This is a genomic window from Planococcus chinensis, assembly GCF_020071995.1.
Lineage (GTDB): Bacteria > Bacillota > Bacilli > Bacillales_A > Planococcaceae > Planococcus > Planococcus chinensis_A.
Genome location: NZ_JABWTK010000009.1, coordinates 1 through 57,272, shown reverse-complemented (window position 1 = coordinate 57,272; position 57,272 = coordinate 1). Strand labels below are relative to the sequence as shown.

50 protein-coding genes, 17 tRNA genes, 2 rRNA genes and 1 pseudogene (1 of these 70 running past the window's edge) are annotated in these 57,272 nt (G+C 47.3%); 16 read left to right on the top strand and 54 right to left on the bottom strand.

The window, feature by feature from the left end; translation table 11 throughout:
* From HU147_RS14730 to HU147_RS14715, 4 genes are all read right to left on the bottom strand, one after another.
* Positions 1-2,555 carry the 5' portion of an ATP-binding protein gene (locus HU147_RS14730; protein WP_224076940.1) on the bottom strand. Its footprint begins 283 nt before the window's first position, so 2,555 of the gene's 2,838 nt are visible here — the first part of the coding sequence; its start codon is at positions 2,553-2,555; its stop codon lies beyond the left edge, outside the window.
* Positions 2,556-2,559: 4 nt separating this feature from the next.
* A complete protein-coding gene (locus tag HU147_RS14725) occupies positions 2,560-3,777 on the bottom strand; it encodes a metallophosphoesterase family protein (RefSeq protein ID WP_224076939.1) in 1,218 nt (405 codons plus the stop codon).
* Positions 3,778-3,879: 102 nt separating this feature from the next.
* Positions 3,880-5,130 carry an ABC transporter permease gene (locus HU147_RS14720; protein ID WP_224076938.1) on the bottom strand — a complete coding sequence of 417 codons (1,251 nt, stop codon included), beginning with the start codon at positions 5,128-5,130 and terminating at the stop codon, positions 3,880-3,882.
* Positions 5,123-6,022: an ABC transporter ATP-binding protein gene (locus tag HU147_RS14715; protein ID WP_224076937.1), complete on the bottom strand. Its 900-nt coding sequence runs from the start codon at positions 6,020-6,022 to the stop codon at positions 5,123-5,125. Before HU147_RS14715 ends, HU147_RS14720 begins: the two co-directional genes overlap by 8 nt.
* A 125-nt stretch (positions 6,023-6,147) precedes the next feature.
* Between HU147_RS14715 and HU147_RS14710 the strand changes: the two genes are divergently transcribed.
* Positions 6,148-6,333, top strand: coding sequence for a YhzD family protein (locus tag HU147_RS14710; RefSeq protein WP_036807963.1), 186 nt, complete (start codon positions 6,148-6,150; stop codon positions 6,331-6,333).
* A 449-nt stretch (positions 6,334-6,782) separates the two neighbouring features.
* Here the strand turns inward: HU147_RS14710 and HU147_RS14705 are convergent, their stop codons facing one another.
* From HU147_RS14705 to HU147_RS14695, 3 genes are all read right to left on the bottom strand, one after another.
* Complete coding sequence (locus HU147_RS14705) at positions 6,783-7,562, bottom strand: enoyl-CoA hydratase (protein ID WP_224076936.1); 780 nt, start codon at positions 7,560-7,562, stop codon at positions 6,783-6,785.
* A gap of 86 nt (positions 7,563-7,648) precedes the next feature.
* Positions 7,649-7,996 carry a YlbF family regulator gene (locus HU147_RS14700; protein WP_036807954.1) on the bottom strand — a complete coding sequence of 116 codons (348 nt, stop codon included), beginning with the start codon at positions 7,994-7,996 and terminating at the stop codon, positions 7,649-7,651.
* A gap of 12 nt (positions 7,997-8,008) precedes the next feature.
* Positions 8,009-9,166 carry a DUF445 domain-containing protein gene (locus HU147_RS14695; protein WP_317985521.1) on the bottom strand — a complete coding sequence of 386 codons (1,158 nt, stop codon included), beginning with the start codon at positions 9,164-9,166 and terminating at the stop codon, positions 8,009-8,011.
* Between the two features lie 72 nt (positions 9,167-9,238).
* Between HU147_RS14695 and HU147_RS14690 the strand changes: the two genes are divergently transcribed.
* Complete coding sequence (locus HU147_RS14690; protein WP_224076935.1) at positions 9,239-9,442, top strand: YheE family protein; 204 nt, start codon at positions 9,239-9,241, stop codon at positions 9,440-9,442.
* 96 nt (positions 9,443-9,538) lie between these two features.
* On the opposite strand, the gene HU147_RS14685 is transcribed toward HU147_RS14690, so the two are convergent.
* On the bottom strand, positions 9,539-11,293 hold the full coding sequence (locus HU147_RS14685) for an ABC transporter ATP-binding protein (protein WP_224076934.1): 1,755 nt from the start codon (positions 11,291-11,293) through the stop codon (positions 9,539-9,541).
* Between the two features lie 2 nt (positions 11,294-11,295).
* On the bottom strand, positions 11,296-13,032 hold the full coding sequence (locus tag HU147_RS14680; protein WP_224077013.1) for an ABC transporter ATP-binding protein: 1,737 nt from the start codon (positions 13,030-13,032) through the stop codon (positions 11,296-11,298).
* Between the two features lie 600 nt (positions 13,033-13,632).
* Between HU147_RS14680 and HU147_RS14675 the strand changes: the two genes are divergently transcribed.
* Together HU147_RS14675 and HU147_RS14670 are read left to right on the top strand one after the other, a co-directional pair.
* Positions 13,633-14,154 (top strand): universal stress protein, encoded by a 522-nt coding sequence (locus HU147_RS14675; protein ID WP_224076933.1) that lies wholly within the window; start codon positions 13,633-13,635, stop codon positions 14,152-14,154.
* Between the two features lie 170 nt (positions 14,155-14,324).
* Positions 14,325-14,759, top strand: coding sequence for a phosphatase (locus HU147_RS14670; RefSeq protein WP_224076932.1), 435 nt, complete (start codon positions 14,325-14,327; stop codon positions 14,757-14,759).
* 557 nt (positions 14,760-15,316) lie between these two features.
* On the opposite strand, the gene HU147_RS14665 is transcribed toward HU147_RS14670, so the two are convergent.
* From HU147_RS14665 to chrA, 3 genes are read right to left on the bottom strand one after another with little or no spacing between them, the layout of a single operon-like run.
* The gene (locus tag HU147_RS14665; protein WP_224076931.1) at positions 15,317-15,940 is read right to left on the bottom strand and encodes a cyclase family protein; all 624 of its coding nucleotides are present in this window, start codon (positions 15,938-15,940) and stop codon (positions 15,317-15,319) included.
* Positions 15,941-17,194, bottom strand: coding sequence for a kynureninase (gene kynU / locus HU147_RS14660; protein ID WP_224076930.1), 1,254 nt, complete (start codon positions 17,192-17,194; stop codon positions 15,941-15,943). It lies immediately after the preceding gene.
* A 12-nt stretch (positions 17,195-17,206) separates the two neighbouring features.
* Positions 17,207-18,379: a chromate efflux transporter gene (gene chrA, locus HU147_RS14655; RefSeq protein WP_224076929.1), complete on the bottom strand. Its 1,173-nt coding sequence runs from the start codon at positions 18,377-18,379 to the stop codon at positions 17,207-17,209.
* A 231-nt stretch (positions 18,380-18,610) separates the two neighbouring features.
* Between chrA and HU147_RS14650 the strand changes: the two genes are divergently transcribed.
* The 3 genes from HU147_RS14650 to HU147_RS14640 all read left to right on the top strand — a co-directional run bounded on the left by HU147_RS14650 (position 18,611) and on the right by HU147_RS14640 (position 21,468).
* Positions 18,611-19,909, top strand: a complete 1,299-nt coding sequence (locus HU147_RS14650; RefSeq protein WP_224076928.1) for a hemolysin family protein — start codon at positions 18,611-18,613, stop codon at positions 19,907-19,909.
* A gap of 83 nt (positions 19,910-19,992) precedes the next feature.
* The gene (locus HU147_RS14645; RefSeq protein WP_224076927.1) at positions 19,993-20,880 is read left to right on the top strand and encodes a cation diffusion facilitator family transporter; all 888 of its coding nucleotides are present in this window, start codon (positions 19,993-19,995) and stop codon (positions 20,878-20,880) included.
* Between the two features lie 21 nt (positions 20,881-20,901).
* Positions 20,902-21,468, top strand: a complete 567-nt coding sequence (locus tag HU147_RS14640; RefSeq protein WP_224076926.1) for a hypothetical protein — start codon at positions 20,902-20,904, stop codon at positions 21,466-21,468.
* 42 nt (positions 21,469-21,510) lie between these two features.
* On the opposite strand, the gene HU147_RS14635 is transcribed toward HU147_RS14640, so the two are convergent.
* From HU147_RS14635 to HU147_RS14590, 10 genes are all read right to left on the bottom strand, one after another.
* Positions 21,511-21,915, bottom strand: a complete 405-nt coding sequence (locus HU147_RS14635) for a YndM family protein (RefSeq protein ID WP_224076925.1) — start codon at positions 21,913-21,915, stop codon at positions 21,511-21,513.
* 102 nt (positions 21,916-22,017) lie between these two features.
* A complete protein-coding gene (locus HU147_RS14630) occupies positions 22,018-23,313 on the bottom strand; it encodes a DUF2254 domain-containing protein (protein ID WP_224076924.1) in 1,296 nt (431 codons plus the stop codon).
* Between the two features lie 98 nt (positions 23,314-23,411).
* A complete protein-coding gene (locus tag HU147_RS14625) occupies positions 23,412-24,608 on the bottom strand; it encodes a cytochrome P450 family protein (RefSeq protein WP_224076923.1) in 1,197 nt (398 codons plus the stop codon).
* Positions 24,609-24,780: 172 nt separating this feature from the next.
* Positions 24,781-25,776, bottom strand: a complete 996-nt coding sequence (locus HU147_RS14620) for a phosphotriesterase family protein (RefSeq protein WP_224076922.1) — start codon at positions 25,774-25,776, stop codon at positions 24,781-24,783.
* Positions 25,777-27,450 carry a long-chain fatty acid--CoA ligase gene (locus HU147_RS14615; RefSeq protein WP_224076921.1) on the bottom strand — a complete coding sequence of 558 codons (1,674 nt, stop codon included), beginning with the start codon at positions 27,448-27,450 and terminating at the stop codon, positions 25,777-25,779.
* Positions 27,451-27,484: 34 nt separating this feature from the next.
* Complete coding sequence (locus HU147_RS14610) at positions 27,485-28,276, bottom strand: enoyl-CoA hydratase/isomerase family protein (RefSeq protein WP_224076920.1); 792 nt, start codon at positions 28,274-28,276, stop codon at positions 27,485-27,487.
* A 16-nt stretch (positions 28,277-28,292) separates the two neighbouring features.
* Positions 28,293-29,018, bottom strand: coding sequence for a 2-phosphosulfolactate phosphatase (locus HU147_RS14605; protein ID WP_224076919.1), 726 nt, complete (start codon positions 29,016-29,018; stop codon positions 28,293-28,295).
* Between the two features lie 73 nt (positions 29,019-29,091).
* Positions 29,092-30,702 carry a long-chain-fatty-acid--CoA ligase gene (locus HU147_RS14600; protein WP_224077012.1) on the bottom strand — a complete coding sequence of 537 codons (1,611 nt, stop codon included), beginning with the start codon at positions 30,700-30,702 and terminating at the stop codon, positions 29,092-29,094.
* Positions 30,703-30,745: 43 nt separating this feature from the next.
* Positions 30,746-31,999 carry an acyl-CoA dehydrogenase gene (locus HU147_RS14595; RefSeq protein WP_224076918.1) on the bottom strand — a complete coding sequence of 418 codons (1,254 nt, stop codon included), beginning with the start codon at positions 31,997-31,999 and terminating at the stop codon, positions 30,746-30,748.
* A 167-nt stretch (positions 32,000-32,166) separates the two neighbouring features.
* Positions 32,167-32,382, bottom strand: coding sequence for a hypothetical protein (locus HU147_RS14590; protein ID WP_224076917.1), 216 nt, complete (start codon positions 32,380-32,382; stop codon positions 32,167-32,169).
* A gap of 342 nt (positions 32,383-32,724) precedes the next feature.
* Here HU147_RS14590 and rsgA point away from each other — a divergent pair, with 342 nt between their 5' ends.
* On the top strand, positions 32,725-33,780 hold the full coding sequence (gene rsgA, locus HU147_RS14585; RefSeq protein ID WP_224076916.1) for a ribosome small subunit-dependent GTPase A: 1,056 nt from the start codon (positions 32,725-32,727) through the stop codon (positions 33,778-33,780).
* 56 nt (positions 33,781-33,836) lie between these two features.
* Here rsgA and HU147_RS14580 read toward each other — a convergent pair whose 3' ends face one another.
* The 4 genes from HU147_RS14580 to HU147_RS14565 all read right to left on the bottom strand — a co-directional run bounded on the left by HU147_RS14580 (position 33,837) and on the right by HU147_RS14565 (position 39,024).
* On the bottom strand, positions 33,837-34,469 hold the full coding sequence (locus HU147_RS14580) for a response regulator (RefSeq protein ID WP_224076915.1): 633 nt from the start codon (positions 34,467-34,469) through the stop codon (positions 33,837-33,839).
* Between the two features lie 16 nt (positions 34,470-34,485).
* Complete coding sequence (locus HU147_RS14575) at positions 34,486-35,601, bottom strand: GAF domain-containing sensor histidine kinase (RefSeq protein ID WP_224076914.1); 1,116 nt, start codon at positions 35,599-35,601, stop codon at positions 34,486-34,488.
* Positions 35,602-35,701: 100 nt separating this feature from the next.
* Complete coding sequence (locus HU147_RS14570; RefSeq protein ID WP_224076913.1) at positions 35,702-37,402, bottom strand: phospho-sugar mutase; 1,701 nt, start codon at positions 37,400-37,402, stop codon at positions 35,702-35,704.
* 77 nt (positions 37,403-37,479) lie between these two features.
* The gene (locus HU147_RS14565; protein WP_224076912.1) at positions 37,480-39,024 is read right to left on the bottom strand and encodes a GNAT family N-acetyltransferase; all 1,545 of its coding nucleotides are present in this window, start codon (positions 39,022-39,024) and stop codon (positions 37,480-37,482) included.
* Between the two features lie 131 nt (positions 39,025-39,155).
* On the opposite strand from HU147_RS14565, the gene HU147_RS14560 reads away from it, so the two are divergent.
* Genes HU147_RS14560 through HU147_RS14550 form a run of 3 tightly spaced genes read left to right on the top strand, consistent with a single transcriptional unit; the run spans position 39,156 to position 40,953 of the window.
* A complete protein-coding gene (locus HU147_RS14560; RefSeq protein WP_224076911.1) occupies positions 39,156-39,581 on the top strand; it encodes a disulfide formation protein C in 426 nt (141 codons plus the stop codon).
* A 1-nt stretch (position 39,582) separates the two neighbouring features.
* Positions 39,583-40,053 (top strand): thioredoxin family protein, encoded by a 471-nt coding sequence (locus HU147_RS14555; protein ID WP_224076910.1) that lies wholly within the window; start codon positions 39,583-39,585, stop codon positions 40,051-40,053.
* Between the two features lie 54 nt (positions 40,054-40,107).
* Positions 40,108-40,953 carry an RluA family pseudouridine synthase gene (locus HU147_RS14550; protein WP_224076909.1) on the top strand — a complete coding sequence of 282 codons (846 nt, stop codon included), beginning with the start codon at positions 40,108-40,110 and terminating at the stop codon, positions 40,951-40,953.
* Positions 40,954-41,006: 53 nt separating this feature from the next.
* On the opposite strand, the gene HU147_RS14545 is transcribed toward HU147_RS14550, so the two are convergent.
* On the bottom strand, positions 41,007-41,837 hold the full coding sequence (locus tag HU147_RS14545) for an aldo/keto reductase (protein ID WP_224077011.1): 831 nt from the start codon (positions 41,835-41,837) through the stop codon (positions 41,007-41,009).
* A gap of 154 nt (positions 41,838-41,991) precedes the next feature.
* On the opposite strand from HU147_RS14545, the gene HU147_RS14540 reads away from it, so the two are divergent.
* On the top strand, positions 41,992-43,293 hold the full coding sequence (locus tag HU147_RS14540) for an NCS2 family permease (RefSeq protein ID WP_224076908.1): 1,302 nt from the start codon (positions 41,992-41,994) through the stop codon (positions 43,291-43,293).
* A 31-nt stretch (positions 43,294-43,324) separates the two neighbouring features.
* Here the strand turns inward: HU147_RS14540 and HU147_RS14535 are convergent, their stop codons facing one another.
* The 3 genes from HU147_RS14535 to queG all read right to left on the bottom strand — a co-directional run bounded on the left by HU147_RS14535 (position 43,325) and on the right by queG (position 45,616).
* Entirely contained in the window at positions 43,325-43,633 is a 309-nt protein-coding gene (locus HU147_RS14535; protein WP_224077010.1) for a hypothetical protein, read from the bottom strand.
* Positions 43,634-43,987: 354 nt separating this feature from the next.
* Entirely contained in the window at positions 43,988-44,461 is a 474-nt protein-coding gene (gene trmL, locus HU147_RS14530; protein WP_036807855.1) for a tRNA (uridine(34)/cytosine(34)/5-carboxymethylaminomethyluridine(34)-2'-O)-methyltransferase TrmL, read from the bottom strand.
* 9 nt (positions 44,462-44,470) lie between these two features.
* Entirely contained in the window at positions 44,471-45,616 is a 1,146-nt protein-coding gene (gene queG, locus HU147_RS14525; protein ID WP_224076907.1) for a tRNA epoxyqueuosine(34) reductase QueG, read from the bottom strand.
* Positions 45,617-45,683: 67 nt separating this feature from the next.
* On the opposite strand from queG, the gene HU147_RS14520 reads away from it, so the two are divergent.
* A complete protein-coding gene (locus tag HU147_RS14520; protein ID WP_224076906.1) occupies positions 45,684-46,346 on the top strand; it encodes a B3/B4 domain-containing protein in 663 nt (220 codons plus the stop codon).
* A gap of 78 nt (positions 46,347-46,424) precedes the next feature.
* Positions 46,425-47,468, top strand: coding sequence for a C45 family autoproteolytic acyltransferase/hydolase (locus HU147_RS14515; protein ID WP_224076905.1), 1,044 nt, complete (start codon positions 46,425-46,427; stop codon positions 47,466-47,468).
* Positions 47,469-47,628: 160 nt separating this feature from the next.
* Here HU147_RS14515 and HU147_RS14510 read toward each other — a convergent pair.
* Positions 47,629-48,687, bottom strand: a pseudogene (locus tag HU147_RS14510) (C45 family autoproteolytic acyltransferase/hydolase).
* A 107-nt stretch (positions 48,688-48,794) separates the two neighbouring features.
* Between HU147_RS14510 and HU147_RS14505 the strand changes: the two are divergent.
* Positions 48,795-49,766, top strand: coding sequence for an ATP-binding protein (locus HU147_RS14505; protein WP_224076904.1), 972 nt, complete (start codon positions 48,795-48,797; stop codon positions 49,764-49,766).
* A gap of 13 nt (positions 49,767-49,779) precedes the next feature.
* Here HU147_RS14505 and solA read toward each other — a convergent pair whose 3' ends face one another.
* Together solA and HU147_RS14495 are read right to left on the bottom strand one after the other, a co-directional pair.
* Entirely contained in the window at positions 49,780-50,913 is a 1,134-nt protein-coding gene (gene solA, locus HU147_RS14500) for an N-methyl-L-tryptophan oxidase (RefSeq protein ID WP_224076903.1), read from the bottom strand.
* A gap of 40 nt (positions 50,914-50,953) precedes the next feature.
* Complete coding sequence (locus HU147_RS14495) at positions 50,954-51,331, bottom strand: VOC family protein (protein ID WP_224076902.1); 378 nt, start codon at positions 51,329-51,331, stop codon at positions 50,954-50,956.
* A gap of 303 nt (positions 51,332-51,634) precedes the next feature.
* Here HU147_RS14495 and HU147_RS14490 point away from each other — a divergent pair, with 303 nt between their 5' ends.
* Positions 51,635-52,168 carry a hypothetical protein gene (locus HU147_RS14490; protein WP_224076901.1) on the top strand — a complete coding sequence of 178 codons (534 nt, stop codon included), beginning with the start codon at positions 51,635-51,637 and terminating at the stop codon, positions 52,166-52,168.
* 139 nt (positions 52,169-52,307) lie between these two features.
* Here HU147_RS14490 and HU147_RS14485 read toward each other — a convergent pair.
* The 21 genes from HU147_RS14485 to HU147_RS14385 form a co-directional block, all read right to left on the bottom strand.
* Positions 52,308-52,391 (bottom strand) — tRNA-Leu (locus HU147_RS14485).
* Between the two features lie 114 nt (positions 52,392-52,505).
* A complete protein-coding gene (locus tag HU147_RS14480) occupies positions 52,506-53,504 on the bottom strand; it encodes an inorganic phosphate transporter (RefSeq protein WP_224076900.1) in 999 nt (332 codons plus the stop codon).
* 15 nt (positions 53,505-53,519) lie between these two features.
* On the bottom strand, positions 53,520-54,137 hold the full coding sequence (locus HU147_RS14475; RefSeq protein ID WP_224076899.1) for a DUF47 domain-containing protein: 618 nt from the start codon (positions 54,135-54,137) through the stop codon (positions 53,520-53,522).
* A gap of 1,101 nt (positions 54,138-55,238) precedes the next feature.
* Positions 55,239-55,322 (bottom strand) — tRNA-Leu (locus HU147_RS14470).
* 9 nt (positions 55,323-55,331) lie between these two features.
* Positions 55,332-55,405: transfer RNA gene (locus HU147_RS14465), tRNA-Cys, on the bottom strand.
* 8 nt (positions 55,406-55,413) lie between these two features.
* Positions 55,414-55,488, bottom strand: a tRNA-Gly gene (locus tag HU147_RS14460).
* 5 nt (positions 55,489-55,493) lie between these two features.
* Positions 55,494-55,565 (bottom strand) — tRNA-Gln (locus HU147_RS14455).
* A 9-nt stretch (positions 55,566-55,574) separates the two neighbouring features.
* Positions 55,575-55,650: transfer RNA gene (locus HU147_RS14450), tRNA-His, on the bottom strand.
* A 44-nt stretch (positions 55,651-55,694) separates the two neighbouring features.
* Positions 55,695-55,770: transfer RNA gene (locus HU147_RS14445), tRNA-His, on the bottom strand.
* Positions 55,771-55,790: 20 nt separating this feature from the next.
* Positions 55,791-55,864: transfer RNA gene (locus HU147_RS14440), tRNA-Trp, on the bottom strand.
* A gap of 8 nt (positions 55,865-55,872) precedes the next feature.
* Positions 55,873-55,956 (bottom strand) — tRNA-Tyr (locus HU147_RS14435).
* A 3-nt stretch (positions 55,957-55,959) separates the two neighbouring features.
* Positions 55,960-56,035: transfer RNA gene (locus tag HU147_RS14430), tRNA-Thr, on the bottom strand.
* 16 nt (positions 56,036-56,051) lie between these two features.
* Positions 56,052-56,127: transfer RNA gene (locus tag HU147_RS14425), tRNA-Phe, on the bottom strand.
* A gap of 17 nt (positions 56,128-56,144) precedes the next feature.
* Positions 56,145-56,220: transfer RNA gene (locus HU147_RS14420), tRNA-Asp, on the bottom strand.
* A gap of 4 nt (positions 56,221-56,224) precedes the next feature.
* Positions 56,225-56,301, bottom strand: a tRNA-Met gene (locus tag HU147_RS14415).
* A gap of 243 nt (positions 56,302-56,544) precedes the next feature.
* Positions 56,545-56,620 (bottom strand) — tRNA-Val (locus tag HU147_RS14410).
* A gap of 15 nt (positions 56,621-56,635) precedes the next feature.
* Positions 56,636-56,710 (bottom strand) — tRNA-Glu (locus tag HU147_RS14405).
* Between the two features lie 26 nt (positions 56,711-56,736).
* Positions 56,737-56,826 (bottom strand) — tRNA-Ser (locus HU147_RS14400).
* Positions 56,827-56,832: 6 nt separating this feature from the next.
* Positions 56,833-56,907: transfer RNA gene (locus tag HU147_RS14395), tRNA-Asn, on the bottom strand.
* Positions 56,908-56,920: 13 nt separating this feature from the next.
* Positions 56,921-57,036 (bottom strand): 5S ribosomal RNA (gene rrf / locus HU147_RS14390).
* A 123-nt stretch (positions 57,037-57,159) separates the two neighbouring features.
* Positions 57,160-57,272 (bottom strand): 23S ribosomal RNA (locus HU147_RS14385); the annotation flags it as partial.

Here is a 57,272-nt window from a genome sequence, read left to right as displayed (position 1 = left end):
AACCGCATGCCGTCCTTTCTGACGGCTTCAAAAAATCCTTGGGGATTCATTTCCAAGCCTGTGTAAGCGCCTGACGTGAGCGATTCAAAGAACTTTTGAGCCGCGGCAATAACCGCCGGCAATTTCTTTTCCTTCAGTTCTTCCATCGTTTGGCGGATCGCTTCGGTAATTGCTTTATCGATCGACCAGCGCTTCGCCAGTTCCGCAAGCTCTACTTTCTTTTCTTCAAATTGCTGCAGTTTGTCTTCATAAGTTTCATCTTCCAGCAGCACTTTTGTCATTTGGCGTTTTTCCGCCTGCTCTGCCAGCAGCAGATTTCGTTCTTCTTTTAATTGACTCAACACCGATTCGCTTTGTGCTAGCCAATCGCGTGCTTGAGTGCTGTCCATATCGGCAGAGAAAGAACTACTGCCTATCGCTTTTAATTGCTCTTCAATCGGGGCAAGCTCCCGAATTAACATTTCTTTTCGTTCCCACTCATCACAAGCGCGGTAAAATGCTTCAATTGAAGCTGTGCCCGCTTCATCCAGCAAAGCTTGCTGCTCTTTTTGGATTTGCCCGTAAAGCGCGGTCAGCTGTTCATGCTCTTTTTGCAGCTCGGCCGCTTTTTCCTGGCGCTTCGCTTGTTCGGCGAGATGCTGTTTGCGGACGTTCCATTCAGAACGCAAATTTGCATACATCTCTTCTATACTTAATGGGCTGCCGTAGGCTGCCGATGCCTGTTCGGTCCAACTTTCCAGCTGTTTCAAAAGCACATTCGACTCTTCCGTTACTCGCCGTTCCCGGCCAGTCAACGCATGGACTTCCCGCAGATTTTCGAACAACTTCAAAACGGTGCTGCGGCTCGTTTCCGCACGGAAGCCTAATTGCTCCAGAAAATCTTCATAGGCTTCTTTCGCCGGTTGGCTGATCGGCATACCGGATAGGTTGGCTATGCGACTTTTCGCAGCGTCCACCGCTTCAAACAAAGCATCCAATTTTCTGTCATAGCTATCCAATTTTTGCACCAAAGCTTCATATTCAGCTTCTTTGCCGCTGTAACGCTCTAAAACTTTCGCGTAATCATTGGACAGTCCCTGCGGCTTCTGCCGGGTCCGCCATAGCCAGGCGCCTCCTGCTGCAGCCAGTAAGCCAATCCCGGCCACCAAATAGTTTGGCTGGATGACTCCGATCGCCAGTCCAAGAAGCCCAAGGCCAATCAGCAGATAGTACAACGTGGGAGAATTGCCAGCTGTCTGCATATGCTTCGCCGCTTTCGCTTCAGCCAATTTGGGTGCAGCTGTCTGCCACTCTTCCACCGCTTTCCTGTCTGCTTCCGCAGGTTCTGTCGCCAGGAAGTACCGCAATTCTTTTTCCGCTTCCACCAGCTTCTCTTTTTCTTCTGCCAATTTTCTATTCTGGTACTGCTTTTCCTCTTCTTCCAGATTCACTTGTCGGATATGCTCCAAAAGCAATTCTTCCTGCCCCAATGAAACGTCTGCTTGGAGCGCTTCGGATTCACTTATCCCTACAAGCGCCAGAATCCGGTTTTTCTCATCTCCAAGTTTGATCTGTTCTTCTTTTTTCTGGCGCAAAAGCGACCGCAATTGAAGCCATTCGGATTCTTTTGCCAGCAGTTGCTCAAGCGGTTCAATCCGGACTTCTTCATAGCCAAGGCTCGTGAGTGTGTCCAGTTCTTTTTTAAGGTAGTCCTTTTTGGCTTCCGCTTCGGAAAGCCGGTCTGACAACCGGTCCATGCGCCGTTTTCCATCTGAAGGAAACGAAGAAACCTCCCAGCCCTCCAGCTCTTGTTCCAGCTGTGCTTTCTTTTCCGCCAAGGGAGCAGCCTGCAGCCATTTTTCCACTGCTTTTAATCGGACGCTGTGGTGTTTCTCTTCCACTTCAATAGCTTCCAGCCGGCGCGCTATTTCCTGAAGCCGTGAAATTGTAGGTTCATAGAGCTCTGTGCGGGTTCTGAGTTCTTTCAATTCACTTTCCTGCTGCCGCAGCTCTTCAAGGAGTTGATTGACTTTCGGATTGCGCCCGGCCTTTTTGAACACTTCAGCCATTTCCTTCTCTAAACGGCTTTCCAGTTTCGTGACAGCGTCTACACCTGTGGTTCCGGAAGCAAGCAGTGTCCGGCTCAGCTCTTCTTCTGTCATTTGTTCAAGACCCTGCAATTCATGAATGGAAAAAGAAAAAATGGATTCAAAAGAAGCGCGGTCATAATCCCGTAAAATCATTTTCAATTCCGCATTCGATCCGCGTGTGCCATCTTCGAAATACACCGTGACATCTCCTGCCGATTTTCCTTTTACCCGCTCGATGATGACGCGCCCGTATTCGTCATCGCTTATGTGCAGCTGCCCTCCGTATTTGCCGCCAGCTTTCGGTTCGTAGCGCAGCAGGTTCTGGTTGCGCGAAGGGTAGCCGAACAGCGTCTGAATGATAAACTGCTGAATGGTCGTTTTTCCCGCTTCATTCGCTCCGTAAAAAATGGACAGTTCGGGATTTACATTGATGGTGCGGTCCTGGTGTTTGCCAAACCCGTAAATGACTAGTTTTTCAATTCTCATCGGTTCATTCCCCCAAATGCATGCCGCGGCGGATTTTCTGTGCTGCAGCCTCCTGGATTTCCGCTATTTTTGATGGATCCAGCGCCTCTAAAAAGCGGCTGCCTTTTGGATGCCGATACAGATCTTTCAATACTTCTTTCCAGTCCGAAAGCTGCCATCCGGCCATTCTGTCCATGATTTCCTCACCAAGCGGCGTAAGTTCCGCTTGCGCCTGCATGCCGTCCACGACAATTGACTGGGCCCAGACCAAATCGTCCAAGGTGCCGAACGCTTCGCGGATGGTTTCCGTCAATTCTTCTTCTGTCGTGTCTTTTATCATATCGAAGGCTTCTTCATTCAAGTTGGCCAATTTCACTTCGACAACTCCCGCACCATAACGCCCGGCAAATTCCTGGGCTTCCGATAAGCAGGCATCCAGTAATTCATTCATGTGCACAATGCCGCTGCAATCCACCTGTACTTCGTCAAACTGAAGCACCGAAGCTGGAACAAACTTTAGATTTGATGCGCCGCCTGAAATGCGGACATCGTAAAATCCTTTTGGCCCGCTTTCATTTTTATGCCGCCCCTGCAAATTTCCAGGGTAAATTACCGGCGGGTCCATATGCAATTCCTGCCGTAAATGGATATGCCCAAGCGCCCAGTAATCATAGTTTTTGCTGAGCAGCTGCTGCTTCGTAAACGGCGCGTAGACAGCATGAGCCGTATCCCCTTCCATGCTGCCGTGAAGCATTCCGATGTAAACGGCGTCTTTTTCTTCAGCCACCGGATATTGGTGAATGACCGGTTCTTTTACATGGCGCTGGGCATAACTGAATCCAGTAACGACTACATCTCCATTCGCCGTTGAAAGCCGAATTTGGGATACAGACTCATTGAAGGCATGAACATTCTCCGGCAATTCGAAACGCGTCCATTTGCCGCTCAAATGGTCATGGTTGCCATAGCTTAAGACAACCGGGATCCCTGCTTCCGAAAGCCTTTGCATGCCTTGCTGAAAGCGGTGCTGTGCCCGGATGCTGCGATCTTCTCCGTCGTAGATATCACCGGCAATCAGCATAAAGTCCGGCTGTTCTTTCACCGCGTAGTCAATCAGCCGGCCAAATGCATCCAGCGTGCTGTCTTTCAGCTTTTTCCACTGCTCAGGAGGCAAGCCCCGCATGCCCGTAAATGGACTGCCCAGATGCAAATCTGCCGTGTGAATAAATCGAATTTCCCCCATAGCCAAACTCCTTCGAAAACCGAATATTTGTTCTTATTTTAACATGTTCAGGAATGAAAAAAAACTGTTTGCAGAAATCTTCCTGCAAACAGCCATCTCTCTCTATTTATTCTCTCCTAAACGAATCGCTTTGCGGATATCCTTCAGCGATTGGGACGAACCATACATGAGAACGCCGCCCCGGTAAACCCGTGCACCGAACCATCCCAGAACGCCGATTGTCGCCAGCATGATGGCAATCGACAGCAAAGGTTCCCAAAGCGGGATATCCAGCATGCCGACGCGCAAAAACATGACAAGCGGTGCAAAAAACGGAATGAACGAAGAAACCGTAACAAATCCCGCTTCTGGCACGCCGATGCCGGAAAAGGCGATAAACGACGCGATGATGATTAAAAACATCATCGGCAGCATCAATTGCTGCACGTCTTCCGTCCGGCTGACAAGCGATCCGAGAAGCGCGGCCAGAACCGCGTAAAGGAAATATCCTAACAGGAAGAACAGCACTGCGAATAAGAAAGTGCTGATCTTCACATCGGAAAAGCCGAAAACGCTGAACGCGCCTTCCGACAAATCCGTTCCGGCCGTTTTGATTGCGACATAGCCCGAGAGACCGAACACCAGCATCTGAAGAATGCCTAGCGTCCCGATTCCGGCAATCTTCGCAAACATATGCTTGACCGGTGAAACGCTGGAAATCAGAATTTCCATGACCCGTGATGATTTTTCGTTGGCGACTTCCATGGCAATCATGTTCGGATAGTAAATGACCGCAATGTAAATCAGCATGATCAGAATATAAACAAGTCCTCTTGCCTGGCTCAATTCTTCCTGTGATTTAGACGATTCAGAAACGGCTTCCCGCTCAAACGCAGCCGGCAGGAACAATTGGCTGACTTCGTTCGCATCCAGTCCCATCGTTTCAGCCGACAATGCTGTTTGCAAGGATTGTACTGCTTGTTCCACATCTGCCCCGCTGCCCATTTCATTGGCGGATTCTGAAACATAGCGGGCTGTCAATTGCCCATTTTGTTCCAGTACCAGATAAGCTTCAATCGTGCCTTCTGTTATGCCTTCTTTCAATTCGTCTTCAGTCAAGTCCGTCGGCATCGCCTGCACGTCACTGCCGGCTGCTTCCAATTGCTGCTGCAGTGCTGTGGCAAGTTCGCCGCTTTCGTCCTTAATGTGAAGAACATTCTCTTCTTCTTCAGAGCCTTGAAAAGCTTCGATGATATTCGGCAAATTGGCCATGAGGAAAAAGGCGGCAGCAACAATGACTGTGGTGATGATAAACGATTTGGTCTTCGCTTTTGTCATAAAAGCCTGTTTAAATATGATCCAGAAACTATGCATAGGCTTTTCCCACCTTCGCTATGAATATTTCCTCTAAAGAAGGTTCTTCAATTGCAAAATGGCGTAGAGCGCCAAGCTTCATTGACTCCTCCAATAAGCGTTGAGCCACAGCTTCGTCTGTAATCTGGAACAAAGCTCCATCATGCGTTTTGGTAAAGGTTTCTACGCCTCTTATATTATGTAAAATCGACAGGTCCTGATCCATTTTAATCCGGACATTCTGTTTGCCAAATGAACGTTTCACTTGGCGAATCGATCCGCCGACGACAATCTTGCCACGGTCCAGAATGCTCATATTGTCACACAGTTCTTCTACATGGTCCAGACGGTGGCTCGAGAACACAATCGTTGCCCCCTCTTTCAGGAAGTCCAATATTGCACTTTTCAGCATCTCCACATTCACCGGGTCCAATCCTGAAAAAGGCTCGTCCAGTATCAACAGAGATGGCTTATGCAATAAAGAAGCGATCAGCTGAATTTTTTGCTGGTTCCCTTTCGACAATTCCTCCACTTTTTTGGAAGCATAATGCGGCACTTCAAAGCGCTCCAGCCATTTCTGGACTTCTTTTTTCGCATCCATTTTTGGCATGCTGCGCAATTGCGCCAAGTAAACCAATTGCTCCTCCACCTTCATCTTCGGATAAAGCCCACGCTCTTCGGGCAAATAGCCGATTTCCGGACTTGCAGCATATGTAATCGGTTTTCCGTTCCAGCGGATGGTTCCTGCAGTCGGGTTTAATAACCCCAGAATCATCCGAAAAGTCGTCGTTTTGCCTGCGCCATTGGCCCCTAAAAATCCGTGCATCTGCCCTTGCTGCACCGTAAGAGACACATCATCCACTGCAGTAAAATCGCCGAATTTCTTTGTGGCATGTTCTACTATCAAACTCATTGTCCTTCCTCCTTTCGATACTTTACTATACGAGGCAGCTGTCGAAATGTTTCAAAATCGGAGGACTTTTTCAATGAAAACAGCTATACTTAAACTGAATAACCATTCAGAAGGAGTTGTTCCTCATGAGAACGTATAAACTGACTGCTTACGAACAAACCGGCAAACTGATTACTGAAGAAACTTTCACAGCAGAAAACGATGAACAGGCAAAAGAAAAAGGCCGTGCCCTCCTGGAAGAAAAAGAACTCGTCAACCAGACACACAGACTCGCTTCCCCGGCCGGCAAACTGTTATTGTTCCATTCTTAACACACAAAAAGCATGGCAAACGCCATGCTTTCAAACTGTAGACAAAGTATAAATGAAATGAATAGAAAGGCATAAAACCAACCGGTTCGGCCACTTCGCTTTCCGTGGGCTCAGCTTCAGCCTCCTCGCCGCTTCGAAAACCCGCTGCTCCTGTTTCTGCATCGCTTCGCTAGCTTCGAAACATGAAAGAGCGTTGCATCGCTGCGCTAGCTTCGTCGCAAAGACATGGCCTCACTGCCTTCGGACAATGTCGCTACGCTGCTCCTGCGGGATAGCGAAGTGCCGAAATCCACTCGGGACGCCAGTTCCGAGTTAGTTCGGCGCGAGCCCGCGGAACGCGTCCGGCTGAAACGGAGGATCCGAGAGGTTCTATTGTTTTTTATTCATCTAACATTTATAAATATTCTTTTACCTACAAGCAAAAAGCATGGCAAACGCCATGCTTTTTCTTATTTTCCGTGGAATTCCGGTTTGCGTTTTTCAACAAAAGCCTGGATGCCTTCCAGGTGGTCTGCACTTTTGCGCATCGCCGATTGGGCAGCCGCTTCCATTTCGAGCACTTGCTCCAATTCGCCGACTTTTAATTGATGCAAAATGTGCTTAGACGCGAGACGCGCTTTTACCGGAGACTGGAGTGCTTGTTCTGCATACGTTTCAGCATGTTCCAGCGCCAGCCCTTCAGCCGTCACTTCATCGATCAAGCCTTTCGCAAGCGAATCATGCGCTTTCAGGATCTGGCCGGACCAGATTAATTGTTTCGCTTTCGGCACCCCGACACGCTCTTTCATGAAGAAATGGCCGCCTCCGTCCGGCACGAGGCCAATGCCGATAAAATTCATCGCCAGTTTGCTGTTTTCTTCTGCAATGATGTGATCGCATGCCAGCGCCAAACTGAAACCGAGTCCCGCTGATGCGCCGTGTATAGCAGCCACTGTAATCTGCGGCAATGTGTAAAGCGATTTCGCGAGCCGCGACACATCTTTCATGACCAAATCAATGTCCATCGGGTTTTCCGGATCCATCATTTCCTTGATGTCTCCTCCTGCTGAGAACGCTCTGCCTTCTCCGTGGATGATCAATACATGCAGCGTACTGTCTGCGAGCAATGACTCAAAACAATCAGCCAGTTCTTTCATCATTTTTCCGCTCATGGCGTTCATTGCTTGCGGACGATTCAGTTTTAAATAGCCGATTCGCCCTTGTTTCGTCAATTCGATTGTTTCATACATACAAAAAGACACCCCTTCGTAAAATGAATATTCATTCACTCTACGTATTCGGTGCCTTCTTGTAAAAATCCTTTATTTTGGGTGATTTACATTGATTCGTAAAGCGATTGAACCGGTTTGATCAATACGCGGTTTACTTCATCAATGATTTGGCTCAAGCCCATTTCAGCTTCAAGCATAGCCAAAATTTTAGGATCAGCTTGTGCAGCTTGAGCTGTCTCTTGTGCACTGACCATTTCTTCTTCAGTGATTTCTTCGCCTTGCGCTTGTTTTTGCTGAAGCGTAATTTGAAGATCGCGGAAGTTTTTGAACAATTGGCTGGAATCGCTGTCTGCTGTGACAGCTTCCACCGCTTGTTTCAATTTGCCGAATTCCTCGGTGCTGCGGAACGTGCTTTCTAATTTGTTGATGTCATCGTAAATATTAACTGCCATGATCATTCTCCTCTACGCATTATTTAGCACGATGCTGATAATCCCTTGGAAAACCCCAATAAATCCACCAAGGAAAAAGCCCAGTGCTGTGATCATCTTCAATTCTCGTTGTGAAATTCCCAGAACCAATTCTTCCAGGCGGCTCAGCGGCAATGAATCCACTTGCTCTTTCACCATGCCTTGGATATCAATCTTATGCAGTGTATCTTCCAATTTCACTTCCCCTTGTTCGAAAACAAAGTCCGTAACAAGCGGGATAATGTTGGCACTTGTCCATTCTAACCCTGTCGGCCAAGTCTCTGCAAGTGTCCGGTCCAGGCGGCCGTCGATATTGGCTATTTCGCGCACGTATTGTTTAACGGCGCCTACTGCCGGCTCAAAATCAAATTCCTTCAGCAAATCATCCGCTCTGCGGTCCTGAAGTTTTTCCCATTCCCCGTATGCCAGCGTAATGGCCAATTCAAACGTTCTTGGGGAATTTAAGAATTTGATGATTTCCGGCTGGATGCGGTCAACAATCGGTTTGGACTCGCCAAGCAAGGAATGCAGCATATGGCCAAAACGGCCGCGCGACTCCAGGAATTCATCGAAGAAGTTTTTGACGGTTTGGCGCCCCTCTAGCGAAGCGAAATAGTCCGACCCTTGATCAATGGCGTATTTTACGCCATGAATCATCTTTTGTTCAGTTTCTTCTTTCCAGTTTTCCGGAAGCAGTTCACCGATCGTTTTGCCTTCGATATAAGCGCGAAGCGCCAACGCTTGCCGGTCCACCAGTTCATCCAGCTTTGATTCAATCCGTACATCCAAGTTCTGCTGTCCGGCAATTTCCAGCCAGCCATTGAGTGAGCGGTGCGATTCAAAAACGTAGGTCTTCAATTCCCGATACAGCCAGCCCTCTAATTTATTGCGCATTTCTTCATTGAAGAAACGCTTCTTGAACGTTTCCGGCGTCAGTAAATACTGGACAATTGTACGTCCGAGTTGCGTCGATAATTCATCCCGGCGCTTCGGGATAAGCCCGGGCGTAAATGGAAGGCGCCATTTGCCGATATAGACGGCTTTATATGGCCGAAACAGCATTTTGATGGCGATAAAATTGGTAATTCCGCCGATTAAAGCACCCAGTACTGCCATAAGAACAATGGTCAATAAAATATTCACGATTTTCACTCATTTCTTTTTCTTCTTTGTCATTCACATAAAATCCCTTTATACTGAAGGAAGAACCAAAGGAGGATTTGTATGCTGCAGCATTTTAAATTTAAACCGATGTTTGAAAACTCCCAGCTGCCTGGCTGGAATATATCCTTTTTCTATAAAAACGAACGGATTGCCGGCGAGTATCACCCCGACGGCCGCATTGTATGGCTTACCAAAGCGCCGGAAGATGAAGAAAAGATCAAAACAATGATTCATGAGCTGATGCTCTACCATGTATACGATTAAAGCGCCGGAAAGTTTCCGGTGCTTTTTATTATATGTAAGGTTCAATGATTTTAACAGCAATAGCATTTTCAGGGACAAAAAAAGGGAATGCCCCTTCTACCCGACGTGCTGGGTAGAGGACATTCCGGATTGAATTTGATACATCTGATAGTACTGGCCGCCTAGTTTCATCAGCTCGTCATGAGAACCTGATTCTACTATTGAACCGCGGTCAAGAACAAGAATGCGGTCTGCGTTCTTAATCGTCGACAAACGGTGGGCAATGATAAAGGTAGTGCGTCCTTTTTTCAGCACGTCCATTGCATGCTGAATGATTTCTTCCGTCTCGGTATCGATGTTTGAAGTCGCTTCATCCAGAATCAGGATTGCCGGATCAAAAGCGAGTGCCCGGGCAAATGAAACCAATTGCCGCTGGCCGGAAGAAAGCGTGCTTCCTTTTTCCACTACCGGTTCGTCAATGCCGCCCGGCAAATGTTTCAGCACCCGCTCTCCGCCAACAGCAGCAAGCGCATCTTCCACCATTTTGCGGGTGATCCGCTTGTCTCCAAGCGACACGTTCGATTCAATCGTTCCTGTAAACAAGTACGGATCTTGCAAGACAATTCCCATATGTTCACGGACAGCCTGGCGGGACATTTTCGTAATGTCCTGTCCATCGATGCTAATGGTCCCTTTGGTCGCATCATAAAAACGGAACAGCAAATTCATGATGGAACTTTTGCCGGATCCTGTATGGCCGACCAACGCAACCGTTTCTCCTTGCTTCGCTTCAAATGAAATATCCTTCAAAACATACTCTTCATCTTTGTAAGCAAACCAGACATTTTCCACACGGACATTGCCGCGGTACCGGGCAATGTTTTCGTCGCTGACCGCTTCGCCTTCCCGGTCAAGCAAACGGAAAACGCGTTCCGCTGCTACAAGCGCCTGTTCAAGCTTCGCAAACTGGTTGACGATGCCGCTGATCGGATTGAACAAACGGATAATATAATCCACGAAAGCGTAAAGGACACCTACTGTGACCGCTGAATTTGCTGTAATGGCATTGGTGCCGAAATACCAGATAAACAACACAAAAACCAAGGAGCGCAGTACGCCGACCATATTGTAAGAAGCAGTCGCTTCCAAAATGAGCAGTTTCTGCTGGAATTTGTAATGCTTGTTGTTCATTTCTTCAAATTCTTCTTTCATCTGCTTCTCACGGCGGAATGCCTGGATGATCGTCATTCCTTGGATCGATTCGTTGATCATGGCGTTCATGTCGCTTAATTTTTCGCGGACGACATGGTTGTATTTGGCCGCAAACTTCCGGTACAACAGCATCCATCCGTAAAGCAGCGGAACCAGCACGAGCATCATCGCTGCCAGTTTCCAATCCAGATAAAACATGGCAACATAAATACCGCCCATATACATAAAGCTGGTAGCAAATTGCGACAGCACCGTTACAAACAATTCACGGATCGCTTCCGTGTCGTTTGTAATGCGGGAGACCACCTTTCCGGCAGGCAAGCTGTCAAAATAACGGATTGGCAATGTCTGTACATGCTTGTAGACATCATTGCGCATTTTTTGGATGATGCGGTTGGCCCCTTTTTGCAAGTATAAATACTCAAAAAAGCGGAACACCGCTGCGACTACCCCAAGCCCCAGATAAACAGCCAATAAGTAGGCAATCGGCTCAAAATTGAGCGTGCCGCCGACCGGCGCGATATGGTTGTCGATAATTTCCTTGGCCACAAGCGGTGCCGCCAAGTCAGCCGCTACCGTAATGGCTAAAAGCAGCAATCCACCGATCAAGATTCCTTTAAAATGCATGGCGTATTGGAGCAAACGTTTTCCTGTTCCCATGCTTACACCTCCTCAATCTGCTGGCGGAGGAATTGTTCACTGTACCAACCTTTTGTTTTCAGCAAGTCTTCATGTGTTCCTTCTTCGATGACTTTTCCATCATCCAGCACAACAATCCAATCGGCATGCTGAACTGCCGATAAGCGGTGAGTTGTGATAATTGTCGTTTTTCCGGAACGCTCCGCTTGGATGTTCTCGATGATCTTCGCTTCTGTTTTTGCATCTACCGCCGAAAGCGAATCATCCAGAATCAGAATTTCCGGATTTTTGATCAATGCCCGTGCAATGGATATCCGCTGTTTCTGGCCGCCGGATAAAGCGACGCCTTTTTCCCCTACTAAGGTTTCCAGGCCGTTCGGCAGCATTTCCAAATCTTTTTCGAAATGGGAAAGCCGAATCGCTTCATGGACATCTTCTTCAGTAGCATCCGATTTTCCAAATAGAATATTGGCCCGGATGGTACGGGAAAACAGTACGTGGTCCTGGGGCACATAGCCGATCCAACTGCGCAGCTGATCTTTTGTTAAATCGCTCAATTCAACGCCATTCATCATGACGGAGCCTTCGCCGAGCGGATACTCTCTCAATAATTGCTTCACGAAGGTCGTCTTCCCGCTTCCGGTCTTTCCGACAATGCCCAGTGTTTGTCCGCTGTTCATCGAGAGATTGATGCCTTGCAGGTTGATCGAACTTGATTGCGGATAGGTAAAACTGAAATCTCGGAAGCCGATATGGCTTGGTTTATCAATGAATTCCGGAGTTGCCGGATCTTTCACGTCTTCCTGGTAATCGAGTGTTTCTTTTACCCGGTCTACCGACGCATTGCCTCGCTGCAGAATATTGATCATTTCACCGATGGCAAACATCGGCCAGACGATCATTCCCAAGTAGACATTAAAGGCGACCAAATCGCCGAGCGACATGGTGCCTTCTGCAACCAGGACAGCCCCGTAGCCCAAACCGATCATATAGCTGATGGTGGTCAGCACTTTCGTGACCGGCATAAACAAGGCATCAATCCGCTCAACAGCCATATTTTTTTCATACACATCATTGGTCATATCCGAAAATTCTTTTTCTGATGCCCGCTCTTGTACGTAGGCCCGGATGACACGGACACCACCCACAGATTCCAGTACGCTGTCGTTCATTCCCCCAAAAGCATCCTGTGCTGCCGTATAGCGGACATGGATTTTTTTGCCGAGCACTTGAACGACAATCGCAAGAATCGGCAATGGGATAAGTGCAAAAAAAGTTAACTCCCATGACACCAAAAAGCCCATTGCGACAATGATTGTCGCCATATACAAAGTAGAGTCAACCATTGTCAGAATGCCGAATCCGGCCGTCTCGGAAATGGCCCGCAAATCATTTGTCGCCCGTGCCATTAAGTCACCGGTCCGGTTTTTTTCATAAAATGTCGGAGTCATTTTCAAAAATTGCCCCATTAAGCTGGAGCGGAGCTGGCGCTCAATGACGTATGCCCCGCCAAACAGCTGATATTGCCAGACAAAATTGATTAAGTAGGCCAGCACCAATGACACCACTAGCACAAGAATGTACTGCCATAATAACTGGCTTGTCAATTCCTGCTGGGCAATTGAATCGATCGCAATGCCGATGAGCCATGGCGGCACGATTTCGATGACATTCGCAACCATCAATAAGCCTACAGCCACGGTATAGCGCAGCCAGTTTTCTTTAAAAAACCATCTTAATTTCCATAAAACACTAAACATCATTTACGCCTTCTTTCCTTTTCTTTCTTCTCTCACGTCTGCTAATCGCCTTCCAGCGATTCCTTGATTAGAATTTTTCGTTGTTGAAGTTTTTTCATTTTCACTCTCTCCTTTAGTTTTTTATCTATTTGAACAGCATAGAGCTGGACAAAACACCGAAAGCCCCAAAAGGGACGGCAGTTGAACACAAAAAAGCGCGTACCTGTTTTCTAGGCACGCGCGCACGAAAAAAGGACTGGAGATCAGACCAGCCCCGATATTTTTAGTCCCGAAATAAATTCAAAGGGAAAAATTCGGATGGTCCGACAACAATATGAAATTGGCTGAACGTGCAATCCATAACTTTTTCATTGTCAAAACCTCCTTTTCCTTTGATTTGGTAATTCAAGAGTACCACCCCCTTTTTTGAATTGTCAAGATTTTTCGGAATAAATCGAAATCTTAACAAAACAGCATAATATTCCTATGCTCTTAATAAGCAATTTATGAAAGAGTTATGGCTGTTTCTTATTTCCTATGCTTGTCTTAAGCAAACAAGGTTTCGTTTTCCATGCCTAGGGTAATTTAGTAATAAGAATATTAGAATCGGAGTTGAATGGTATGTATCAAAACATTATGGTGGCTTATGATGGATCAGATGGCAGCCGCCTGGCATTCGACCAAGCTATTGAACTGAAAAAAGCCTTGCCTGATGTTAAATTGACCATTATTTACGTGAATGAACAATACCACGAATCCACCGGGTTAGTAGAAGCTGGAGGCGGTGCGACGCCACGCGTTGTTTCCGCAAACGTAGACAGTACGTATGCGCAGTTCATGCCGCCTGATATTGACGGTATGGGATCTCAAACAAACACCGACTATATGGACACTTCCATCGAATTTTCCAAGCACATGCACAATTCGATTCACCAGCAGCTGGAGGAAAAAGGTATCCAAGCAAACGTCTTAGCTTTGGAAGGGAATGCCAGCAAAACGATTCCTGCTTTTATTGAAGAACAGCATGTAGATTTATTGATTATTGGCAACAGCGGCAAATCCGGTTTGCAGAAGTTCTTCGTCGGATCAGTAAGCCGCAAATTGATAAAAGAAGCTCCATGTTCGGTTCTCGTTGTAAAATAATAAAAGTTTACTCGGCGGGCATGTTTCAATGTAACCGAGTAAACTTATTTTTTTGATATTTTATTGATTTAATTCAATAAAACGGCACAAAATTATCAGTTTAGCACCTTTTCTAATGGGTATAGATTACTAAGTGGAAAAGCGATTTTAAAGGAAGAAGGGATTCAGCCATGTCTAAACATACCGTATATTTTCTTTCTTCTAGCCAGCAACGCGGTCTCATGGCTGAAATCTGGGCAAATCGCCTTGATCTTAGTGACTGGGATATCCGAAGTGCTGCATGGGGCGATCCAACTATTACCGACACTCCTGTTGAAATAATGAAAGAAATTGTATTGAACGTGCCGGAAGTACAACCGCGCGTTTATAATTCAAAAGAAGTCAGCCAAGCGGACCTGATTATTGCCCTGCATGACAGTGAATACGAGGCCGCTGATATACCACCTGATTTGCCAGCTCAGAAACTGCTGAGGTGGGATATCCAGAATCCGGAGCTTCGTTCATCCGACTTCTCGGAACAATGGGCATTGTATCAGGAAGTATGCGATGAAATAGCCATCAACATTAAAAACTTGGAGCCGTACTTCCGTTCTGCTCATATGTAAAACCCCTTCACTTGTGTGAAGGGGTTTTAGCTTGTAGTCAAAAGAATTTTTATACTTGAGAGATAAATGAACATACAACTGGACATCCTAGATCCTCCGTTTCAGCCGGACGCGTGCCGCGGGCTTGCGCCGAAGCCTGTGAGGGCAATCCTTTGCGACGAAGCTAGCGAAGCGATGCAGAAACAGGAGCAGTGGTTTTCCGCCGGCTTCCACTCCGGATCCTGAACATGAAGGCTATCCAGAAGTGTCGCTTTTCCTCTTGAACTGTCTGTTTAAGCTTCAACTCGATTCACATTCACCATTGAATCAAAGAGAGACGCTTCAACCGGTCCGGCCACGGAGACTCCTGTGGGACAGCGAAAGCTGAAGACCCCGGAGGTGCGAAGCAGCGAGGAGGCTGAAGCTGAAGACCCCGGAGGTGCGAAGCAGCGAGGAGGCTGAAGCTGAGCCCACGGAAAGCGCAGTGGCCGGTCCGGTTGGTTTTGTGCATCTCTATACATTTCATCTAAACTTTGTCTACAGTCTGAACCCCCCTTCACTTGTGTGAAGGGGGTTTTTTACGTATAAAGGACTGCGCGCACGGGGCTTCCGTCAGCGCCTTTGATTTTTAATGGCAGTGCCGCCAATTGGTAAATGCCAGCCGGCACCTCATCAAGGACAATGCCTTCCAAAATGAACCGGCCATGGCGGTTCATCGCCATATGCATCGGCAAGTCCTTGCTGTGTTCTGTGTCCACCGACGGCACATCCACCCCTAGGAGTTTAATGCCGTTCTCTGCCATCCATACGGCAATCGATGGGTCAAAGAGCGGCCAAGTGTCCGGGAATTTGGTACGGTCTTCCCAGCTGTCTGTTTTCAACAAAATAGCGGTCACTCCATTTTCTACTGCCGGCAAATCCGATCGGGAGATTTCTGCCTTCCCTCTCACATCGGCTACTTGTGCTGTCGTCAAATAGCAGTCCAGCGGCAACTCGCTGATTTTGATGCCGTCATTGTCGTAATGGAAAGGTGCATCCACATGTGTGCCGATATGCGTGCTCGTCACCACTTTCCCCACATTGACAGATCCACTTTGTTCGATGGTCGCTGCAAGTTCATATTGGAATGGAATATCTCCCGGCCATTCCGGTGTCTGTCCGCCCAGTTCCATCGAAATATCGTATATTTTTCCGATTTTCATCTACGCCACCACATTTCGTTCATTGGTAAAGTTCTTATACAATTCTTCGTCCATCACTTTTTTTAAGCGGTTAACCATCTCTTCCACGTCTTCCACTGATGTATACAAGGCAACGGGTGCGAGACGGATGATGTTCGGCGCCCGGAAATCGGGAACCACTCCAGCTTCTTTTAATGCCTTGCAGATTCGTGCGGCTTCTTTGTGGGCCAGCGCAATATGCCCTCCCCGCTCTTCATCCCGCTCCGGCGTCACATCGTCGAAGGCGGGAATCTGCTCGGCAATCAAGTTCCGCAGAAGCTGGGTCAACTGAAGCGATGTCTGCCGAATATTGTCAATGCCGGCTTCTTCGAATATTTCCACACTGCCCAGAAGCGGTGCCATGCTGAATATATGCGGTGTGCCCACTTGATAAGCTCCTGCACCTTCAGCTTTCTCGAAAGAATGATCCATATCAAATTGCTTCGTTTTATCTGAACCGAACCAGCCTGCCAAGCCTGGAAGCAGATGGTGATGGCGCTCGTGGAGATACAGGCCGCCTGTGCCGCCTGGCCCTGAATTCATGTACTTGTAATGGCACCAAACAGCAAAGTCCACTTCTGCCTCGTGCAAGGCATGCGGAAGCGCACCGATGGAATGTGCCAAGTCAAAGCCGACAAGAATCCCTTTTTGATGGGCGGCTTGAGTAATTTCCCGAATCGGCAGCAGTTGCCCGCTTCGGTATAAAACGGACGGCAGCAGCAAAACAGCTACATCTTCCGTCAACTGCTCCAAAATATCCTGAAGCTCCAGCGTATAGCCATCCCGGCTCCTGATTTTTCTCAAAGCCGTCTCCGGATTTAAGCCGCGCAGCTTCAAATGGCTTTCCACTGCGTAAATATCCGAAGGGAAATTCAGTTCATCCACTACGATAGCGCTTCGCTTTTCGGTAGGCTGAAATACAGTCGCGAGCATCTGATGGATGTTTGAGGTGATGGATCCGGTCACCATCACTTCATGCGGCAATGCCCCGACAAGCGGTGCAATCCGCGAACTTAAATTTTCCGCCATTGTAAACCAGGGATCTGTACCTTCTGTCCACCCATCAATGGCGTGATCCCTCCAGCTTTCCGCTATTTCAAGCAGTTTGGTTTCCGCCCTTTTTGACATCAGCCCAAGCGAATTGCCATCCATGTAAATTTGGTTTTCCTTTTGATAAAACTCGGCTTTAAAACGAGCCAGTGAATCGAGCTGTTGCCCATTGTCTGCTATTGCCACTCGACATCCCCCTTATGATAGAAATGCGTATGCCCCTGCTCCAAGAATTGCGGTAATCAATACGACAATCCATGGTGCTAGTTTAAAATAGACTAACATTGCAAAGGCGATAATCGCAATCGCGAAGTCGAGCGGCCCGCGGATTCCCGAAGTGAAAACCGGATCGTACAACGCTGCCAGCAAGATGCCGACAACCCCCGCGTTGACCCCTTTTAAGGCAGCCTGGACGCCTGATTTCGTACGAATGATGCTCCAAAATGGCAACGTGCCGATCACCAGAAGAAACGACGGCAAGAACATGGCTACTACTGCCAGCACAACCCCCAGTCCACTGCCCATCAATTGCCCAAGATAACCAGACAAAGTAAACAAGGGACCTGGAACCGCCTGTGCTGCTCCGTAGCCGGAGATAAACAGGTCTGCAGACATCCAGCCCGGAACCACTTCCCGTTCAAGCATCGGCAACACGACATGCCCTCCGCCGAAGACAATCGATCCAACCCGGTAGAAAATATCAAATATGGCATAATAACTCGATTCGATGACCGGACGGAGCAATGGCAGCCCGATCAATAATCCTGCAAAAATCGCCCAAGCAGCAAACCCTGTTTTCTTTCCGAACGTCAAAGCCAGTTTGACCGCTTCCGGCGCCTCGGCATTTCGATAAAGAAAATAGCCGATAATTCCAGTCAATACAATGACGCCAATTTGAGCCCAGGCAGTCGGCATCAGCAAAATGGCAGCCGCAGCACCAACAGCGATGGCGATTCTCGGTTTATCGGGTGCGAGCGACTTGCCCATTCCCATTAAGGCATGCGCGACTACAGCTACCGCAACTATTTTTAACCCCTGGATCCATCCGCTGTCGAAAGAACCGTTGGTAACAAGCAAGGCAAACAATACCAGCAAGATGACCGAAGGCATCGTAAAGCCGAACCAGGATAGAAAGCCGCCGAATATTCCGCCTCTCAGCATGCCGACAGAAATTCCGACTTGTGAACTTGCAGGCCCCGGAAGGAATTGGCACAATGCGACCAAATCGGCATAGGCTTTATCATCAAGCCATTTTCGCTTCACCACATACTCTTCCCGGAAATACCCAAGATGCGCTGTAGGGCCGCCAAAAGAAGTCAACCCTAGTTTCGTAGATGCTTTTAAAATTTCGAGGTAATTCTTTTTTGCCATAATTCTCTCCTTTGCGCTTTTGATTTTCCGACTGAGTTTTGAGCTATTACTCAGCCCTTCCCCTAAGCATAACTGATTGCTTATATGAGTGAGTATTACAATTTTGTAAATTTGTTTTCAGAATTATTTGTCTTTTATTGTTTAATCTTTTATTATTAAAGTAAATCAAACTTTCTTTTCAGGAGGTGTAAACTTTGTTTCGCTTTTTAGAAGCTGAAGCAAAGGAGCCATTTGGACATACCCATACGACTGACAGCGATTGCTGTCTTCCTCGCGGCCACTGCCTTTTTCTCAGCCAGTGAATTTGCGATAGTAAAAGTACGGATTTCCCAAATTGATTCGTTGCTTGCCAATGGACACAAACGGGCAATCGCGGCCAAAAAGGTCATCGCCGGCATGGACAATTATTTATGCCTTTGCCAAATCGGCATCACCGCATCCATTTTAGGAGTCGGCTGGTTGGGCCATGGCTTGGCAGAACAGTATACTTTGCCGAAGGCGATGCATTTTGGATTGTCAGCTGGCAGCGCTGAAGCAGCCGCACTGGTTATCACTTTTATGGCAATCGCTTTTCTTCTCGTAATCTGCGGCGAAATGATTCCGAAATCGATTGCTGGACAGCAGGCTGAAAAAATCCTGCTGGCTAATTCACTATGGCTTGTCCGGTGCAGCCGGTTATTGTTTGTTTTCACCCCGCTTTTCCATGGCTCCGCCCGCTTGATAACCCGCTTGTCCGGTTTGGAGCCCTTTTCTGCTGATGACGCGGCCTATTCAGATGAAGATTTAAAACTTCTCTTGTCGGATAGCTTAAAAAGCGGCGATGCCAATGCCGCCAAATATGCGTACGCTCAGAAACTCTTCGATTTTGAAAGTTTGAATGCAAAAGAAATTATGGTTCCCCGTACAGCTATGAGCACCATTGAAAAAGATATGAGTTTGAAAGAAGCCATACATTTCGTCCAAAACGAACAATTTACCCGCTACCCCGTTACTCACGGCAATAAAGACCATATTATCGGTGTGGTAAATATGAAGCACCTGTTGACTGCTTATATTCAAGATCCGGCCAATGGGCAACTGCCTGTCGAAATTTTTGCTTTGCCGATCATCCAAGTCATTGATACGAGTAAAGTCAGCAACTTGCTTTTGAAAATGCAGCATGAACGGATTCATATGGCTATTTTGCGGGATGAGTACGGGGGGACGGCCGGCTTAGTGACGATTGAAGATATTCTCGAGGAAATTGTCGGCGATATCCGTGACGAATTTGATACGGACGAAATTCCGGAAGTTCGGCAACTCGGGGAAGGCCATTATATCTTCGATGCCAAACTGTTGATTGACCATATTAATGTTCTGCTGGGAATTAACATAGCCGATAAAGACATTGATACAATCGGAGGATGGTTTATGTCCAAAAGTTTTGATACAATTAAAGGGCAAAAAATTTCTGAGCAAAATTATGATTTTTTGGCAAAAGAGACTGATGGACATCAACTCCTTTACTTAGAAGTTCAAAAGCATAAATAAAGACAAATAAAGAATTTATACGAAACGGCTCTCATATGAGGGTCGTTTCAATTTGTTTACAAGACTTGGAGGCGGGAAACTTTATGGAGCTCTATACAAATTTGCGCAAAGGGGAAAAAGGAGCTTGGATCAGCATCGGCGCCTATGTTTTCCTCAGTGCATTAAAGCTCTCTTTCGGGTATGCCGGCTCTTCAGAAGCATTGAAAGCGGACGGACTGAACAACTTAACGGATATTATTGCCTCGGTGGCTGTATTGATCGGATTGCGGATTTCACAAAAACCGCCTGATGAAAACCATCATTATGGCCATTTACGGGCAGAAACCATCGCTTCCCTGCTTGCCTCGTTCATCATGGCCATTATCGGGCTGCAAGTGCTTATGGGAGCTGTACGCAATTTCTTTTCCCCTGCAGAAGCTGCACCTTCTCTGTACACAGCCGCGGTCGCCTTTTTCAGCGCCTTGGTGATGTACTTTGTGTACCGCTTCAATATGAAGCTTAGCCGTCAGATTAAAAGTTCTGCCGTTCGGGCAGCCGCCTATGACAATCGTTCGGATGCCTTGGTCAGCATTGGCGCCGGCATTGGCATTATCGGAGCGGTTCTTGGCGCTCCGATTATTGACGTGGTTACGGCATTTATCGTCGGATTGATCATCATCAAAACAGCGCTGGACATTTTTAAAGAAGCTGTTTTGACCTTGACCGATGGATTTAATGAAGACGAAGTGGAAACGATGTCGGTGCTTGTGCGTAAAGTACCGGGCGTCAGCATCTTGCGGGACTTTAAAGGCCGCAATCACGGCAACGTCATGTTCATTGATTTGACTATAGGGGTCAACCCTTCCTTGAATGTAATTGAAAGCCATTGGATAACCGAAGAAATTGAAAGAAAAATCCAAAAAGTGAAACCGAACTGTGTTGTACTCGTACATATAGAACCGGACTATGAAAATCCAGATTGGTCCGATTAATGGTTTAAGGGGACATGGAATATGTATGATTTTGTCGACCAGAAGAGAATCATTTACATCACTTTCGCAATCATCTTACTGATTTCTTCATTATTTGCACCAGTGGCCATTTTCTATCCGTTAAAGGTCATTTTCATCACACCGGAAGCACTTTCTGTCGGAACTTCTTATATCTCGCTCATCACGGGCGGCCTTGGCATTGCGCTGATTGCTGCCGGATTGTTCGCTTTGGCGCTCATTGAAATGCGGATGAAAAAATACCTGGCGGCCGCCCTTTTGTTTGTGGCCGGGGTCGCTGGCATGTTGTTGTCGCTTAGTGACTATTACTACATGACATCAGACGAATTCATTTACAACGGCCCTTTCTCCATTTCTTCACAAAGCTATGAATGGGAAGATTTCGAGAAAATCGAAGAACGGATTGGAAAAGAAGACAATACACAAAGTGTACAATCCGTAGCTATGTATTTAAAAAATGGCGAAGTAATCGAAATGTCGTCCGGCAAAATTTTCGAAATGCGCGGAGACCTTGCCAACCGCATTGAACAGGCTGGCGGACTATACGAACGGATTGACCTCGAGCAATAAGGGCAATAAAAAAAGACTCCTGTAAAGGAGTCTTTTTTCTGTTTATCGAGCCGCTGTTCCTGTTGTATCATGCTTTTCAGGGAAGACGCTGCGGTCAAGGTATTTGTGGAAGAACCATTCCCCGCCGCCAATAACAATGGCAGAAATGATTGCCGGAGTGATGATGTCGACATTATTGCCGACCAGTGCATCCCCCATCAGCCAAATTACCAAGAACGCTACGACAATATCTGACACAGTAGCGATGGCATTGCGCTTATTCTGATCTGAACGATCTCCAGCTTTCCGGAAAATCATCAAATCACCCATTACGTATGCAACTAGGGTTAATACTAAACTAATCCATAAGGTGTCAGCGAAAGGAACATCAAACATTAACGTGAGAATAATAAGTAAGACTGCTGCAATCATAACGAACTTCATGACCAATGCTTTTACGTGGTTCATCTTTCATGCCTCCTTTATTCATTGTTATTGATTTTTTACCCGCTCTTATTTTTTTTAATCCCTTTTTTAAATTTTTCTTGACTTTTTAGAATAATTAGTTTTTCAATCTGTCTTCTCCAACATTATGGACTCATGGCCCGTGATATCAGCGAGCTCATCCACTTTCTTTTGCAGAAAATCCCGGTCGAGGGTTTTCAATTCACCGTCATTGATGGCTTCCAATAAATAAAGCTGTATTTTCCAGATTGTGTCATACCGCAATTCGGGAGCCAAGGCGGCTGTAACGATCAATGCATCCGTCATGGAAGAATGGACCGAAACGTCTTTTTTGCTGTGGTAGGATATCTGATAAAATGTCTTATACAAAATGTCGCTGTACGATTCAAAACGGTAAAGCAGCCGGTTATTGCCTCTTTCATCCGTTAACACCAAGCCATCCGTCTTCAAATGGCTCATCTCGCCAAGCAAGTGCCCCAGCCGGATCAAAATGTCCTTTGCTGTATTTGGATCCTGCCTGCCAGGCGAAGTGGCCCGTACGGCTACTTCCGTAATTTTTTGGACGGCATAGCCGAGATCCTGGTCTGCCGTCCGCTCATCCCCGATGGTTATATAGTCGGTGAACGGCAAATCCATTTTCTTTTCAGAATAAAGATGAAAAACCGGTTTTCCTTCAAAAACGTAATCACCAATTTTAACGATTACTTCAATAGCCCCGTCATTTTTTTCTGCCAACTCCATCAAACGCGATAAGTCTATAAACTGGATGTATCCAGCCCGCGTCGCTTTCACTGTTTCTTTCGGATTCCGGGGCCTCCAATTCTCCTCTGAGACGTGCTTTTGTTCATAAAGATCCAAGTATTGGGCAATCACTTTTTCCGCATCCGCTGTCAGTTTATTGGTCAACGTGCTGACTTGAACATTCGATGCCACAAAATGTATGTAATACGCAAAGGTCGCGATACAGAAAAAGACGATCAGTATACCGGCAGTTGTAGAAAGGACTTCATGGTCAAATACATCTTCCTGCATATAAAGAAGCGACAGCATATTGAAAATAAATCCCCCGACAAAAATACCGAGTACGTGCCGGGTGGTGGCGCTCTGAATAAAGTTTTCAGGAGCACGAGGGGAGAATTGGGAAGTGTACATCGTCAGGACAACCAGCACAGTCGAAAACGTAAAAGTGGTCATCGTCAGCATAGCGGCTGTTAAGATTCCAAGGATAGTTTGCCCTTCATCTACTTTTGTCAAAAAAATAGAAGGAATGCGGTCGATAAACCGCTCCACCAAATACAAGTCGGCATAAAAAGTGGCCAGTGACAGAAGAATCGCCGCTACGCTGTACACGGCTGGTATAATCCAAATTTTTTCTTTTAAAACATATGAAACGGGTTTCAACCGGACCCCTTCTTTCTTTTTCAGATAGCCTACTTTTCCCCCTCTCCCGGAACTGCAAACGCAGATAAAAAAAGACCGGATAGTTATCCGGCCTTTGGCTATTCAATGATTAGCGGTATTTCTTTGACGCCCCGTACAATCATTCCCGGCCGCCAAGCGAGTTCGCTTTCATCCACTGCCAGTTTCATTTTCGGAAAACGCTCCAGCAAACTGGAAATGGCGATTTCTCCTTCGAGCCTTGCAAGCGGCGCCCCTAAGCAAAAATGGATGCCCATGCCAAAAGCCAAGTGCGGACTTTTTTCCCGGGTTATATCAAAAACTTCCGGATCGTTGAACTTTTCAGGGTCGTGGTTAGCGGCATTTAGTGACACCACTACCAGGTCGCCTCTTTGGAATTGCTTGCCTTGAAATTCCATGTCTTCACTTGCCCAGCGGGACGTGCTGAATTCAACCGGTCCGTTATAGCGAAGCGATTCTTCAATCGCTTGGGCAATCAGTTCCGGCTGCTCCCGCAGCTTTTGCTGCTGCTCCGGATGTGCCAGCAATGCCAATACGGTATTGCCGATCAAATTGACGGTTGTTTCATGCCCTGCAATGATAAGAAGTGAGACGACGCCATACAATTCCTTTTGCGTCAGCCGGTCCCCTTCTTCTTCGGCAATGATTAAATTGCTGATTAAATCATCTCCCGGCTGCTCGTGCACTTTCGCAAACCATTCGCCTAAGTATTGGATAAACTGCGTCATATGCTCATACACACTGACCCCAATTTCTCCGCTTGTCCCTTCGATCAAGGAATTCGACCAAAGACGGAACTTGTCCCGATCTTCTACCGGTACACCCAAAATTTCGCAAATGACGCTAATCGGCAGCGGGAATGCAAAGTCATCGATTAAATTAACGGTTTTTTTGTTTTCCATTTCTTTCAGCAAGTCATCGGCGATTTCCTGAATCCGGTTCCGCATTCCTGAAATCATTTTGGGCGTGAACGCTTTTTGTGCCAAGCCGCGCAATCTTTTATGGTCCGGCGGATCGGAAAACAGCATATTTTGTGTGAAAACGGACATTTGGTCCATCGTACCCCCAAACAGCTTTGAATAGTCTTTGATAAAACGCTGATCTTTTAATACCGCAGCCGCGTCTTCGTAATCCGTGATCAGCCAGCCTTTCTGGCCGTCCGGAAACCTCACTTGGTGAACGGGATCCGTTTCGCGCAGCTTTGCATAAGTGGGATAAGGGTTTTGAATGAATTTCTCTGTGAACAACTCTGCTTCTCCGGAATTGAATGTATTCATCGCTACTCCTCCTTTTTCTTACATATACCCGCACCTGCTTGTTTTCGTCTCGTTCAATATGCTTAAATTTCCATATATGTTGAACTTATCATTACTTTCAAACGAAGGGCTGAAATTGCATCAATGTTACTGGCCCAAAATAAAAAAGGGCTGAATCCCAGCCCTCTCCGCTCTACACTGCTACAGTTTCTGCAGCAAACAGTTTTTTCGGATTTTCCATAAACATTTTATCAAGCTGCTCATCGGTCACTCCTGCTTTTTTGAGCTCCGGAATCACTGTTTCAAACAAATGTGTCGGATGCCAATTGGCGATGGCTCCTTGCGCCGCTTCCGGGATAACCGGCGGCCGGCCCAGCCACATGCTGATCGAATCATGCGAAAGCATAATCTGGTCTTCGTATCCTGATGCCAGAAGCTCAAGCAAAGTGGTGATGCGCTGATGATCGAACGGAGCTCCGACCATGCCTTGCAGGCCAAAGCGGTCAAAAGCAATGTTCACGCCGGTTTCGAGCGTGCGCTTATGGTAAGCCGGATTCGTATTGCCGCACATATGGCCGATGACGATGCCTGCCGGGTTCGCACCGAGCTCCAACAGAAGCTGCGCCTGTTCAGGCCCCATGGTGCCTTCCTGGGTATGCGTCAATAACGTGATGCCGGTTTCTCTTTGGGCTTGCGCTCCGGCTTTAAAAAACATTTTTTCATAATCCGTGATGGCGTCTTTGCTGGTAGCCAGTTTAATGATTCCCGGCTTGATATTCGTTCCGGCGATACCGTCTTTGATTTCTGCAGAGAACATTTCACTGATTTCCCGTTCGGCGCTGCCAAGTGAAGCCCGAAACTTGAAATAAGGAGTTGCTCCTTCCCCTTCATAATAGTAGCCGGTCGCGCAAATGATCTGCAGGCCGCTCTCTTCGGAAATTTCTTTTAACACTTCCGGGTCCCGTCCGCATTCATTCGGCGTTGGATCGACGACCGTCTGCACACCATGGGCCATCATTTTTCTGGCAGCTTCCACCCCTGCCGCCACCGCAGTTTCCCGGTTAAACGGCCCGAGGGTTACGTCTCCATGAAATCCCGGATAGCCGAAAATAAAATGTTCATGGATCAAGGTCTTGCCCATCGCTTCGGGGGCAATGGGCCCGGTCACCGTTTCTACTTGTTTTGCCATCTACAAAACCTCCTCGGATTTTTGCCGTTCTTCTTCCTGTAATTTGCGCCACAAAATTTTTCCGCTGCTGGTCGTTGGAAAGGATTTCCGAAACTCGACGACACGCGGGTATTTATAAGCGGCCATTTCATTTTTCGCCCATTCGATGATTTCTTCTTCCGAAACATTCTCTTCCTGCCCATCATTTAAAATGACAAAGGCTTTGACCGTTTCCCCTCTCCGTGGATCGGGAATTCCGACGACGCAGGCCTGCTGGATGGCCGGGTGCTTATAAAGCAGCGATTCCACTTCCGTAGGCCAGACTTTAAAGCCGGAAGCGTTGATCATCCGCTTGACCCGATCAACCATGAAGTAATAGCCTTCTTCATCGCGTCTCGCAATGTCGCCTGTCCGGAAGAACGGAAGCCCCTCCAATTCAATAAAAGAATTCCGGTTATCGTCTTCGCGGTTGTAATAGCCGCTAAAGACTTGCGGACCGCGGATAACCAGTTCCCCTTCCTTCCCGGTTTCCAATTCCTCACCGGAAGAAGGGTCAATGATCCGTGCATCCACATCAAACGAAGGTATCCCAAGGCACTGCAGCTTCGGCCGGTCCGGCGGATTGAAATGGGTTTGGGAAATCGTTTCCGATAAGCCGTAGCCTTCCACGTATTTCAAGCCGATCGTTTTGGTCAATTTTTCACCTACTGCTGCCGGCAGCGGCGCGCCCCCTCCTCCAATCACCTGTAGAGAAGAAAGGCTGTATTTTTCCAAGCGGGGATTCGACAAGAAATCAATGATCATCGTACTGATGTTGATCCAATGTGTGCATTGATAAGTTTCAATCGCTTTGGCAGCATACTCCCGGTCCCATCGGGTCATCATCACCATAGCGGCCCCGGCATAAATCGGCATATGCATGCTGTGGACCATGCCGGTCACATGAAACAGCGGCAAAGTGGTCAATATGACTGCGTCCGATGTAACATTCATCCAGTGAAACGTCCCTACCGTATTCGCCTGTACCGACCGGTTTGTATGGATACAGCCTTTCGGCAAACCGGTGGTTCCTGATGTATACGGCAGCACCGCAATATCGGACGCTTCTCCTGCATATTCGGAAGGTTCGTGCTCTGCTTCAACTGCCTGCTTCCAAGGCACTGCACGGGCAAAACTCCGGACGGCTTCTTCAACAACCGGTGGAAGATTGCCGATCTCGTCTTGTGCACCGGCGTACTCGGAATAAGCTGCCGTAATAACCGATTCAAGCACTGCTGTCCCCTTCAGTTCTTCAATTCTTCCGTACAGCTCTTGGCCGACAATGCCGCAGCGGATTTCGCCGTCTTGAATATAAAATGCCAGTTCTTCTGCTGTATTCATTGGATTGACAGGCACTACAACTGCGCGCAGCCGCAGAATCGCGTAATAGCTGATCAGGAACTGAGGTGAATTCTGCATAAACAGCAGCACCCGCTCCCCTTTTGAAATGCCCATCTCCTTCTCCAAGTAACCAGCCAGTGAATCAATTTCTGCTTTTAAATGCGCATAGGTATATTCAGCACCGTAATAATACAAGGCAACTTTCTGCGGATATTTTTTGGTGGACATAGCAAAATTGTCATATAAAGTAGTATCCGGAACAGTCAGGGTTTTCGATACTCGACTTGGCCAAAATTTAAAATGGGTAATGTTCATTCCGTTTCTCCCTTCGGCGTTTTTCAAGCCATCCTTACAGAACTTCCTGCTTTTTCTTGAAATCCGGTTTCCGTTTTTCTTTGAACGCCGCGACTCCTTCCAGATGATCCTCGGTCGTCACCAGCATGGCCTGCGTGATTCTTTCCTGTTCCAGAATTTCCGGAAGACCAGCTGTATTGGCCTGGTCGGCTATTTTTTTCATTAGCCCGAATGTGCGGGACGGGCCGGCAGCCAAGCGGGCCGCAAGCCCAAATGCTCCCTGTTCCAGTTCTGCAAGCGGATATAAATGGTTAACGATTCCCCATTCTTTTGCTTGTTCTGCTGTAATCGGCTCTGCTTTAAAGAACAATTCTTTTGCCCGGTACGGCCCGACCAACCGGGTCAGGAAATAAAGGCCGCCTCCATCGGAAATCAGCCCAACCTGCGCAAAGCTCATAACAAATTTGCTGTCTTCTGCCGCCACAATCAGATCGCTGGCGAGTGCCAAATTAAATGCCGCTCCAGCTGCAAAACCATGGACCGCTGCAATGATGGGTTTTTCAAGCGCATGCATTGCCAGCACCAGTTCGTTTAGTTTTCCGATATGGTCATACGTTTCCGAAGGTCCGGCTTGGCCCATCGTCTTGACATCGCCTCCCGCTGAGAATGAGCGGCCGGCTCCTGACAAGATTACAGCCCCGACTTCCGGATTGCTTCCGGCAGCCTTAATTTCTTCGGTTAAGCGCAAAATCATTTCCGGGCTGAATGCATTCAAGCTTTCCGGCCGGTTCAGCTGCAGTGACAAGACCCCATCCGTCAATTTGACAATAACGTGTTCATTTTCCATTCCAATTCCTCCTTTTTTAATCAATGACGAGCTTTCCATTCTTTAGCCATGGAACATGCGAAATCTTTGAAGCTTCTGCCACAAAATCGATTTCTTCTTCAAATCCGAGGCTCATCAACATTTCACCGACACGCGACTGTTTCAATAATTCTCGGCTGTTGCTTTTGCTGGTTTCGTAGAAAATGCGGGCCGCTTTTGCGGAATCCGTCAGTTCCCAATTTGAAGTCTGCCGCATCAGGCAATCAACAAAATAGCCGGCCCCGAAAAAATCTTCCAGGCAAAACTCGCCGCCGGATCCGGAGCAAACAGCGACAATCGTTTCTTCTTGGTGCTCGTCAGCAATTTTTTTGGCTACAGCGCCGCCGTTCAATAACGACGCTGTATAAACTTTATTGGCACCCGCCGCTTTCCGGATCGCCACGGTGCCATTGGTGGTTGACAAGACAACTGTTTTTCCGGCAATCTGTTTTTTCAGCTGCAAGGGATTCGGATCCAGAAAACCTTCAATCGTTTTCCCGTTGTATTCCCCCACTAGGCAAAAGCTGTCGGGTTCCCGTCCTTCCGCCTGTTTTCTCGCTTCGTCACCGTCCAGCACCGGAATCACTTCCTTAGCGCCATGCAAAAAGCAAGCGGCTATTGTGGATGTAGCGAGCAGCACATCAAAAATGACCGCTGTTTTGTCTTCCTGCATCCGCGCTTCATCTATTTCTTCTTTTTTCAATAGGAGATGGAGTTTCGGCACACTTGCACACCCTTCCGGAATTCGGTCAAAAAAGGGAACAGCGAGAGGTGTCAGGCTGTTCCTTTCATAAAGCTTATTCTTTAGCTGCCACTTCGTCGCGAAGCGCCCGCCGAAGGATTTTCCCTACATTGGTTTTGGGGAGTTCCGTACGGAATTCAATGATTCTCGGTACTTTATAAGCAGCCATTTTCTCTCGGGACCATTGGATCAAGTCTTCTTCCGCCACTTCCTGGCCGGCTTTTTTGACAATGATGGCTTTGACGCTTTCACCCCGGTAAGGATCTGCAACGCCGATCGCCACCGCTTCTTGTACCGCGGGATGCTCGTACAAAATCTCTTCGATGTCGCGCGGATAGACATTATAGCCGCTTGAAATGATCAGGTCTTTCTTGCGGTCAACAATGTAAATATAGCCGTCTTCATCCATTCGTGCGATGTCGCCGGTAAAGAGCCAACCGTCCCGCAGCGCATTTTCCGTCTCTTCCGGCATGTTCCAATAGCCTTTCATCACTTGCGGGCCGCGGATAACCAGTTCCCCTTTTTCCCCGGCTGGCACTTCTTCTGTCCCGGTCGCCAAATCGACGACCTTGTATTCGGTCGAAGGAAAACCGATGCCAATGCTTCCCGGCTTGCGCTCTGCAAACGGCGGATTGCAATGGGTTGTCGGAGCCGCTTCCGAGAGGCCGTAGCCTTCCAGAATTTTTGCTCCTGTTTTCCGTTCAAATTCCTTCATCGTCTCCAGCGGCATCGGTGCACTGCCGCTATTGCAGATATGGATGCTGTCGATTCCGTATTTCTCCGCTTCTGGATGATTAGTTATGGCAATATACATCGTCGGTACGCCAGGGAATGTCGTCGGCTGTTCGCGCTTGATCGTCTCCAGCACTTCCTGCAAATCAAAGCGCGGCAGTAAAATGTTTTTGGAACCATTCAATATCGACAAATTCATGGCGGACGTCATGCCAAACACGTGGAAAAGCGGAATGACCGTCAAACAGCTTTCTTCTCCGAACGTCACTTCATTCTTAAAGAATTCTTGGGACTGCAGGGCATTTACCACGATATTGCGGTGCGTGAGCATGGCTCCTTTGGATAATCCGGTCGTGCCGCCGGTATATTGCAGGACCGCCACATCTTCAGCCGGGTCGATTGAAACCGGCTTTAGCTGTCCATCCCCTTTTTCTACAAATGCCTTAAACGAATAATCTTCTTCGAGTGGAGCCGGTTCTTCCGCAAAGCTCACGACAATAATGGTTTTTATTGAAGTGTGTCCGGCAATCGCTTTGATGCGCGGGTAAAGCGGTTCATATACCACGATCGTCTCTGCTCCTGAATCCTTGAAAATATGGATCAATTCGTTTTCCATCAGCATGGGATTGATCTGGGTAACCGTCGCTCCCGACTTTAAAACGCCGAAATACGAAATGACATACTGCGGGCAGTTGGGCAGCATAATCGCGACCCGGTCGTCTTTTTCCACGCCGGATCCTTGGAGCGATGAAGCAAACAAGGTCGATAAAACATGCAATTCCTTAAAACTGATTTCCTTCTGATAGAATTTAAGCGCTGTATGATCCGGTATTTTCGCTGTTGTTTCCGCTAAAATTTCGGGCATGGTCTTGTTCGGAAATTCCATTGCAGACTGGATATCCTGCGGGTAATGCTTGGACGCAATCTGGTTCATTGTCATCTACTTTCCCCCAATATCTTTTAATGGCAAGCTTTGTTTATCGCGTTTCTACAGCGGCGATGCTGTCTTTCGCTTTTTCCGGCTGTGCGTATTTCTTCAATTCCAGACGGGCGATCTGGTTGCGGTGAACTTCATCCGGACCGTCGGCTAAGCGCAGCGTCCGTGAATTCGCCCACTGGGCAGCCAGTGTGAAGTCATCGCTGACGCCTGCAGCCCCGAAGGCCTGGATTGCCCGGTCGATGACACGCAGTGCCATATTCGGCGCCGTAACTTTGATCATGGCGATTTCGGCTTTCGCCTCTTTATTGCCGCTTGTATCCATCATATAAGCGGCTTTCAGTGTCAACAGGCGGGCTTGTTCGATTTCAATCCGTGAATCGGCAATCCATTCGCGGACGACCCCTTGGTTGGCAAGCGGCTTTCCAAACGGTTCGCGGCTTTGGACGCGTTTGCACATTTCTTCAAGCGCACGTTCCGCTGCACCGATCAAGCGCATGCAGTGGTGGATGCGGCCGGGGCCAAGGCGGCCTTGCGCAATCGCAAATCCTTTTCCTTCGTCCCAGATCATGTTGCCCGCCGGCACACGCACATTGTCAAACGTGATTTCAGCATGGCCATGCGGCGCGTGGTCGTATCCAAATACCGACAACAGCCGTTCAATTTTTACGCCCGGTGTGTCGAGCGGCACCAGAATCATGGACTGCTGCTCGTATTTCGGGCCGTCCGGATCCGTTTTGCCCATCACAATGGAGATTTTGCAGCGCGGATCCCCTGCGCCTGAAGACCACCATTTGCGGCCGTTGATGACATATTCATCGCCGTCCCGGACAATTGACGCTTCAATATTCGTCGCATCGCTCGACGCTACATCCGGTTCCGTCATGGAGAAGCACGAACGGATTTCGCCGGCAAGGAGCGGCTTCAGCCATTTCTCTTTTTGTTCTTCCGTACCGTAGCGGACGAGAACTTCCATATTGCCGGTATCCGGCGCGTTGCAATTAAAGACTTCGGGTCCAATGAGCGATCTGCCCATGATTTCACATAACGGCGCATATTCCTGATTGGTCAGCCCCGCTCCGTATTCACTCTCTGGCAGGAATAAATTCCATAGCCCGGCTTCTCTCGCTTTTTGTTTCAGTTCTTCCATGATTGGAGGCACTTGTGACCAGCGATTTTCCTGGGCATTCAATTGTTCTTCAAATAATTTTTCATTTGGGTAAATATGTTCCTCCATAAATAACGTCAATTGCTCCTGCAGTTTTGCTGTTTTCTCTGAATACGAAAAATCCATTTTCCTTTTTCCACCTTTCTGGTACTAACCGGTTGGTATGTTCAGAATATTAACTTAATGTTAGCGCTTCCAAATTATAAAAGCAAGCCCTGTTTGTGTTTTTATTATTCTTCTCTACAATTTTTTTGCATGAAAAAAAGCCACACAATTGTGGCTCTTTACGGTTATTAAGGGGCATCCCCGTCCTGTTTTTCTTCATTTGTATCATCTTCCAACTCTTCTTCCGTATCCGTGCCGATATCTGAATCCTGCTCATCTTCATCCGTTGCCGGATCTTCCACTTCAATATTGTCATCGTCTCCATCGCCGCTGCCGCAAGCACTCAGCATACTTACCGATAAGACTGCCGCTGCTCCGAGTTTCCACCATTTCGTTTCTGCCATTTGAATTCCTCCTTTAAAAAATCGCCAATCTGTCGTTGGTACTCTGTTGTTCTATTCCCTTTTCTCTATCGAAACTAACAAGAATCCTGAATGATTGGATAAATTTCTATTTTCGGACAAAAAACCCTTGACCCTTCTTTGGGTCTGCAGTATCTTTAGAGTAACTTGAAGAAAGAGGTGAGGCATTATGGCTATTTTATTTTTGAATACGCAAATCCAATCCATAATGTCCCGCTCTGTGTATCGCTGACGATACGCTTCTTCCATTATGCCCGGGAACCATGGATTGCGATTTGCGCGCATCCATGGTTTTTTATTTTGCATAATTAGGAGGAACTTACATTGAATTTAATTGAACAATACGGCTGGAATACAGCTTGGCAAGAAAAAATCGGCGCAGCCGGCATACCGGGGCGCATCACTTTGGAACATAAAAATATCTACCGTGTCGTGACAGACAGCGGCGAATGGCTGAGTACACTTTCCGGCAAATACCGGCATGAGCATTTGCACAGTGAGTTCCCTGCGGTCGGCGACTGGGTCATGGTCGAACAGATGCCCGGTGAAGAAAAAGGGATCATCCACCAGGTGCTTCCCCGCTCTTCCCAATTTTCACGAAAAGCAGCGGGCGATACTTCCGAAATCCAATTGATCGCGGTTAATGTCGACTACGTCTTTCTCGTCATGTCGCTGAACCACGATTTTAACGTCCGGCGTCTGGAACGTTACTTGATCGCCGCTTGGGATTCAGGAGCCAATCCGGTGATTGTGCTGACGAAAAGCGACCAATGCGAAGATTTGGAGCCTTTTCTGCAGGAAGTCGAATCGGTTGCTTTCGGCTTGCCGGTATACCCGGTATCGAGCGTTACCGGTGAAGGCATTGAGAACTTGCAGAACCTGCTTACGCCGAATAAGACCGGAGCACTTCTCGGTTCATCCGGCGTCGGGAAATCATCGCTCATCAATGCGTTGTCCGGCAGTCAACTGATGGGTGTGCAGGACATCCGGGAAGACGACAGCAAAGGCCGCCATACAACTACGCACCGGGAGCTGGTCCGGTTGCCTGGCGGCGGCTTGTTGATCGACACACCGGGCATGCGCGAATTCCAGCTCGGCGATTACGAAGAAGGCATCGAAAGCGGCTTTTCCGACGTCGAACAACTTGCCGATGAATGCCGGTTCCGGGATTGCCGTCACGGCAACGAACCAGGCTGCCGTGTCCAGGAAGCGCTTTTGACAGGCGAATTGCAGGCGGACCGTTACAGAAGTTATTTGAAACTGAAACGTGAACTGGCGCATATGGAACGAAAAAGCGATGCGGCTGCCCAAAAAGCAGAGCGCAGCAAATGGAAGCAAATCACGAAAGATTCCAGAAAACGGCCGGTCAAGAAACGATAAAAGAACTAATAAAAGCAGGCGCCTACGAATTTTTGTAGGTGCCTGCTTTTTGGTTTTCAAGCTTCAGTCAAGCCGTGCTTGACCGCATAAAGTGCTGCTTGCGTACGGTCTTGCACTTCCAGCTTGGTAAAAATATTGGAAATATGCGTCTTCACCGTTTTTTCGGTGACAAATAAAGCCGAGGCAATTTCACGGTTGCTTTTGCCTTTTGTCAGCTCCGCCAATACTTCCTTCTCGCGCGGAGTTAAGAGATTCACTGTGTGCGGCGCCGGTTCAGCCGGCCCTTTCAACAATTCCGAATTCGCTTTCGGATGCACGGTATTTTCGCCGCGCATCAAACTCCGGAGCGATGCCACGAGTTCATCCGGTTCAATGTCTTTTAATTGGTAGCCGGCTGCCCCCGCTTCCATCGCTGGCACCACATGGTCGCGGTCCGAGAAACTGGTCAGCATCAAGACGATGATTTCCGGATATAGTTCTTTGATTTCGCGGGTCGCTTCAATGCCATCCATGACCGGCATCACCAAATCCATCAAGACGATATCCGGCCGTAGTTTACCGGCCATTTCCACCGCTTCTTTGCCGTTTACCGCTTCTCCGACAACTTCAATGTCTTTTTGCGTCTTCAGAAAAAACAGCAAGCCGCGCCGAACCACATGATGATCGTCGGCAATCAGTACTTTCACCATGCCTATCACTCCTTATTTAATACGGTATTCGAACAAGAATTTCCGTTCCTTTTCCGATTTCACTCGACCAGTCGACAGTTCCGCCTTCTGCCTGCGCCCGTTCCCGCATGCTCTGGATGCCGATGGACGGTATGTAGAGCCGTTCGTCCAGCAAAAATCCCCGGCCTTCGTCTTTGATGACCAAAAGGACATCCGAAGAAGTGACCGACATGAACAACTCGACTTTGTTGACACCTGCATGCTTCCGGATGTTATTCAAGGCTTCCTGGGCAATACGGAACAGTGTTTCTTCGGCGCGTGAAGGCAATTGAATGACGCCTGTCACTTTCACTTCCGTCGTCAAACCGAGCATTTCGGCGTAGCCCTTGATGGCTTCCAGCAACCCGCTCTCCAGCCCTTTCGGCCGCAGCTGCCAAATAAGCGCACGCATTTCATTCAACGCTTCCTGGGTTAAATGCTGGATGTCCCGGAATGTTTCTTGTACTTCCGGATCTGCAGACATTTCACTGCCGCCTCTTGCGGTAAGCGTAACTGAAAACAGCAGCTGATTGACCGAATCATGCAAGTCCCGCGCCAAACGGTTGCGTTCTTTTACAAGCGCCAGTTCCTGTTCCTGTTTGGTCAACACAATGCGTTTGATTGCCGAACCGATTTGAAACGCCACGGATTCGAGCAGCGCCAATTCATCTGTTGAAAACCCCGTTCTTTCCGGGGCGGCTATATTCAACAAACCGAATTTCTCTGTACCCGATTGCAGCGGAACCGTCGCATGATGGGTGATGCCTCCGGAATCCCCTGCTTTTGTCGGCCGGGCATTTTCAATCCGCTGGCAGGCAATGATATTGGATGCTTTTTTCAAATCGCCGTCGTGATACCGTTTGACGCACCAGCAGCCGCCCTTTTGGAGATGCCGGCAGCCGTTCGCTTTTAAAGCTTCCGGCAAATTCGCATGGGCGACTAATTTATGCTTGCCTTTTTCGTCGATGAAAAAGATCCAGGCGGTTTCAAAATTGGAGCCGTTCAACAATTTCCAGATGGCCCCTTCCAGCATCCGGTCCATATCTGTTTCCTCATTCAGCAATTCCGCAATTTCCTTCAACAAAATCACGTTGGAATGTTCATCCAATACCATTTATGTTCCTCCCATCACCATTAGTTCTACTTTACACGTTTTTATTCGGCTTTTGCCTCGTCCTTTTGAATGAAAAAGCTCCCTCTAAAGGGAGCTTTTGTCATCTTCTGTTCATTTCATCCAGGAACGATTCTTTGATCAGTTCCAGTTTCTCGTCGCTTTCCTGTTCCGTATCGGCGAAGACCCCGAAATAATATTTCACTTTCGGCTCCGTGCCGCTCGGGCGCAGGCACACCCACGACCCATCTTTCAGGAAATACTTGATGACGTTCGCTTGCGGCAATTCGATTTTTTCATCGGTATTCATGTCCACAAACACCCGTTTTTGCGTTTCATAATCTTCAATCGAAACGACCGGGATGCCAGCAATCGCTTTGAGCGGTTCCTCGCGCATACCCGCAAGCAAGCTTTGGATTTCACGTGCACCATCCACGCCTTTTTTCGTCACCGAAACAAGCGCTTCCCGGTACCAGCCAAAACGGCCGTATAAATCGACGAGCACATCATGCAAGCTTTGGCCTTGCGTTTTGTAATAAGCAGCGGCTTCTACGAGCAGCAACACGGCCTGCACAGCATCTTTGTCCCGTGCAAAATCACGGATCAAGTAGCCGTAGCTTTCTTCATAGCCGAATAAAAACTCGAATTCTTTCTTGGCATCGTTTTCTTTCAATTTTTCGCCGATGAATTTAAAGCCGGTCAATACATCGACACAGTCAACACCGTACGAATCAGCAATGACGCGCCCAAATTCAGAAGTCACAATCGTTTTGAAAATGCGGCCATTACCAGGAAGCGTTCCTTTTTTCTGCTTTTGGCGCAGCACATACTCAATCAGAATCGCGCCGGTTTGGTTGCCGGACAGCAGTTCATAATGGCTGCCGCTCCAAACCGCAATGCCGACACGGTCGCCGTCGGGATCCACCGCAATCAGCAGGTCTGCTCCATTTTCTTTGCCATAAACCTGGGCCATTTCAAAAGCCGATGCTTCTTCAGGATTCGGCGATTTGACTGTCGGAAACTCACCGTCCGGTTCCATTTGTTCTTGGACGTAGGTGATGCCGTCATAGCCTGCTGTTTCCAGCAGCCGTTTGACCGTAGCGCCCGAAGCGCCGTGAAGCGGTGTAAATACAGCAGAAATCGGGGAAGCCGATTGCTCCTGCACCGTCAAAGCGTTCGTAATATACGCCTGGTCCATTTTTTCATCGATTTTAACCAACAAGCTTTCTTCGTACTGATTGTTGACGATATTCAGTTCATCTTCCACCCGGCTGACATAGTCGATCACGCGGTCCGCATCTTCCAGATTCAACTGGGCGCCGTCTTCGCCGTAAACTTTATAGCCGTTGTATTCCGGCGGGTTGTGGCTTGCTGTAATGACAATCCCCATGAAAGCATTCAAATAACGCACACTGAACGACAATTGCGGAGTCGTCCGGGGTCCGCTGTACAAATACGTGTGGATGCCGTTTGCCGCAAAGGTGCGGGCAGCTTCAAGCGCAAACTCCGGGGACATGCGACGGCTATCGTAAGCAATCACCATGCCGCGGGCCATAGCTTCTTCACCGTTTTCTTTAATATAGTCGGCAATACCTTGTGAAGCTTTGCGGACTGTGTAGACATTCATGCGGTTTGTGCCCGGTCCGATTTCCCCGCGCATTCCGCCTGTACCAAACACCAAATCTTGATAAAATGCGTCTTCCGCCAACTTCTCGTCTTCTTGAAGCAGAATCAAACTCTGTTTTGTGTTTTCATCGAGATTGTCATGTTCCAACCATCGTTTGATACGTTCTTTCCATGTCATATACATCCCTCCATATCACTTAGTTTACCAAAAAAATCAAATAAAAACCGCTTCCTTTTATAGAAGCGGCCTGTAAATCAATCTTTTTTGTAATTGATGCTGTATACGTCATGGCGGCGGTCTTTCAGCTGCTTGACGGTACCGTTTTGACGCTGGCGCCGTAGGATTTCAAGATCGACATCCCCGATCAGCACCATTTCCAGGTTGGCATTGGTTTCACCCACAATGCCGTCACGGGCAAATTCAAAATCAGATGGCGCAAAAATGCCGGACTGGGCGTATTGGATGTCCATGTTTTCCGTTTGCGGCAAGTTGCCGACAGTTCCGGAAATAACCGTGTAAATCTGGTTTTCCACTGCACGCGCCTGTGCACAGTAACGCACGCGAAGATAGCCTTGGCGGTCTTCGGTACAGAATGGAGAGAAGATGATGTTCGCACCCATATCGGTCGCAATGCGCGCCAGTTCCGGGAATTCGATATCGTAGCAGATCTGGATGGCGATTTTCCCGCAATCCGTATCAAATACGCGTACCGAATCCCCTGCTGAAATCCCCCACCATTTCCGTTCGTTCGGTGTGATGTGGATTTTGTACTGCTTGTCGATCGAGCCATCGCGGCGGAACAAATACGCAATGTTGTAGATTTCGTCGTCTTCTTCTTTTACAAAATGCGATCCGCCGATAATGTTGACATTGTAGCGCACGGCAAGATCTGTAAACAACTCAATATACTGCGGCGTGTATTCCGTCAACTTGCGGACTGCCTGGCTCGGAGATGGCTCATTCAAAAATGACATCAACTGAGTCGTGAAAATTTCAGGGAATACCACAAAATCGGAATGGGCGTCTGACGCTACATCCACAAAGTATTCCACTTGGTTCGCGAGATCATCAAACGATTCGATTGCGCGCATCAAATATTGGACCACACAGATCCGCACCGGCAAGCTAGTTTTGAAATGGCGTTTGGAAACCGGTTTGTAGTCGACGTTATTCCATTCCATTAACGTAGCATACTTGCCGGATGCCAAATCATCCTGCAAGTAATTCGGATTGATGCGCATCAATTGGAAGCCGTTCATCAATTGGAATGTCAGAACGGGATCGTAAATTTTGTGGCGCGACACTGCATCCACATATTCTCTTGGCGACATCTCATCCGCATGTTTATGGTAATTCGGAATGCGCCCGCCAAGAATGATCGATTTCAAGTTCAGCTCGCGCGCCAGTTCTTTTCTCGCTTCGTACAGGCGCTGCCCTACTTGCATCCGGCGATAATCCGGGTGCACCATTACTTCAATCCCGTACATATTATAGCCGTCGGGGTTGTGGTTGGTGATGTAGCCTCCGTCGGTCACATCGTCCCACGTATGGCGGTCATCATACTCATCAAAGTTGATTAATAAACTCGAACACGAACCGATGACTTTGCCGTCCAGTTCAGCGACAAGCTGGCCTTGCGGGAAAACACCTAAGTGGCTGCGTAATTGTTCTTCTTTCCAAGGATCCATCCCTGGAAAACACAGGCGCTGCATTTCCAGGATGGCATCAATATCAGAATAAGTCATCTCACGGATAACCATGCTTTTTTCAAAATCGGACAAATCGAATTGTTCTGGCACTGCAGACACTCCTTCACAAAAGTTTCAAACTTTATTATATAGGATAGCGGCCCAAGATAATATTAATTTACTTGCCTATCGATAAGAATTATACTTTTAAGGAAGTAAATTTTGAAATGAGGTACCTGCCAATGTCGAAGCGCCAAGAGAATATTTTGCTTTCCATGTGGGGAGTGGCCCTTGTTGCCACTATGGGTTCACTGTATTTTTCTGAAATCCGGGGATATGAACCATGCGAATTATGCTGGATTCAGCGGATATTCATGTACCCGCTCGTAATCATCATCGGAATCGCCTATGTTCAGAAAAATGTTAAAATCGCACTAACCACACTGGTCTTCTCAGTGATTGGCGGATGCATCTCGCTCTACCATTACGGCATCCAAAAACTGGACTTCTTGTCCGATTCTGCTCCGGCATGCGGACGTGTGCCTTGTACAGGGCAGTACATCAATTATCTCGGATTTATCACCATTCCATTTTTAGCACTGACTGCTTTTGTTTTGATCGCAGGCATGAGCATCTATCTGTGGAAGTCTTTGAAGGAGGAAAAGTAAAATGAAGAAAATGATCATTATTGGTGCAGCCGTTGTATTGATTTTTGGCCTGATCATCTTTTTGACCAATCAATCGAACAACAGCAAGCTTGCCAATAACCCATACGATACTGAAGATTTAAACCAGGCAACGATCGACCAGCTTGATGATGAGAATTACCAGAACATCGTCCTGCCGGATGAACTGGATGAAAAAATTGCCAGCGGCGAACCGACGACCGTTTATTTCTTCAGCCCGACTTGCCCGCATTGCCAGGCAACTACACCTGTCTTGATGCCGGTCGCTGACGATATGGGTGTAGACGTTCTGCAATACAATCTGTTAGAGTATGAACAAGGATGGCAGCAGTATTTCATCGAAGCGACACCAACACTCATCCATTACGAAAATGGCGAAGAAGTGGCGCGCTGGGTTGGCTCACAGCCGAAAGAAAACATTGAAGAATTCTTCAACCAAGTAGTTTTAAAATAATAGACATGGGGCCATGTGCTGTGCGCATGGCCCTTTTATATGGAGGAATTAGAAATGACATGGAGTTATGTAATACAGGACGACGGCATGACCGTTGAAGAACTGCTGAGAAAAGAATGGGGCCTTGGCAAAAAAGTGGTCCATGAAATGCGGATGGCGAAAAGCGTCAAGAATGATAAGTTTCAGGAAGTGATCTGGAAAGAGCCATTGGCAAAAGGAACGGTGCTGCATTTTGACTTGCCGCCTGCCGGCTCGCCTTATGAACCGAATCACGGCATCGAACTGCCGATTCTTTTTGAAGACGATCATTTCATCATTGCCCGAAAACCGAAAGGCATGGCAACGCATCCGAATGAAGTCGGCCAAAATGATACGTTCATCAATGCCATACTCGGCCATATTATCCGCAGCGGCGGCACATACGGCGAACACGTGCACCGCCTGGACCAAGGGACGTCCGGCCTTCTTATGGTCGCCAAGCATCCGGTTGCCAAAAATGTTCTGGACCGCATGCTCGAGCAGAAGCAATTGGTGCGGGATTACGAAGCTGTCGTCAAAGGTAAAGTCCACAACAAATCCGGCACGATTGACTTCCCGCTTGGACGTGACCGCCATCATGCGACGCGCCGACGCGTCTCCCCATCCGGCCAAAGCGCCGTGACCCATTACAAAGTGCTGAAGCAGATGGAAGGCAAATCTTTGCTTCACCTCACATTGGAAACCGGCCGGACGCATCAGATCCGCGCCCACTTGTCCCATATCGGCCATCCGATTATTGGAGACGAGCTTTACGACGGCCCGCTCACTCAAGACGGGTCTTACCACCTTCATGCATTTCGCATGTCGTTTATCCATCCGTTCACCCATGAAAAAATCGTGGTTGAAGATAAAGAACGTTAAGTAAAACGGAAAACCCCACAAAAAAACCGCCAATCATTTGGCGGTTTTTCTTTTTATACTGTAATTTTGTCAGGATGCGTTCCTGAACGCCAGTCTTGATTCAATCCATCAATCATCTTCATTTCTTCAGCGGATAAAGTAAAGTCGAAGACATCGGCATTTTCCGCAATGCGCGACGGCGTTACAGATTTCGGTATGACAATCAGATCGCTTTGCAGGTGCCAGCGGATTACCACTTGGGCAATGGACTTGCCATGGGCTTCTCCGATTTTTGCAAGGACTGGATCTTCCAGCAGACGGCCGCGTGCCAACGGTGACCAGGATGTCACTGCAATGTCATTTGTTGCACAGAATTCACGCAGCGGTTCCTGTGTCAGCTGCGGATGCAATTCAATCTGGTTGACCATCGGCTTCGTATTTGCTTTTGCCAGGATTTTTTCCAGGTGATGCTGCTGATGATTGGACACACCGATCGAACGTACCAGCTTTTCATCATAGAGGCGCTGAATCGCCCGGTATGTTTCTTCATACGTATCCGGAATCGCCCAATGGGTCAAATACAGGTCAAGGTAATCAAAGCCGAGGCGCTTCAGAGACGCTTCAAAAGCGCGCAGCGTATTGTCATAGCCTTGATCCGTATTCCATACTTTTGAAGTGATGAACAATTCTTCCCGCTTCACGCGTGAAGAGCGTACAGCCTCTCCCACTTCGTTTTCATTTTGATAGACCGCCGCCGTATCGATAGCGCGGTATCCTGCATTGATAGCCGCAAGCATCGCTTCGACAGCCGCTTCTTTGTCGGTCATCTTGTAGACCCCAAGGCCAAAGCGCGGCATCTCAACGCCGTTATGTAAAGTTTTTGTTGAATTGATCGTGAAATCCATTTTCATCATCCTTTCTTTTCCTATTGTACAAATAAGCTGAAGAAATTTCGACTGCCTTGCCTGTTTTTATAAAAATCGCTTGCTTTCTTGAGCAAAAGCGAATAATATAGTTAACGTTGTTTAAAATGTTCGTGTTTTAGGAGGAGTAACACCCATGTTTCAGTTAAAAGAAAACGGCACTACTGTAAAAACAGAAATTCTTGCCGGCATGACAACTTTTTTGACGATGGCTTATGTCGTAATTGTGAATCCCGTCATTTTAAGTGCAGCTGGCGTCCCTTTTGACCAAGTCTTTATGGCCACCATCATCGCTGCTGCAATCGGCACCCTATGGATGGCGCTGTTTGCCAATTACCCGATTGCTATTGCACCCGGCATGGGGTTGAATGCTTATTTCACTTCGTTGGTTCTTGGTTCGAACGGAGCCATTGATTATGTTACCGCTTTTTCAGCTGTGTTTATTGCCGGCTTGATTTTTGTCCTTTTGTCTTTGACGCGTCTGCGCAAAATTTTAATCCAGGCAATTCCGGAAAACTTAAAACACGCCATCACTGCCGGAATCGGTTTGTTTATCGCCTTTATCGGCCTTCGGCTCAGCAACTTAATAGTAGCCAATGAAGCCAACTTAGTCGGCCTTGGCGACTTGACTTCGCCTCCCGTTGTCCTGACTCTGGTTGGTTTAGTGGTCACTTTGATTTTTATGTCTTTGAATATCCACGGCGGCATTTTTTACGGCATGATCGTAACCGGCATTATTGCACTGATTACCGGCCAATTGAAATTCGAAGGGGCGCTGCTCCAGCTGCCTTCTCTTCCTGAAGGCATCCTTGTCTGGAACCCTCTTGAAGCGGTTCAGCTGGTCATCGAATATGGATTATACGGTGTGGTCTTTTCTTTCCTGCTGGTTACGCTCTTTGATACGACCGGCACCATGGTCGGCGTTGCGAAACAAGCGGGTCTCATGAAGAATAATGACATGCCGCGCATGCGTCAGGCCTTGCTCGCTGATTCTTTCGCAGCGACAGCCGGTGCAATGGTCGGAACAAGTCCAACGACTGCCTATGTCGAATCGACAGCTGGCGTAGCCGCTGGCGGGCGGACAGGATTAACTTCTCTGACAGTTGCCATCCTGTTTATCATTGCCGCTTTTTTTGGGCCTTTCGTTTCTGCCCTCTCCAATGTGGCAGCCATCACGGCTCCTGCGCTTATCATTGTCGGCAGTCTGATGATCGGCTCTGTTAAACAGATTGAGTGGGAGAAATTCGACGAAGCCTTCCCGGCATTCCTTGTCGTTCTGATGATGCCGCTGACTTCCAGCATCGCGACCGGCATTGCTCTTGGCTTTATCACTTACCCGTTAATGAAAATCTTTATTGGCAAAGCCAAAACGGTCCACCCGATTCTTTATGTATTTGCGGTCTTGTTCACCATCCAAATCATCATTGCGCCGCATTAAATAGAAAAAAACCGCCATTTGGCGGTTTTTTTTATATTCTAGCTCGTGATCCAAATCCGGATACCATAGCGGAGACGATCAACACGAAAGCAGTCAATAAGTGAAGCGCCCAACCGATTAATGGAATCCATGCTAAGACGCTGGTAATAATTCCGAGAATTGATCCGCTTTTTGGCGAGTATTCACGGAAACAGAAGAACAGGGTGATTGCATGCAGCACAAACATTACACCAAGTGCTGTATAGCCCGTCGATATGACAAAACTCCCGCCTATAAACGGAATAGCCAAAGCAGCTTCTGCCAGACCGGTAATCCATAATAAAGCGACTGAAATTTTCATTTTCATCCTTTTCACCTCTTTGAACCTTATTTACCTATTATACGAATGATATCCGTGGAGGTTTCATTTTTATCAACATTAAGAAAAACTTACGACAGGCGTGTTGAAATTTGTACAGAAAATCTCCACATTTCACTTCGCCGTTCTGTTTCATTTTTCCCGTGATTACGATATACTAAACACAGTTGCAAATTTCAAGGAGGTCATTACGTATGAACTTAATCCTAATCCTAGGAATCTGTGTAGCGTTCTTGTTAGCTATCTTCACTGCTGGCTACGATGACAAACCAGGTACTTTTGAAAAGAAATAATGCAAAAGGACAGCCATTGGCTGTCCTTTTTTCATGCCCGCAATTAAGTTAAATCCGGGAAATCCTGCTGGCGCAGGGCCTCGTACATCAGAATCGCTGCTGTGTTGGAGAGATTCAAGGAACGGATATGCTCGTTCATCGGAATGCGCAGGCAATGGTCCAGGTTTTGTTCAATCAATTCCTTCGGCAATCCTTTCGTTTCCTGGCCGAAAACGAAGAAATGATCTTTTTCCCGGTCCGAGAAATCGAATGTTGAATAGGTTTTTGTGCCGAATTTCGTGATGTAATAGAACTCGCCTTCTTTGTACCGGTCGAACAGTTCCTGCAAAGAGTCATAATAGCTCAAGTCGACATGCTCCCAGTAGTCCAGTCCGGCACGCTTCAACATTTTGTCATCTGTTGAAAAGCCAAGCGGACGGATCAAATGGAGCTTCACTCCTGTCCCTGCACATGAACGTGCAATATTTCCTGTATTTGCTGGAATCAGCGGTTGGTACAAAACAATGTGTATAGCCAAATCTTTCACTTATCCTTTCAATTCTTCGGCGAAAAATGCCAATCCTTTTTGAATTTCTGCTAATGCTTCTTCATCCTGCTCAGTGTGCCGCGCCTGTTTGAGCGCTTGCAGCCCCTCTTCTGTGCCGATTTTGCCAATAGCCCAGGCCGCTGTCCCCCGGATTACCGGCCGGTCGTCTTTCATTAATAATTCGATTAGCACGGGCACAGCGCTTTCTTCTTTAAAATGAGCCAACGCCAAAATGGCATTTCGCTGAATCGGCTTTTTGCCTCTCCAAGAGCCCGAGACATAACCAAATTTGCTCTTGAATTCCCGGTTGGAAATCGTCAACAACGGTTCCAAAAGCGGTTTTGCAATCTCGGGATCCGGCTCGAACTCCGGATGGATCCCATTGGCTTTGCGTTTGTTTTTCGGACAGACTGTCTGGCATGTGTCACAGCCATACAAGCGGTTGCCGATCACCGTGCGGAATTCGTCCGGCAGAAAGCCTTTTGTCTGCGTCAGGAAAGAAATGCAGCGCTGGGCATTCAACTGTCCGCCTTCTACTATTGCACCGGTCGGGCATACGTCGATGCACAAACGGCAGTCACCGCACTGGTCTTCCATTGCTTCATCAAAACGGAACGGAATATTGGTGATCATTTCGCCCAGATAGACATACGAACCAAACTCCGGCGTGATAATCGATGTATTCTTTGCACTCCAGCCGATTCCTGCCCGTTCCGCAACTGCCCGGTCGGACAGCTCGCCTGTGTCGACCATGGAACGCATGCGGGCGTCCGGATAATGGGCAGCGATGAAAGCTTCTAAGAGCGTCAAGCGCTCACGAAGCGCCGCATGGTAATCTTTCCCCCACGAAGAGCGTGAAAAGATGCCGCGCCGTGCGCCTCTCACCCCTTGAGGCGCATCTTTCATTTTGGAAGGGTAAGCGATGGCAATGGCAATGATGCTTACTGCTTCATCCAGCAAAAGGGCGGGACGCGTCCGCTTATCAAGATCCGGTTCTTCAAAGCCGGATTGGTAGTTTAATTGCTGCTGGCGGATCAGCCGGTGCCGCAGGTTATAAAAAGGTTCAGCTGAAGCAAAACCGATTTTATCAATTCCGATTTCCGAGGCATACGCAACAAGGTCTTTTTGGAATTGATCCAGATTCATCTTGTAACCCCTCATTCTTATTATATGATACGATAAGCCTAATCCATCATCTGAAAGGAAGATTGCCATGGAACTGTCAATCCATCCATCAATTATTGAAATCCTTCCTGACTTTAAAATAGGAACTATTCATTATAACAATATCACCGTTTCCGAGTCACCTCAAATGTTAAAAGGCCGGCTTCAGCTTTTTCAGGAGCAGCTGTATTTTGACCTGGAAGAAAAAGAACTCACCGACTTTCCCGGTCTTCTGGAATGGCAGCTGATCTGGAAAGCGCTCGGCGCTGACCCGAGCCGTTACCGCCCCTCTGCGGAAGCACTGTACCGCCGCATCAAAAAACAAAATTACCTCCAGTCCATCCACTCGGCTGTCGATATGAACAGCTTCCTATCCCTGCAATACGAAATACCGCTTGGCTTATATGATGCGGACAAAATCGAAGGGGATGTGGAGATTGCTAGCGGCACTTCCGAGGACCAGTTTGAAGGCCTCAATAACCGGGTGAACACCTTAACGAACATTCTCGTTTCTAAAGATGCACAAGGCGCTTTCGGAAGCCCTTATGTCGATTCAAAACGGACCGCTGTGACAGAAGCTACAAAAAATGCGTTACATATTTTTTACCTGCGCCCTTCTATGGAAAAAGACACAGCCTTGCAGCTGCTGACGGCGGCTTCCAATATGTTTACGGGCATCAATGGCGGAGAAGCTGATATACAGGTCGTCTGACTTCTTAAGCATATTCTTTTCTATTTTGCGCCGGATGCAGTAAAATCTTGTTAATCCGAGAGAAAAGAAGGTCTTCAAGTGAAACGAGTGCATAGTGATATTATCCAATTCCGTGGAAGCCATTATGATTTCGGTTTTATGCAAGGCGAGCGGCTGAAAGATTCGATTCTGCTGCCAAACCGCCGCAAACAAAGAAATTCATCAAGCAAAAGTTTGTTGATAAATGAACAGCAAGCGACCAAAATGCTTCAGTCGTTCGCTCCAAAGATTTGGGAAGAGATTATGGGCCTGTCCGACAGCCTCGAATGGGATTTGCATGATGCCATCCGCGAGTTCGGCGGCTATTATTTGGAATACGTGCGAAGCGGCTGCTCCATCTTCACCGGCTCCGATTTTATGGTCCGCAATTACGACAGTGCGCCGCAAGGCTACGAGGGCCGATTTGCGCTGTACCAGCCGACTGACGGCGGTTATGCGACAATTGGACCGACGATGCAGATTACCGGGCGTACTGACGGGCTGAATGAAAAAGGCCTGGCGATGGGCTATAACTTCATCAACCGCCGCAATTCAGAAGACGGCTTTATCTGCAATATGATCGGCCGGTTGATTTTGGAGAATTGCGCTTCCATTGAAGAAGCCATCGATTTGCTGAAAGACATTCCGCACCGCCGTTCATTCAGCTATGTGCTGCTGGACCGCACCGGGAAATCGGTGGTGGTGGAAGCTTCACCGCGTTCCGTAGTCGTCCGCGAGTCGTCGGTATCCACCAATCATTTTGAATTGCTGACAGAAGAAAACCGCTATCAGACCGATGATTCACGCCGTCGGGAAGAAACCATGCTCGCTTACCAGAACATGGCGGATGCCTACAGCGCTTTCCGGCTGCTCAACGACTCCGACCAGGGCGTCTTCTCAAAGAAATACACGACAGCTTCCGGCACCTTGCATACGGCCTCTTATTTCCCGCATAGCCTGGAAGTCGGCTTTGCGATAGGTCCGGACCGCTTGCCGCTGATGTTTGATTTTGACCGCTGGATACAGGGCGAACGCTTGTATGCCAAGCGGATCAACGGAAAAATTGATACCCATCTGCCGTTTGTCCATATGGCGGAAATGTAAAAACAGCCCTCACTCCAAAAGTGAGGGCTGTTTTTCAGTTATCTAAGCGCTTGACGGGGTTGACCAGGTACTTCCGCTTTTCTTATTGTCCAAACTCCAGCACCTAGCCCCTCGAGCCGCTTCTGCGCTTGTCGGAGCTGGACAGGTGCTTCCGCTTTTCTTATTTATAAGCGTAGTTCTTTTCCAAATGGGCAAACCCGATCTCTGTATCGATTTCGCCATAAACTTTCTGAACCTCGAGATCCTGTCCATCCAGCCACTCCCCGAAATCGAAAACAGTCGGCTCCTGGTTGCCCCCTATGGAAAACCAGGCCTGTTTATCTTTCGGCAAATATACCGAGGTATGGATGGTTCCTGCCCAGCTTTTATAATCTGTTGAAAACACGCCTTTGTCCATATCATTGAAAAGCCGATATGCTTTATAAGCATCTGTTGTTTCTTTAGGTTGAGATACAATTGCTTCAAGACGCTGATGGGAGTCTTTTAAATAATTGCGGTTTTCATGCGCCTGTATTTCAAAATGATTGGTGCAGACATTCGTTTTGCGCACATCGACTGCCCTCGGGCTTGCTTCGATTACAAAAGTCTCTCCACTGAGATCCGTTACGACGTAGCTGAACGAACCCCGGTGCGGAATTGCTTTTACTAACTCTACTGCTTCTTGCACCGTGGCACATGTCTCCAAAATGATGCGGCCGATCATGTAACAAACAAAACCGTCTCCCGGCTTTTTCCGGTGCGTGAAATTATAGCCCATTGCCAGGCCTTTCTCGTTCATGCCATCCATCCGCCCGGTAATGCGCGAAGTCGGTCCGATCATGGCATAGCCGCCGTCAGTCGGCTGAAATACACTGAAGCGCCCTTCATACGTTTGCGGATGAAAATCATAATTGCGCACCATGAAGCCGTCTCCCGTAACGATCGAACAGCCTGAAGGCATGGCATCAATCCGGTAGCCGCCAAAGTCGCGCAAGACCTCCTCCATCGGCAAATCGAGGCTGTCCCGCAAGCCGTTCAATTCCTGTCAGATTCCCGGCGCAAACTGTTCAAAGGCAGTTTGCGTTTCTGCCACATCGATTTGGAATCGCGGCCTTTTTACTTTCCACTGCTTTCTGCGGTTTTCAAGCGTAATCGAATCTTTCAATAATTGTCCCTGCATCCAGCCAAAATCATAATGGGTTCCCCGAAACTGCAGGATATCGCTATGTATATGTTTCATGAATGCCCTCCTCTGTCCCTCGCACTATTAAATCAATCCAATATTCAGTTATTATAGCAACTAAGCAATGTGTTTTGACAGAGAAACGGGTTGAGAGGAGTGATTGGATGGCACGAATGAAAGTGCTTATCGGGCTTCCGGGCAGCGGAAAATCGACATATGCCACGAAAGTCATTGAAATTGAACAAGAATGGATCCATTTGTCATCAGATCAGATTGCTCGTGAAAAGTTTGTTATGGAAGAAGCGATTGACCACCGCGTAGTGTTTGAAGATCTATACCAGCAAACTGCCGCTGCACTCGCTGCCGGCCATGATGTCATTTACGATGCCACAAACCTTGCATCGGCGAGACGGAAAAGCCTCCTGAACCGGCTACAAAAACTTGATGCCGAGACAGAAGCGGTCCTGTTCTTGACTCCCTATGAGGTACTGAAACAGCGCAACCGGATGCGAAATGACCAGGAACGGGTACCCGAAGCGATTCTCGAACGTTACATTCGGGCTCTGCAGTTTCCGAGAAAAGATGAAAAGTTTGATAAAATCAGCATTATTTCCGTCTTTAAGCCATCTATAACTTCTTCAGAAGCCCAAAGCCACCGGCAGCTTATCGGCTCTGAAGCAGCTTCTTTTGAAGATATCCTTGGCTTGTATGCGTCTTTTGAAGAAACAAAAGCTCTCAGCACTCACCTTGAAATGAAAGCCATCGCTTATCATTCGTACAAGCTGTTCAATCAAGTCCATTTGGATGTTCAGGCTTCCCAAGAACGGCAACTTCTTTCTTGGGTGATGCTGCTCCATGAAATTGGCAAATCCCATATCCGCAAGCCTGTGCTTATTATAGAAGACAATTTTTACGGCTATGAGCACATTTCCATGTACTTGGCCTATCCCATTCTTTCTGCCCTGCAATATCCGGAACCGTTCATTTCCGATGTGCTTCTGCTGATTGACGAACACAGAGAAGCACCTGCCATGAAACGAGGAAAAATCAGGCGCAGGATCGGACAGGAAAATTTTCAACGGCTCGAGTATTTATTGGAACAGCTTCATCTTTCATCAGAGCAGAATCCGCGTTAAGTTTGATATTTTTCTATTTCTCAAATCTTTTTATTGAAAACGGCCGGATATCCACAACCGATTTTCGGTCTCCTGTCACCAATTCATATAAAATTTCTCCAACTGCGCTGCTGAATTTAAATCCGTGGCCCGAGAAGCCGCAAGCCACAACGACATGTTCGTGGTCCGGATGCTTATCAATAATGAAATTGCCGTCCGGAGTATTTGTATAAGTGCATGCCTTGCCCAAATAGTGTTTCCCCACTTTTGGCATAAAGCGTTGAGCAAAGCCGGCTACGTCCTGTTGATCTTGTTCATAAGTTCCAAATACCTCAGGTGGTTTCCGCATATCGCGAGGACGCCCTCCATCATGTCGGCCGATTTTTACGCCTGTTCCGTTAATGCTCGGAAAACCATAGTACGTTTCAGCCCGCAATTCAAATAGATAGGCAGGAAAACTTTGTGCTGAATAAATCTTTTCATCCGTTTCAAACCAGGAAAACGTTGTTCTTAATTCTTGCAGCGGCAAATCTAAGCCGATTAATGGAAGCAATTTCCTGGCAGCTGCTCCCGGCGTGACAATCAATGAATCTGCGGTAAATTTTTCCGCTCCTGCTGCCACTTCTACAGAATCATCAAAAACTGAGATGGAAGTAACAGGTGTATGAACCTTTAGAACAGCGCCATGTTTTAAAGCTTGCGTTTTGAAGGCGCTGATACAATTTTCACTCATCAATACACCCGACTCCAATTCAAGGCAGCCGATAAAGCCTTCCGGAGCTCGGAAACCATTCCATCTACGGTTGATTTCTCCGGCAGTCAATTGCTCAACTTTCAATGAATAGGCTTCAGCGCTATGCATAACGTTTTGCATAAACGAAGACTCCGGCCGCGCAACTGTCAGGACTCCCGTTTTTATGAACAGCTCTTCTTCTGATCGTTCCTGCAGCTCATTCCACAATTCCTGTGCCCGAAGCGCCATCGCAACATAACTTTCCCCTTCTCCGTAAGCATGACGGATAATCCGTGTTTCCCCGTGATGCGATCCTTCTGTATGAGGCGGATCATGTGCATCCAGCAACAAGACCCGCTTCCCTTTTTCCGCCAAATAATAGCCCGCTGCCATCCCCATGGAACCGGCTCCCACAATAATCACGTCATAATCCATTCAATGACCCCCTGCACTATATTTGCTAATTGCCTTCCCGTCAGTAAGTTGAAATTTCGATCAGGTTTCCATCCGGATCTCTTATGTAGACGGATGCAATCGCTCCAGTTGCTCCGGTTCTTTGGACAGGCCCTTCTTCAACTTCAACCTTGCAGCGCTTCAGATGTTCTGCCACTTCAACAAGCGGCGTCTCGGTGATAAAACAAAGATCTGCGCTGCCAGGTACAGGCCTCTTTGCTTTTGGTTCGAATTCTTTTCCGGCTTCATGCAAATTGATTTTTTGGTTTCCAAACTTTAAAGCTTTTCTATTATCTCCAAAGGTTTGGATTTCCATCCCTAAAACCTGGTGATAGAATTCGCAAGTACTCTCGATGTCTGCTACCGTTAAAACCAAATGGTCCAGACGCCCAATTTTCATTTGCCATCGCTCCTTTCGCCTAAGCTTCTTAATTCCACAATATTAACTTCAATCCTTTAAAAATAGAACATATTTTTGATGTAGCCGATACATGGATTTTAAATAGAAGTAAGCTTCGAATATTCTCCATTAATAAAGATACAATTTTAAAGCGGCTAAAAAGGAGCTGAAAATACACCTTTAAATATTCTGATTATTTAGTCAACTTTTTATTGCTTTTTGAAATAGCGGGTATATAATGAAGTTGAATTTAACGTCATTTTCTTGATACATATATTAAATATTTATCAAGGAGGAAGAACAATGAAAAAGCTTCTCGTTGCTCTCATGGTCGCATTTCTCAGTCTGTCTGCCATGTCGTCAGTCAGTGCTCATCCTCACCACCATGACAATGGCGGCGATGACTACAAGTTCACGGTGAAAAAGGAGCTGACCATCAGCAAAAGAGCGCTTAAAAAGTACCGGGACATCGAAGTTGCACTGGACGAGGGATTCACTGGATTAGTACCAGGAGCCTGTGTACCGAATATGGGAATTCACTTGATCAAGCCAAACCGTGTTGACGATGCAAAACTTCACATCAAACGACCGGAAATCTTGGTTTATGAGCCTCTGAAAGATGGAAGCTATAAACTCGTCGCAGCTGAATGGTATGTGCCTGCAGAAAAAACGGACAAAACACCAGAGTTGTTCAACGAGAAATTCCAAGGCCCAATGGATAACCACGACGGTTCACCAGGACAGCACTACGACTTGCACGCATGGCTCTTTAAAAAGAACCCGGATGGAATGTTTAAACCGGAAAACAAACGCGTAAGCTGTGAATTTGCGAAATAATGAAAACCGCTGTAGAAGTTCATTCTACAGCGGTTTTCTATTTTTACAGAAGTTGATCATAAACACAAAAAAGCCGATGCTCTGAAAAATCAGAACATCGGCTTTCTAAGTTCATCGCTTGGCATGGCGATGATGAGTATACCGGCGGTCGGGGTCGAACCGACACTCCCGTGAAGGAACGGGATTTTGAGTCCCGCGCGTCTGCCAATTCCGCCACGCCGGCATGTCAAAAGGACATTAATAAATATAACATATATTATTTAAAACGCCAATAGTTTTTCACAATAATATTAATAAAAATGGGAACCTTGGAATTCCAAGGTTCCCACTTTCTATTTTAAAGGAACATATTAAGAAGTAAGTATATGCCTCCAGCTAATAAAGCAGAAATTGGCATCGTAATCAGCCACGTAATCAGCATGGTTTTAGCAGTTCCCCATTTAACGCCTTTCAGCCGGTGTGAAGCTCCTACACCCATGATGGATGACGAAATTACATGCGTTGTACTGACCGGCAAATGAATGAACGTTGCTCCGAAGATGACTGCCGCACCAGTTAAGTCAGCCGCTACTCCGTTAACCGGGCGGATCTTCATAATCTTCCCGCCGACGGTCTTGATGATTCTCCATCCGCCGACAGATGTTCCAAGAGCCATGGCAAGCGCACAAAGCGCCTGTACCCACAACTGAATATCATCCGAGCTTTGATAGTTATTAACGATCAAGGCCATGGTGATAATCCCCATCGCTTTTTGGGCATCGTTGGTACCGTGCGAGAAAGACTGCAAAGCTGCTGTCGCAATCTGGATCAAACGGAAGTTACGGTTCGTCTTGGTCAAGTTATTATTTTTAAACACCACTTTAAAGATGCTGTAAACAATATAGCCGACCGCAAAAGCCAGTATTGGCGATAAAATCAACGCTTGAATGATTTTTATAAATCCGCCGTAATTCAGCGCTGTAAAGCCGGCCGCCGCAATGGCTGCTCCTGCAATCGAGCCGATTAAGGCATGCGAAGAACTGCTTGGGATACCGTAGTACCAAGTAACCAAGTTCCAAATAATTGCAGCCAGTAAAGCTGCAAGAATAACTACTGTTCCATTTGTAAGTGTAAATGGATCCACAATATCTTTCGTGATTGTTTTAGCAACGCCGGTAAAAGCCATAGCTCCGACAAAGTTCATAATAGCAGCCAGCATGATCGCATGCCGCGGTTTCAACGCCTTTGTGGAAACCGCTGTGGCGATTGAGTTGGCCGTATCATGAAAGCCGTTGATAAAATCGAATACTACAGCAAAAACGACAATTAAAACTGTTAATAGCAGAACCATATCCATCGGTCATCTTGCTCCTTAAGCGTTTTTCATAATAATTGATTCAAATGTGTTTGCTACCTTTTGGCAATGGTCTGCAATTTCTTCAAGTTCTTCGTATATTTCTTTGTATTGGATAATGCGGATCGGATCTTTTTCTGTCTGGAATAAGTGTTTGATCGCGTGGCGTCTTGTGACATCGCATTGGGATTCGTAATCTTTAATTTTAATCGCGTGTTCTCTCATGGCTGGCAATTTCTTAGAAGACATCAATTCTACAGCAGTTTCAATTTCAATCGTGCTCAAGCGAATCGCTTCCACAAACTCCAGCATGAACTCATCTGCATTAATAACCGAATACATTTCAAACATGGAAGCTGTGTGATCGAGCCCGTCTAGTACGTCATCCATCGTCATGGCAAGGGCCAAGATATCCTCACGCTCAATCGGCGTGATAAATGCTTGATTCAAGTCCTGGATAATCGTATGGACATAATTGTCCCCTTTGGTTTCGTAGTCCTTCATCGTGTTGGAGAATATTTTTAAATCGCTGATTTCCCGCAATTTATAATCTGCAAAATAAGCAGCACTTTCTTTTAAATTCAATGCGATTTCACCCAATAAAACTGCAAACTTATCTTTCTTCTTGAAAGCCATTTTCTTACCTCCGCTATATTCATAAAATAAAATCTAAGCTTTTATATAATATACTATTTAACACAAGTTGCATACTATATTAATAAAATTTACATGCCTGCAATATCTAAAAATTCCACGAAAATAACATACTCCTTTTTCTAATTAAAGTCCAGAAATTTCGACTTTAAACACTATGAGAACGTATTCTTTTAGTGGTTGCTGTGTCGTTGTTTAAGATTAGGAGGGTGCTCTCTTTTCTTCATAAACTACAGTCTTCCAGAGTATTTACTTTTGCAATAATAGCATCAGTCGATTTTAAGGAAGCCTTGTCTTCAATAAGGAATTTCTAATATGATATTAGCCGATGGCAAAATAGCTTCTACAAATGCTGCGCAATAAGCTAGACTCACACAGAACTGCATATTCTAGAATACTTTTATGCACTTTGTTCGTTTTCAAAACTGCTAAATAACCAGTAAAATAGGTTCCAAGTAAAGTTCATACTCAATCGAACGAGCCTCACCGCCAAGTATGCTAAATTCGTTCTGGCTGACCATAAGAGCTATAACCTGCCCCCCATCGATAGAACATGCACTTTAACCATTTCTTTTCCTGTTCCAAGCAATTCCTTTCATTTTTGTCCCACAGCTATTCTGCTCATCATAAATTCCATTAGGCGTGCCTTATAAGGGTTCAAGCTTATAATCTCGATCTAATCTGATCCTGCATTTCTCATGCCCATATAACTTCGTTAAAGGTAGGAAACTTCTCTGCATACACAGACCAGCACTAAGCCATTTCCACTGTCGCTTTAACGGCATAACCCTCAACTGGTTAATCTCATCATATTGCGGTTTACTGCACCTCAAATATACTCTCCATACAGCTGATTGTCATTTGCGCCTCCCCCCTCTGGTCTAGCAAAGGATGCCTGTCCTTATGGAGCCCTTCACCATGTTCTTTTTCTTGTTTATTGCCAGAGTACTGTCAAAATAGGAGTAACCATAGCGGAAGCAAAGTCCTTAGCGTTTCATCAAAAATAAACAACAAAAAAACTCCCAGTTTTGAAATAAATCAAAACTGGGAGTTTATAAAGGGCAGGCAGGCCCTTTTAAATGATACCGGCGGTCGGGGTCGAACCGACACTCCCGTGAAGGAACGGGATTTTGAGTCCCGCGCGTCTGCCAATTCCGCCACGCCGGCAAATTATTATGGAGGCGGCAACCGGACTCGAACCGGTGATAAGGGTGTTGCAGACCCATGCCTTACCACTTGGCTATGCCGCCATAACTTTTGGAGCGGAAGACGGGGTTCGAACCCGCGACCTCCACCTTGGCAAGGTGGCGTTCTACCACTGAACTACTTCCGCAAAAGCTGGGGTACCTGGATTCGAACCAGGGCATGACGGGATCAAAACCCGTTGCCTTACCGCTTGGCTATACCCCAATAATTGGATGGGGCGGACGAGGGGAATTGAACCCCCGAGTGCCGGAATCACAATCCGGTGCGTTAACCACTTCGCCACGACCGCCATAATATTATTGGTATATCGATTAATTATTAAAAGAAAAAACATGGGGCGGACGAGGGGAATTGAACCCCCGAGTGCCGGAATCACAATCCGGTGCGTTAACCACTTCGCCACGACCGCCATCATATAAAATTTAAAATTGGCAGGGGCAGTAGGAATCGAACCCACATCGGAGGTTTTGGAGACCTCTGTTCTACCGTTAAACTATGCCCCTATAAAAACTGGTGGTGGGGGGCAGATTCGAACTGCCGAACCCGAAGGAGCGGATTTACAGTCCGCCGCGTTTAGCCACTTCGCTACCCCACCCAGTGGTGCCGGAGAAAGGACTTGAACCCTCAACCTACTGATTACAAGTCAGTTGCTCTACCAGTTGAGCTACTCCGGCATGGAGAATTAAAAAATGGTGGGTCAGGACGGAATCGAACCGCCGACACTTAGAGCTTCAATCTAATGCTCTACCAACTGAGCTACTGACCCATTTTTTTAATAAAATATGGCGGTCCCGACCGGGATCGAACCGGCGATCTCCTGCGTGACAGGCAGGCATGTTAACCGCTACACCACGGGACCTTTTTGGTTGCGGGGGCAGGATTTGAACCTGCGACCTCCGGGTTATGAGCCCGACGAGCTACCGAACTGCTCTACCCCGCGACAATAATATAGGTGATACATTGTTACTCTTACGCTTTTCGCTTGATGGACACCTGCATCGCCTTCGGCTGCTTCGGTGACAATCGCCATCTTTGTTCAGTGATGTTCTCTGTACCGCGACAATCGTACTGTTCTTACTTTATCATACTTGTACTCATTTTGTAAGGCAATCTATTGCCAAAGGAATACTTATATAATAGAAGAAACTTTTCAAATCATAACTGGAATTATGTATGTTGGAAATGGTGGAGGATGACGGGATCGAACCGCCGACCCTCTGCTTGTAAGGCAGATGCTCTCCCAGCTGAGCTAATCCTCCGTTTTAATATGTAAATGGTGACCCCTACGGGATTCGAACCCGTGTTACCGCCGTGAAAGGGCGGTGTCTTAACCGCTTGACCAAGGGGCCATTAATTTGTATTGAAGAATATCTACTGGCGGAGAGCAAGGGATTCGAACCCTTGAGACGGTTGCCCGCCTACATGATTTCCAATCATGCTCCTTCGGCCACTCGGACAGCTCTCCAAAAGATGGCTCCGAAGGTAGGACTCGAACCTACGACCATCGCATTAACAGTGCGGTGCTCTACCACTGAGCTACTTCGGAATAATATGGATCAGCCTGGCAACGTCCTACTCTCACAGGGGGAAACCCCCAACTACCATCGGCGCAAAAGAGCTTAACTTCCGTGTTCGGGATGGGAACGGGTGTGGCCTCTTTGCCATCATTACCAGACCAATTTATTTTGAAAGACAAGTTTTATTATACCAAGTCTAGCTGGTATTGCAAGCTTTTTTTTGAAAAAAACTCGCGGCTTGCGCCCTCAAAACTGGATATGCGACAGGTGAAAACAACGTGTTGGTTAAGTCCTCGATCGATTAGTATTCGTCAGCTGCACGCGTCGCCGCGCTTCCACCCCGAACCTATCTACCTCATCGTCTTTGAGGGATCTTACTTGCTTGCGCAATGGG

What these genes read in the sequence shown, in the direction of transcription:
- HU147_RS14545 (WP_224077011.1), bottom strand. Translation starts at nt 41,837, where the DNA reads ATGGATTTCACGATCAATTCAACAAAAACTTTACATAACGGCGTTGAG.
- HU147_RS14615 (WP_224076921.1), bottom strand. Translation starts at nt 27,450, where the DNA reads ATGAACATTACCCATTTTAAATTTTGGCCAAGTCGAGTATCGAAAACC.
- HU147_RS14725 (WP_224076939.1), bottom strand. Translation starts at nt 3,777, where the DNA reads ATGGGGGAAATTCGATTTATTCACACGGCAGATTTGCATCTGGGCAGT.
- chrA (WP_224076929.1), bottom strand. Translation starts at nt 18,379, where the DNA reads ATGGCAAAAAAGAATTACCTCGAAATTTTAAAAGCATCTACGAAACTA.
- HU147_RS14710 (WP_036807963.1), top strand. Translation starts at nt 6,148, where the DNA reads ATGAGAACGTATAAACTGACTGCTTACGAACAAACCGGCAAACTGATT.
- HU147_RS14610 (WP_224076920.1), bottom strand. Translation starts at nt 28,276, where the DNA reads ATGGAAAATGAACACGTTATTGTCAAATTGACGGATGGGGTCTTGTCA.
- HU147_RS14480 (WP_224076900.1), bottom strand. Translation starts at nt 53,504, where the DNA reads ATGGATATGGTTCTGCTATTAACAGTTTTAATTGTCGTTTTTGCTGTA.
- HU147_RS14690 (WP_224076935.1), top strand. Translation starts at nt 9,239, where the DNA reads ATGCTGCAGCATTTTAAATTTAAACCGATGTTTGAAAACTCCCAGCTG.
- HU147_RS14475 (WP_224076899.1), bottom strand. Translation starts at nt 54,137, where the DNA reads ATGGCTTTCAAGAAGAAAGATAAGTTTGCAGTTTTATTGGGTGAAATC.
- HU147_RS14625 (WP_224076923.1), bottom strand. Translation starts at nt 24,608, where the DNA reads ATGAATACATTCAATTCCGGAGAAGCAGAGTTGTTCACAGAGAAATTC.
- HU147_RS14590 (WP_224076917.1), bottom strand. Translation starts at nt 32,382, where the DNA reads ATGGCAGAAACGAAATGGTGGAAACTCGGAGCAGCGGCAGTCTTATCG.
- HU147_RS14685 (WP_224076934.1), bottom strand. Translation starts at nt 11,293, where the DNA reads ATGGGAACAGGAAAACGTTTGCTCCAATACGCCATGCATTTTAAAGGA.
- HU147_RS14600 (WP_224077012.1), bottom strand. Translation starts at nt 30,702, where the DNA reads ATGAACCAGATTGCGTCCAAGCATTACCCGCAGGATATCCAGTCTGCA.
- HU147_RS14635 (WP_224076925.1), bottom strand. Translation starts at nt 21,915, where the DNA reads ATGAACCACGTAAAAGCATTGGTCATGAAGTTCGTTATGATTGCAGCA.
- HU147_RS14670 (WP_224076932.1), top strand. Translation starts at nt 14,325, where the DNA reads ATGTCTAAACATACCGTATATTTTCTTTCTTCTAGCCAGCAACGCGGT.
- HU147_RS14580 (WP_224076915.1), bottom strand. Translation starts at nt 34,469, where the DNA reads ATGGTGAAAGTACTGATTGCCGACGATCATCATGTGGTTCGGCGCGGC.
- HU147_RS14705 (WP_224076936.1), bottom strand. Translation starts at nt 7,562, where the DNA reads ATGTATGAAACAATCGAATTGACGAAACAAGGGCGAATCGGCTATTTA.
- HU147_RS14680 (WP_224077013.1), bottom strand. Translation starts at nt 13,032, where the DNA reads ATGTTTAGTGTTTTATGGAAATTAAGATGGTTTTTTAAAGAAAACTGG.
- HU147_RS14645 (WP_224076927.1), top strand. Translation starts at nt 19,993, where the DNA reads ATGGAGCTCTATACAAATTTGCGCAAAGGGGAAAAAGGAGCTTGGATC.
- HU147_RS14575 (WP_224076914.1), bottom strand. Translation starts at nt 35,601, where the DNA reads ATGGTATTGGATGAACATTCCAACGTGATTTTGTTGAAGGAAATTGCG.
- HU147_RS14490 (WP_224076901.1), top strand. Translation starts at nt 51,635, where the DNA reads ATGAAAAAGCTTCTCGTTGCTCTCATGGTCGCATTTCTCAGTCTGTCT.
- HU147_RS14675 (WP_224076933.1), top strand. Translation starts at nt 13,633, where the DNA reads ATGTATCAAAACATTATGGTGGCTTATGATGGATCAGATGGCAGCCGC.
- HU147_RS14700 (WP_036807954.1), bottom strand. Translation starts at nt 7,996, where the DNA reads ATGGCAGTTAATATTTACGATGACATCAACAAATTAGAAAGCACGTTC.
- HU147_RS14595 (WP_224076918.1), bottom strand. Translation starts at nt 31,999, where the DNA reads ATGGATTTTTCGTATTCAGAGAAAACAGCAAAACTGCAGGAGCAATTG.
- HU147_RS14665 (WP_224076931.1), bottom strand. Translation starts at nt 15,940, where the DNA reads ATGAAAATCGGAAAAATATACGATATTTCGATGGAACTGGGCGGACAG.
- HU147_RS14555 (WP_224076910.1), top strand. Translation starts at nt 39,583, where the DNA reads ATGAAGAAAATGATCATTATTGGTGCAGCCGTTGTATTGATTTTTGGC.
- HU147_RS14570 (WP_224076913.1), bottom strand. Translation starts at nt 37,402, where the DNA reads ATGACATGGAAAGAACGTATCAAACGATGGTTGGAACATGACAATCTC.
- HU147_RS14640 (WP_224076926.1), top strand. Translation starts at nt 20,902, where the DNA reads ATGTATGATTTTGTCGACCAGAAGAGAATCATTTACATCACTTTCGCA.
- solA (WP_224076903.1), bottom strand. Translation starts at nt 50,913, where the DNA reads ATGGATTATGACGTGATTATTGTGGGAGCCGGTTCCATGGGGATGGCA.
- HU147_RS14540 (WP_224076908.1), top strand. Translation starts at nt 41,992, where the DNA reads ATGTTTCAGTTAAAAGAAAACGGCACTACTGTAAAAACAGAAATTCTT.
- queG (WP_224076907.1), bottom strand. Translation starts at nt 45,616, where the DNA reads ATGAATCTGGATCAATTCCAAAAAGACCTTGTTGCGTATGCCTCGGAA.
- HU147_RS14535 (WP_224077010.1), bottom strand. Translation starts at nt 43,633, where the DNA reads ATGAAAATTTCAGTCGCTTTATTATGGATTACCGGTCTGGCAGAAGCT.
- HU147_RS14520 (WP_224076906.1), top strand. Translation starts at nt 45,684, where the DNA reads ATGGAACTGTCAATCCATCCATCAATTATTGAAATCCTTCCTGACTTT.
- HU147_RS14620 (WP_224076922.1), bottom strand. Translation starts at nt 25,776, where the DNA reads ATGGCAAAACAAGTAGAAACGGTGACCGGGCCCATTGCCCCCGAAGCG.
- HU147_RS14505 (WP_224076904.1), top strand. Translation starts at nt 48,795, where the DNA reads ATGGCACGAATGAAAGTGCTTATCGGGCTTCCGGGCAGCGGAAAATCG.
- HU147_RS14720 (WP_224076938.1), bottom strand. Translation starts at nt 5,130, where the DNA reads ATGCATAGTTTCTGGATCATATTTAAACAGGCTTTTATGACAAAAGCG.
- HU147_RS14550 (WP_224076909.1), top strand. Translation starts at nt 40,108, where the DNA reads ATGACATGGAGTTATGTAATACAGGACGACGGCATGACCGTTGAAGAA.
- HU147_RS14715 (WP_224076937.1), bottom strand. Translation starts at nt 6,022, where the DNA reads ATGAGTTTGATAGTAGAACATGCCACAAAGAAATTCGGCGATTTTACT.
- HU147_RS14560 (WP_224076911.1), top strand. Translation starts at nt 39,156, where the DNA reads ATGTCGAAGCGCCAAGAGAATATTTTGCTTTCCATGTGGGGAGTGGCC.
- HU147_RS14495 (WP_224076902.1), bottom strand. Translation starts at nt 51,331, where the DNA reads ATGAAAATTGGGCGTCTGGACCATTTGGTTTTAACGGTAGCAGACATC.